Raw genomic sequence first — 57,406 nt, forward strand, 5'->3', positions numbered from 1 at the left:
AGCCACTACTTGACGCCGATGCGGCCGACCTGGCCCCAGCGGCCCTTCTTCCACACCGACACGATCGACGGACGCGGCTGCGAAGTGCCGCCGTCCGGCCAGTGCGACACCGGGCTGCCGGAGTTCGGCGCGTCCTCACCGGGGTGCTGGACCGCGACGAGCACCAGGTGATCGGTCACGACCGGGCCGCAGGCCTCTCCGCCGTTCGGCACGGTGAGGAACTGCTTGACCTGACCGCGCTGAGGCCCGGTGACCGGTACCGAGAAAAGGCCGTCGTTCGAGCCGAGCGCGTTGCCGTCGGTGGAGATCCACAGGTTGCCGTGCCGGTCGAACGCGACGTTGTCCGGGCAGGAGATCGGGCTGACCTGGTCCTTCGGGAAACCGCCGAAGTAGGTATCGGCCGTCTTCGGGTCACCGCAGACGAGCAGGAGCCGCCAAGAGAACTTCGTCGACGCGGCGTCGCCGCCGTTCTCTTCCCACTCGAGGATGTGACCGTTGCGGTTGTTCGGCCGCGGGTTCGCCTCGTCGACGTTCGCCTTGCCGGCGGGGCCACGCTGGCTGTTGTTGGTCAGCGCCGCGTAGATTCGGCCGTTGACCGGGTTCGGCTCGATGTCCTCGGGCCGGTCCATCTTGGTCGGCTGGACCTTGTCCGCCGCTTCGCGGGTGAAGATGTAGACCTCTTCGGCGGTGAAACCGTCCACAAAGGACTTGTCACCGGCGGCCAGCGGGATCCACTCGCCGACACCGTCGAATTCGCCGTCCGCCGGGAGCTTCCCGGTGCCGTCGATCTCGGCGGCCGGGCTGTCACCGGTGAAGCGGCCGACGTACAGGGTGCCGTCGTCGAGCAGCGCCGAGTTGTGGCGGCGCGCGTGCGCGCTCTTGCCCGGCTTGTACTTGCCCTTGGAGACGAACTTGTAGATGTACTCGAACCGCTCGTCGTCACCCGAGTAGACGGCGACGCGGCCGTCCTTGGTGATCTTGATGTTCGCGGCCTCGTGCTTGAACCGGCCGAGCGCGGTGTGCTTGATCGGCGTCGAGTTCGGGTCGTTCGGGTCGATCTCGACGACCCAGCCGAAGCGGTTGGCCTCGTTGGGCTCCTGCGCGAGGTCCCAGCGCTTGTCGAACCGCTCCCACTTACGGGTGCTTTCGGTGCCGGAGAAGCCGTACCGCTTCAGCCGCGCGGCGGCGACCGGGTCGGTGACGCTCGCCGCGTTGGCGAAGTACTGGTTGACGTTCTCCTCACCGGAAAGCACGGTGCCCCAAGGGGTCACGCCGCCGGCGCAGTTGTTCTGCGTGCCGAAGACCTTGCGGCCGGTCGGGTCCGCGGAGGTCTTGAGGTACTTCGAACCAGCGGCCGGGCCGCGCACCTCGAACGGGGTGTTCAGCGTGATGCGGCGGTTGAACGGGCTCGGCGTCACACGCAGGGCGCCACCGATCGGGTCGCGGAGGGCCTGGACGACCGAAAGGCCGTGCGCGGCCCACGCGATCTTGACCTGCTCCTCGGTCGGGTTCTTCGGGTCGTACTGGTCGACCGGGAACATGTGGACCTCGGTGGTGTACTCGTGGTTCACCACCATGAGGTTGCGGATGCCCAGCGGGTCCTGCGGGATCAGGCCGACGAAGTCGCAGTTGTAGCCGAACTGCTTCGCCTGCGCGGCCGCGGTCTGCTTGGTGAAGTCGAACTTCGGCGCGCCCCACTCGACGGCGTCGCCCCAGCCGATGACGACGCGCTGCTCGTAACCCTCGGGGATGGTGACCGCGTCGAGCGTGTTCGGCGGCACCGCTTCGAAATCGGTGCCCGGCACCGGACGGCCGGGGCGGCCCGGTTTCCCGTGGCCCGCGGCGGAAACGTCAGCCGGGGTCTCGGCGGCGGCTGTGCCGGACAGCGCGGCGAAACCACCGGCGGCCGCGGCCATCACGGCGCTCGCCTTCAGCGCGCCACGGCGGGACAGCATGTTCTTGACGACGTCGCCGAAGTACTCGTTGTCCGACGTGTTCGGCTCGGGGTGGGCGCACGCGTTGCCGCAGCGGTACTCGCAGGTGACCGCGGAGCGGCCACCGGGGTGGGAGGTGATCAACGGCAGCAGCCGCTGAGGCTCGAAGGACACAGGGCCTCCATGGTCGCGGTGGGTACACGTAGTCCAGTCGGGGGAACGTCGTGACGGTAAGCGACCAAAACGATCCAGCTCTGGCCAGAAGATGAACAGCGCGCGAACGAGCGATGGCGCGCTGCCGGACCGGCCGCGCGCCATCGACGAAAAGTACAGCTAGATCGTTGGTTTTCGACTAAGAACCGATATCCGCCAGGCCATGCCTGCCGGGTTTCCACACCGCCACCACGGAGGGGCGAGGCTGGGTTTCCCCGCCGTCCGGCCAATGGGAGGCCGGTTTGTCGGCGTTCGCGCCGTCCACTTCACCCGGATGCTGGACACAGACCGTGACGATCTTCCGCTCGACGATCGGCCCGCAGGTCTCCGCGCCGCGGGGCACGGTGAGGAACAGCTTGAGCTCCCCGCGGTTGCGGCCCTCCAACGGCACGGAGTAGAGGCCGTCGTTGATGCCGAGCGCGCCCGCCGAGTCGGTGGAGATCCAGAGGTTGCCGTGCCGGTCGAAGGCCACGTTGTCCGGGCTGGAGATCGGTGAGACCTGGTCCTTGGGGAAGCCGGCGAAGTAGGTGTCCGGCGAGGCCGGGTCTCCGCACACCAGGAACAACCGCCAGCTGAAGGTGAGCGCGAGCGCGTCGCCGCGACGCTCTTCGAGTTCCAGCACCTGGCCGTGCTTGTTGTTCAGCCTCGGGTTGGGCTCGGTGGCGCCTTCCTTGCCGGGGTTGCCGCGCTCGACGTTGTTGCTCAGCGCGCAGTAGATCCGGCCGGTGTACGGATGGGCCTGGATGTCCTCGGGGCGGTCCATCTTGGTGGCGCCCACCTTGTCGGCCGCCTCGCGGGTGAAGACGTAGACCTCTTCGGCGGTCATTCCGTCCACAAAGGACTTGTCACCGGACGCCAGCGGGATCCACTCGCCGCCGCCGTCGAATTCGCCGTCACTGGGCAGTTTCCCGGTGCCGTCGATCTCGGCGGGCGGGCTGTCGCCGGTGAACCGGCCGACGTACAGCGTGCCGTCGTCGAGCAGGGTCATGTTGTGGCGCCGGGCGTGCGCGCTGTTCCCCGGCTTCATCCGGCCCTTCGAGATGAACTTGTAGATGTACTCGAAGCGCTCGTCGTCACCGGAGTAAGCGACCACGCGGCCGTCCTTGGCGACGCGGATGTTGGCCGTCTCGTGCTTGAAGCGGCCCAGATGCGTGTGCTTGACCGGGGTGCTGTCCGGGTCGTGCGGATCCAGCTCGATCACCCAGCCGAAACGGTGTGCCTCGTTCGGCTCCCTCGCGATGTCCCAGCGCGCGTCGAACCGCTCCCACTTGCGGGTGGTCGCGGTGCCCCGGATGCCGTAGCGCGCGTAGCGCTGCCGCTTGACCGGATCGGCCACGGTGTCCGCGTTCCCGAAGTACTGGTTGATGTTCTCCTCGCCGGACAGGATCGTGCCCCACGGCGTGACGCCGCCCGCGCAGTTGTTCATCGTGCCCAGCACCACCGTGCCGGTGGGGTCGGCGGCGGTCTTCAGCAGGTCGCTGCCCGCGGCCGGGCCCGTGACCTTGAACGGCGTGTGCAGCGTGATCCGCCGGTTGTAGCGGGACATCTTCGGCCGCAGGTGCCCGGTGTCGCGTCCGCGCGACACCTGGACGACGGTCAGCCCGTGGGCCGCCCACGCGATCTTGACCTGTTCCTCGGTCGGGTTGTTCCGGTCGTAACCGCGGAACATGAACTCTTCCGAGGTGTACTCGTGGTTCGTGACCAGGAGCGCGGAGAGGCCCCAGTGGTCGAGCGGCAGGAGCGCGGCGAAGTCGCAGTTGTAGCCGAACTGCTTCGCCTGCGCCTCGGCGGTCTGGTGGTCGAAGTCGAACTCCGGCGCGCCGGGCAGCACCGCGTCACCCCAGCGGATCACGATGCCCTGCTCGTAGCCCTCGGGCACCACGACGGCGTCGAGCGTGTTCGGCTGGACCCGCTCGTAGTCCGTGCCGGGTGGCGGTTTCGGCCGTCCCTCGGGGGCGGCGGACGCGGGCGCGGCGAGCGCGAGCGGCGTCCCGGCGGCCAGCGCGACGACGGCGGTCGCCTTCAACGCGCCACGGCGGCTCACCGCGCCGAGCACGTCGGCGAAGGTGGGATTGTCCGAGGTGTTCGACGCGTCGTGGAAGCACGCGTCGCCACAGCGGTAGGTACAGGTCACTGACGCCCGGCTTGGTGAGTGGCCGGCCAGCAACGGAAGGAATTTCACGCGGACCTCGCATCTGCAGTTCGGGAGGTCGACGCTAAGGCACCGGACCGACGAGGGGAAACCCCTCGTTGGTCCGGTGTTCACCCTTTGTTCCGCTTACATCTCCTCGCCGACGAGGACCGCCTCGGCCGGAATCGTGTGCGGATCGGCGGACTTCTCGCGGATCGTCAGCAGGGCGCCGGCCAGCACGCACAGGATCGCGGCGATCACGAACGGCGCCTGCTTGGCACCGAACCACTCGGCCAGGTGACCGACGACGGTCGCGGCGACCGCGCCGCCGAGCCAGCGGCAGAAGTTGTACCCGGCGCTCGCGACCGGACGCGGGGCGCCGCTGATCGACATCGCCGTCCCGGTGAAGAGCGTGTTGAGCAGGCCGGACACCAGACCGGACAGGATGATGCCGACGACCAGCACCGGCTTGCTCGGGATCGCCATGACCAGCAGCAGGACGGCGTAACCGAAGACGGCGACCACGGTCGCGTGCCGCTCGCCGAGCTTCGCGGCGAGCTTCGGCGCCAGCACCACGCCCGCGACGGCGACCGAAAGGCCCCAGCCGCAGAAGATCAGGCCGACGGCGACGGCGCTCCACTCCAGCACGAACGGTGACCACGCCAGCACGACGAAGAACGCGGCGGTGTAGAGCGCGGATCCGATCGAGGTGCGCAGCAACCCGCCGTGCTTGAGCGCGCGGAACGGGTCGAGCAGCCGGATCTTGGGCCGCTTCTCCTTCGCGTCGGTGGTCAGGAAGATCGAGCAGAGCACGAGACCGCACAGCATCAGCAGCGAAGTGCCGAGGAACGGGCCGCGCCACGAGATGCTGCCGAGCAGGGCGCCCAGCAGCGGGCCGACCGCGAGGCCGACGCCGAGCGCGGCTTCGTACAGCAGGATCGCGCCCGCCTGGCCGCCGGTCGCGGCGCCGACGATGACCGAAAGCGCGGTCGCGATGAAGAAGGCGTTTCCGAGCCCCCAGACCGCGCGCAGCCCGATGAGCTGCTCGATCGACCCGGACGCGGCGCACAGCGCGGTGGCGACGACGACCAGCGTCAGCCCGACGACCACGGTCCGCTTGGCCCCGAACCGGGCACTCATCGCGCCGGTCACCAGCATCGCGACCGCCTGGACGCCGAGGTAGCTGGAGAACAGCAGGGTCACTTCCGACGGCGTCGCTTTCAGGCCTTCCGCGATCGACAGCAGGATCGGGTCGACGAGCCCGATGCCCATGAACGCGATGACCGCGGCGAACGCGGTGATCCATACCTGTTTGGGCTGCCCCTTGACGGCGTCCAACAGGCTCGAGTGGTGCTCAGCGCTCATCGCGGATCAGTTCCTCCTTCTTGTCTTCGTGCAGCAATCGGGTGAAGGCGGGGAGCGCGGCTTCGATCGCGATGCGGTCGGCCTCGTCGAGTGCGAGAAGGCGTTCGCGGAGGAACTCCTCCCGCGCGACGATCAGCTGCCGATGGAAGCGCTGCCCCACTTCGGTGACCTCGACGAGCACCGCCCGGCCGTCGGCGGGATCGCGGCGGCGGCTGACCAGGCCCAGCCGTTCGAGACGGCGGACGACGTCGGTCATCGTCGGCATCCGGACCCGTTCCAGGTCGGCGAGCGTGCTCATCCGGCGCGGACCGCCGGTGAGCAGCTCCGACAGCACCGAACCCTGCGTGAGGGTGAGCCGCACCTGCGGCGTCTCCCGGCGGACGAGGTAGTACAGCCGGAACACCAGCGGGCGGAGCCGGTGGGCCAGGTCGGCGACTTTCGTGGTCACTTAGCCATGCTAACTAAAATTACTGAGCATGGCTAAGTAATCTGCCGCACAGGTTTTCACCGCCTAGGCTTGGGAGCGTGGAAGCGGTGATCTTCGATCTCGACGGTGTCCTGGTGGATTCGGAAAAGATGTGGGACGAGGTCCGGCGATCCGTCGTCCACGAGTTCCACGGCACCTGGCGGGAGGAATCGACCAGGGCGATGCAGGGGATGAGCACCCCGGAATGGGCCGCCTACCTGGCGCACGACCTCGGCGTCCAGCTGCGGCCCGAGGACGTCGCGCAGGTGGTGATCGACCGGATGGCGCGGCGGTACGCGGAGAAACCGCCGATCATCCCGGGCGCGCCGGGGGTCGTGCGCGAGGTCGCGAAGCACTGGCCGGTGGCGATCGCGAGCTCGTCGCCGCCGCTGCTGATCAAGGCGTTCCTCGACATCACGCGGCTGCCGGTGCCGACGGCGGTCTCGTCGGAGCAGGTCGGCGCGGGGAAGCCGGCGCCCGATGTGTACCTGAAGGCGGCGGAGCTGCTGGGCGCGGAGCCGAAGAACTGCGCGGCCGTGGAGGACACGACCAACGGGCTGCGCGCGGCGCTGGCCGCGGGGATGACGGTGTACGCGGTGCCGAATCCGCATTTCCCGCCGGATCCGGCGGTACTGGCGGAGACGACGGTGGTCGGGAAGATCACGGACCTGCCGGCGGCGCTTCAGGAGGGCTGACTAGCCCTACACGAATGCGACGAAGGGGCCTTTCATCGCGAAGTTCGCGATGAAAGGCCCCTTCATGCCGCGCTACGGGCGGGTCACTCCTCGCCGGCGATGAACTTCTCCACCGCGTCGCGCGCGGTGGCGTCGTCGTACTGCTCCGGCGGCGACTTCATGAAGTACGAGGAAGCGGACAGGATCGGGCCGCCGATGCCGCGGTCCTTCGCGATCTTCGCGGCGCGCACGGCGTCGATGATGATGCCCGCCGAGTTCGGCGAGTCCCACACCTCGAGCTTGTACTCCAGGTTCAGCGGCACGTCGCCGAAGGCGCGGCCTTCGAGCCGGACGTAGGCCCACTTGCGGTCGTCGAGCCACTGCACGTAGTCGGACGGCCCGATGTGGACGTTGCCCTTGCCGAGCTCGCGGTCGACCTGCGAAGTGACCGACTGGGTCTTCGAGATCTTCTTCGACTCGAGCCGCTCCAGCTCCTTCATGTTCAGGAAGTCCATGTTCCCGCCCACGTTGAGCTGCATCGTCCGGTCGAGCTGGACGCCGCGGTCTTCGAACAGCTTCGCCAGCACGCGGTGCGTGATGGTGGCGCCGACCTGGGACTTGATGTCGTCACCGACGATCGGGACGCCGGCCGCGCGGAACTTCTCCGCCCACTCGGGGTCGGAGGCGATGAACACCGGCAGCGCGTTGACGAACGCCACACCGGCGTCGATGCAGGCCTGCGCGTAGAACTTGTCGGCCTCTTCGGAGCCCACCGGCAGGTAGGAGACGAGCACGTCGACCTCGGCCTCGCGCAGCGCGGCGACGACGTCGACCGGGGTCTCGTCGGACTCCTCGATGGTCTCGCGGTAGAAGCGGCCGAGCCCGTCGTAGGTGTGCCCGCGCTGCACGGTGACACCCAGCGGCGGCACGTCGGCGATCTTGATCGTGTTGTTCTCCGAGGCGAAGATCGCCTCGGACAGGTCACGGCTGACCTTCTTGGCGTCCACGTCGAACGCGGCGACGAACTCGATGTCGCGGACGTGGTACTCGCCGAACACGACGTGCATCAAACCGGGCACGCGAGTGCCGGCATCTGCGTCGCGGTAGTACTGAACGCCCTGGACCAGCGAGGCCGCACAGTTGCCGACGCCCACGATGGCCACCCGAACGCGGCGGTTCTCGCCCATGCCGGTTTCTCCTTCATTAGTCCAACAGTTGTAGGTAATGCGCAGCGCGCTCGGAGAGCGCCTCAGGTCTCCGGCCCGCGCTGCTCGGCCTGTTCGTGCGCGATCAGCTCGTTGAGCCAGCGCACCTCCCGCTCACTGGACTCCAGCCCGAGCCGGTGCAGCTCACGGGTGTAGCGGTCGATCTTCTCCTCGGCCCGCGCCATTGCCGTCCGAAGCCCTTCACGGCGTTCCTCGACCCGACGACGGCGGCCTTCCAGGATTCGCATCCTGACGTCGGCCGGTGTCCTCGAAAAGAACGCCAGGTGGACGCCGAAGCCTTCGTCGTCCCACGTCTGCGGCCCGGCGTCGCCGAGTAGTTCGGCGAACCGTTCCTTGCCCTCGGCGGTGAGCTTGTACACCCGCTTGCCCCGGCGTGCCCACGCCCGGTCTTCCACCTCTTCGAGCTCCTCGACGAGGTAGCCGGCGCGAAGCAGCCGACGCAGGGTCGGGTACAGCGAGCCGTACGAGAACGTCCGGAACATCCCGAGCGTCTCATGCAAACGTTTGCGCAGCACGTAGCCGTGCATGGGGGTCTCGTGCAGCAGCCCCAAGATCGCGAGCTCGAGCACACCGCACCCCCTTCCGGGAACAAACCGCGACCGGTCGCGTTGGCCACCGTGACCGGCTCGGTCAACCTACCGGCCCACTATATCGCGCCGATACATCGAAGTGGTGTAGCTAACCCGAACGGGTACCCGGAAAATCCGCCGAAATTCATCGGACAGTTATCGAATCGTCGGCGTGTCCGACCGCATACGGACCGTCCCGCCGACAACGGGGCGTGGACCACACAGGAAGAGCCCGTACTCTGTTGGCGTGCGAAACCAGCGGCAGGTCGTGGACTACGCCTTACAGCGGCGCGCGCTGCTCAAGGGCGTCCACTCCGGACGGGTCGGCACATACGACGTCTGCGACGCGGGCCCGTACCTCCTCCGTGCCGCGAAATTCCACGGCCGACCAGGCGATCAGGACTGCCCGGTCTGCCATCGGGAGGAACTGACCCTGGTGTCGTGGGTGTACGGCGACGAGCTCAAGCACGCCGCCGGATCGGCCAAGACGCCGGAAGAACTGGTACGGATGGACGGGCACTTCGCGGAGTTCACCGTCTACGAGGTCGAGGTCTGCCGGAGCTGTCACTGGAACCACCTGGTGCGGTCCTACGTCCTCGGAACAGGAGATCCGGGAACCACCCGGCCACGGACCCGGTCGCAGAGGACAGCGGGTCAGTGACAGGTATCGAAAACGCAGTTGAGCACAGAGCGGCGTCCCCCGAAGCGCCGGTCTGGGAGGCCCATTCGTGAACGACGACCGCAATCGCTCCTGGCCTGGCCAGGAGCCTGATGCACCTCGCCGTGCCCAATGGCCTGGCGAAGACGACGAACCCGGCTGGCCGAGCGAAGAACCGCCGCGCCGCCCCCAGCGCCGGACTCCCCCGAACGGCATCCCCCGCTCGGCCGGCCCGCGTCCCGCCGACGGTCCCCAGTGGCCCGGTGGTGACGCCGGCGGCCCCGAGTGGCCCTCCGACAACGAACCGCGCCGTCCCGCGCCCCCGCGCCGCCCCAACGGCATGCCCCCGCGCAGGCAGGGACCCCCGCCGCCGCCCGGTGGCCGTCCCGCCGGGCACCGCCCGCCGCCGCCTCCGCCCGGCGACCGCCGTCCTCCCGCCCCGGCCGACCAGGCGACCGCGATGGTCCGGCCGGTCGAGCCGGAACCGTACGAGCGCGAGCCGGAACTCATCACGCATCACGCGCACAACGGCACCGAAGACCCGTACGGCTACGACCCGTACGACGACCGCTATGACGATCGTCACCCGAGCGCCGCGTTCGGCGCCGAGGGCGAAGAAGCGTACGACGAGCCCGCCGAAGACGACGAGGACGACAAGAAGAAGGTCCTCACGCCGAAGCAGCGCAAAAAGCGCCGCTGGCGGATCGTCCGCCGGGTTCTCTACGCGATGTTCGGCCTGTTCGTCGTGGTGCCCGCGATCGCGTTCGTCATCACCTACTTCCTGGTGGACGTCCCGTCGCAGGAAAGCGTCGCGAGCCTGCAGAGCCAGCCGATCACGCTGATGTACGCCGACGGCAGCCCGATGGGCAAGATCGCGCCCGCCAGCGGCGGAAGCCGGTACCTGCTCAAGCCCGGCGAAGTCCCCGAAGTGGTCAAGAAGGCCGTATACGCGGCCGAAGACTCGTCGTTCGAGACCAACTCCGGTTTCGACGTCGGCGGCATCCTGCGCGCGGTCTACAACAACGTCACCGGCGGCCAGGGCGGCGGTTCGACGATCTCCCAGCAGTACATCAAGAAGGCAACGGCCAACGAGGCGCCGACGCTCACCCGTAAATGGACCGAGCTGGCCAAATCCTTCAAGATGAACAACCAGATGTCCAAAGAGGAGATCATCACCGCCTACCTCAACACCATCTACTTCGGCCGCGGCGCCAACGGCATCGAAGCGGCCGCGCAGGCCTACTTCAAGAAGCCGGCCAAGGAGCTCGGCGCGTCCGAGGCCGCGCTGCTCGCCGGGCTGATCCAGGGTCCGAGCCGGTCCGAGAACGAGCCGTACGCGCAGCGACGCTGGAACTTCGTGATGGACCAGATGGTGTCGAACAAGTGGCTCGACCCGGGTGAGCGCGCCGCCGCGCAGTTCCCGAAGCCGATCCCGAAGGCGCAGGCGAAGGCCGACGACGCCGGGACGCTGAGCCTGCACATCCGCAACCGCGTGATCGACGAGCTCGAAGCCCGCGGTTACGACCAGGACCGGCTCCACCAGGGCGGCTACAAGATCACCACGACGATCGATCCCAAGGCGCAGAAGATGGCCGAGGAATCCGTCGCCGAGGGGATGAAGGGCCAGACGGACGAGAACATCCTGAACGCGCTGGTCGCGATCGACCCCAAGACCGGCGGCGTCGTCGCGTACTGGGGCGGCCCGGACTGGACCAAGAACGCGCAGGGCCAGGACGTCCAGGCCATGGACTGGGCGAACGTGCCGCACAACCCCGGTTCGGCGTTCAAGGCCTTCGACCTGACCGCGTTCCTGAAGATGGGCCGCGGTCTCGGCGAGACCTTCGACGGCTCCAACAACCGGAAGTTCGACGGCCGCACGATCCGGAACGCGGGCGAGAGCTCCAACTGCGGCACGCAGTGCACGGTCGCCGAGGCGATGAAGGTCTCCGCGAACACCGTGTTCTACGACATGGTCCGCAACGAGACGAAGGTCGACCCGGTGGCGAAGGCCGCGAAGGAAGCCGGCGTGATGGTGGAGGCCGAAGGCGGCAAGGCGAAGCTGAGCCCCGACATCAACATCGCGCTCGGCGGTGGTGGCACGGTCACCACCGCGGAGGACATGGCGGCCGGTTTCGCCACCTTCGCCGGTGAAGGCGTCCGGCAGAAGCAGCACTTCGTCGCCAAGCTGACCAACTCCCAGGACGAGGTCGAGTTCGACGAGACGGCTCCCAAGGGAACCCCGGCCTTCAGCGACGACGCCGACAAGAGCAAGCAGATCGCGGGCAACGTCACCGACGCGCTCGAAGAGGTCATCCCGTACTCGAAGCTCAAGTGCCCGAAGAACCACGAGTGCGCGGGCAAGACCGGGACGCAGCAGTACGACTTCAAGGACAGCGACCCGCCGAGCTATCGCGACCGCAACGCGCAGACCTGGATGGTGGGCTACACGCCGAGCATCTCGACGTCGGTGTGGGTCGGCGGCGACGGCAACAAGCCGCTGCACGACAAGAACAACAAGCCGATCTACGGCCGGACCATCGCCGGTCCGATCTGGGAAGACTTCATGTCCCGGTACATGACCGGCAAGCCGTCGGAGAAGTTCGACAGCGTCAAGCCGATCGGCAAGGACGCGCGTTCCGTGCCGACGACGACGGCCCAGAAGCCGCCGGAGACGTCGACGCCGCCTGAGACGCCGACGACCACCCCGACGCCGACGACACCCACGACGCCGACCGAGACGACCGAAACGGGTGGCTGGCCGACGAAGCCGACCAAACCCACGAAGCCGACGAGGCCGGGGCCCGGGACCACGGATCCGTTGTTCCCGAACGCCGAAGATCCGTGACGATCGGTCTGAGCACCTGACGAAGGGTGTGCCGGGCGAGTGCCCGGCACACCTTTTTTCGTGGCATCGGTGAACCTGAACCGATCCGATACGTCTTAACTAGAAGGAGACCTGCGACCGCAGGACCGCGCTCACCACGGAAGGTTCGGAGGACGTCCCAGTGAACGACGATCCCCACGGCGGATGGCCAGGTCAGGACCCTGACCCCGCACGTCGTCCGCAGCGCCCGGCCGGACCGCCCCGCCGCCCCGCCGGGCCGCCCCCTGGACACGGGCAGCGGCAGGGTCCCCCTGGTCAGGCGCCGTGGCAACGCCAGGGGCCCTCCCAGCAGCAGCCGCCACCGCGCCGCCCGCAGCGGCCCCCGGTCGCGCCGCAGCACGAGCCGGACCTCATCACACATCACGAGCACAACGGCACCACCGACCGCGGCTACGACGAGCCGTACGACGATGAGCCGTACGGTCCGGAGACCGACGAGAACGGGAAGCCGATCCTCACCCCCGCCCAGCGCAAGAAGCGCCGGTGGAGACGGATCCGGCGAGTGCTGCTCGCGCTGTTCTGCCTCTTCGTCGTCATCCCGGCGATCGCGTTCGTGATCACCTACTTCGCCGTCGACGTGCCGTCGCCGCAGTCCGTCGCGGCCACCCAGGGCCAGGCGGTGACGTACTACTACGCCGACAACACCGAGATGGGCAAGGACGTCCCCAAGGGCGGCAACCGGCAGATCCTGACGCCGGAGCAGATCCCGGACATCGTCAAGAAGGCCGTGATCGCCACCGAGGACGCCTCCTTCGAGACGAACTCCGGCTTCGACATCGGCGGCATCCTGCGCGCGGTCTACAACCAGGTGACCGCGGGCAAGGGCGGTGGCTCGACCATCTCCCAGCAGTACATCAAGGTCGCCAGCGGGGACGACGAATCGTCGCTCGCCCGTAAATGGACCGAGCTCGCCAAGTCCTTCAAGATGAACCAGACGTACGAGAAGAAGGACATCATCTCGGCGTACCTGAACATCATCTACTTCGGGCGTGGCGCGTACGGGATCGAGTCGGCCGCGCAGGCGTTCTTCGGCAAGCCCGCCGGTGACCTGAACGCGTCGGAGGCGGCGCTCCTCGCGGGCCTCATCCAGCAGCCGGGCCGCTCCGAGAACCCGAAGGTCGCGAACGATCGCTGGAACGTCGCGCTGAACCGCATGGTGCAGAACGGTTTCCTCTCCGCCGCGGACCGCGCGAACCTGCAGTTCCCGACGCCGATCCCGCAGGAGGACAAGCAGCAGGCCGGGGTGGTCAACCCGTTCATCCGCGACAAGGTCATGGACGAGCTCGCCGCGAACGGCATCACCGCCGACGTCTACTACCGGGGCGGCTACAAGGTCTATACGACCATCGACCCGAAGGCGCAGGCCGCGGCCGAGCAGGCGGTGGCCGACGGGATGAAGGGCCAGACCGACGAGAACCTGCTCAACGCGCTCGTCGCGATCGACCCCAAGACCGGCGGCGTGAAGGCGTACTACGGTGGCCCGTCCATCGTGAAGGGGCCCGACGGCAAGGACCAGAAGGGCCGTGACTGGGCGAACACCCCGCAGAACCCCGGATCGTCGATGAAGCCGTTCGACCTCACCGCGTACATGCAGCTGGGCAAGGGCGGGATCAACTCGACGTTCGACGGTTCCAACAACCGGCAGTTCGGGAAGCAGACGATCCGGAACGCCGGTCCGGGCAGCTCGTGTTCGGCGCAGTGCACGGTGTCCGAAGCGATGCAGCGCTCCGCGAACACGGTGTTCTACGACATGGTCGTGAACGTGACCAAGCCGGGGCCGGTGGCACAGGCCGCCAAGGACGCCGGCATCAAACCCGCGCCCGAGGGCGTTTCCGAGCTGTACGCCGACAACAACATCGCGCTCGGCGGTGGCAAGACGGCCGTCAGCCCGGAGGACATGGCCGCCGCGTACGCGACCTTCGCGGGCGAAGGCCAGCGGCGGGACAAGCACTTCATCGTCAAGGTGACCAACTCGCAGGACGAGGCCGCGTACTCGGCTCCGGAAGAGGCGAAGCCGGCGTTCTCCGACGACGCGGACAAGAGCAAGCAGATCGCCGGGAACGTCACCGAGTCGCTCAAGGGTGTCATCCCGTTCTCGAAGCTCAAGTGCCCCAACAATCACGAGTGCGCGGGCAAGACGGGAACGCAGCAGCACACCTACCGTCCGGGCGAGCCCGCGTCGGCGAAGGACGCCAACTCGCAGACCTGGATGGTCGGCTACACGCCGTCGATCTCGGCCGCGGTCTGGGTCGGTGGCGACGGTGACAAGGCGCTGAAGGGCAAGAACGGCAAGTCGATCTTCGGTTCGACGATCGCCGGGCCGATCTGGCAGAAGTTCCTTTCCCTGTACCTGAACGGGAAACCGGGGGAGCGCTTCGAGAAGGTCAAGATCATCGGCGGGGACGACAACAACACCGTCCCGTCGACGCAGACCCCGCCGGACGAGGACGAAGGCTCGACCGAGACCGGCACGCCGTCGACCGGCCCCTCCACCGGGTCTTCCTCCTCGCGGAACGAGGAGGAAGAGACCTCCAGTTCGCGGAACCCGCCTTCGTCCAGTGAGAACAACGGCGGCGAAGAAGAAGGCGGCAACGGGCCCGGCCGGGGCGGCGGCAGAGGCGACAACGAGTAGCTAGAGGGTGACGACGCGCCGTTCGGCACCCGCAAGGTGGGCGGCTTCGATGACCCGGAGCGCCTCGACGGCGGAGGCGGGATCGACCGGGAAACCGCCCTTGCCGAGCAGCGCGTCGCGCACCCGCGCGTAGAAGTCCTCGTACCGGCCGACCTCGGTGGGCACGGTTTCGACGTCGTCGTTCACGCCGAGCACGCCCGCGTCCGAGGGCGGCTCGACGCCCCAGCCGGGGTCGCCGGGCCGCAGTCCGTCCTTGATCTGCGGCTCCTGGACGTCGAGGCCGTACTTCGTGAAGGTCGCCTTGTCGCCGAGCAGGCGGAAGCGCGGGTTCCGGGTGCCCGCGAGCGCGGACGCCCACAGATGCGAGCGCACCCCGTTGGTGTGATGGAGGGCGACGAAGGCGTCGTCGTCGACCGACACCCCGGCGCGGCGCCTGTCGACCTCCGCGTAGACCTCGGAGACCGGGCCGAACAGCTGCAGCGCCTGGTCGACGATATGCGCGCCGAGGTCGTAGAGGAGGCCGCCCGCCTCGGCAGGGTCGCCGAACTCGCGCCAGTTGTCCCGCGGCTTCGGCACCCAGCGGTCGTAGCGTGACTCGAAGCGGAAGACGTCGCCGAGACGGCCGGACTCGAGGACCTTCCGGACGGTGAGGAAGTCAGAGTCGAAACGGCGGTTCTGGAACACCGTCAGTCCGACGCCCTTGGCCTTCGCCGCTTCGACGACCTTCGCGGCTTCGGCCGCTGTCGGCGCGAAAGGCTTGTCGACGACGACGGGCAAGCCCGCCTCGATCGCCCGAAGCGCGAGCGGAACGTGCGTGCGGTTCGGCGTGCTGACGACGACCAAGTCCAGCTCGCCGGCTTTCGCGAACAACGCGTCCGCGTCGGGCAGCACGTCGGCGGCCGGATAGTCGGCGCTCGCCTGGCCGACCCGGTCCGGATTCGAAGTGACGATGGCGGCCGGGGTCAGCCCCGGTGTCGCGTCGACCAGCGGCGCGTGGAAGACGCGTCCGCCGGTGCCGTATCCGAAGATCCCCACTCGCAAGTCAGCCATGACCCCATTAAACAACAGTGTTGCGTAATCAGCCAGTCATGGCAGGATGCGCGCTATGCCGGACACCGGGGTGAATCTGCGCGGCCTGCGCCAGCACAATCGGACACTGCTGCTCACGCATATCCTGCGCGCGGGCGGCCTCAGCCGCGTCGAACTCGCCGAACGCACCCGGCTCACGCAGCAGGCCGTCTCGAAGATCGTCCCCGAACTGCTCGAAGCGGGCCTCCTGGACGAAGAACGCCAGGCCGCGTCCGGCGTCGGCAAACCGCGCACCCTGCTGCGCGTCCGCGCGAACGCCCGGCACGCGCTCGGCGCCCAGCTCGACCGGGACTCGTTCCGCGTGCTCATGACCGACCTGACCGGGAAGATCATCGCGTCCCGCGGCGGGCCGCTGACCCCGGGATTCACCCCCGCCGAGGCCGTCGCCGCCCTCGGCGAAGCGACTGAAGGGCTGCTCGACGGTGTCGAGGGTGTCCTCGGCCTCGGCGTCGGGTCCGTCGGCCCTCTCGACCACCGCGAAGGAGTGGTCCGGGACGCCACGAACATGCCGGGCTGGCACCACGTCCCCCTGCGCGACCTGCTCGCGAAACGCACCGGGCTGCCCGTGCGGCTCGACAAGAACACCAACGCCGCCGCCTTCGCCCAGCACTGGCCGGAGGGCGCCGAGGCCGCGACCGCCGTCGTGCTCGTCGGCACCGGGATCGGCGTCGGCCTGCTGATCGACGGCAGGCTGTACCGCGGGCCGCGGACCAACGCGGGCGAATTCGGGCACACCACGCTCGCCTTCGACGGACCGCGCTGCGCGTGCGGCCGCCGCGGCTGCGTCGAGGTGCTGCACAACGCGGCCGCGACCACGGAGGAGGCGGCGGGCCTGCTCGCGATCGGTCTCGCCGACCTCGTCCAGGTCCTCGACCTCGAACGGGTCGTGCTGACCGGGCGGTCGGTCCGCGCGGAGCCAGAGGTCTACCGCGACACCGTCGCGGCGCGGCTGCGGGAGCTGCTTCCTTTGCCGCACTGGCAACGGATCCAGGTCGATCTCGACGAGATGGGCGACGACGTGGTCGCGTTCGGCGCGGCGGCGGAGGTGCTGGCCGGGTTCTACGAGAGCGGCGACATCACCGGGTGGTCACCCGGATAGGCGCTAACATCCGCCACGTGTCCGACCAGACGACCCAGCCCGAGGCTCCGCTCTCCCTCACCCCCGGCGAGCGGGTCATCCCGAGCTGGAACGAACCGCTCGTGGCCGCGGCCACCCGCCCGATCGGCGGCCCGCTCGGCGAGCACGCGGCCGTGGGGCGGCACTGGTTCTGGTCCCCGCAGCGAGTGGGGCTGCTGCTGGCCTGCCTCGCGCTGGTGCTCTCGTGGTTCGGCAAGGCGTCGTGCATCCAGCAGTACACCGACGACTCCGGGACCCATCAGCTCGACTGGCGGGCGGGCCGCCCGTTCGTCGCGATGTGTTACTCGGACATCATCCCGCTCTACAGTTCCGAGCGCCTGAACGATCCGGACACCTTCCCGTACGTGACTTCGTGGACCGAAGACGCGGGAACGGCGAAGGAGACCACGCGGTACATGGAGTACCCGGTCGCGACGGGTCTGTTCCAGTGGATCAACGCGAAGATCACCGAAGCGTGGCTTTCGGTCGCGGAATCGGGCTGGCTGCCCGGCGCGCTCCCGGTGGCCGTGTACTTCAACATCTCGGCGCTGTGGCTCGCGCTGGCCTGGCTCGTCACGGTGTGGGCGACCGGCCGATCGCTGAAACGCCGCCCGTGGGACGCCGCGCTGGTCGCGATCTCGCCGCTGGCCATGGTGCACGTCTTCACCAACTTCGACGCCATCGCGACCGCGTTCACCGCGACCGCGCTGCTCGCGTGGGCCCGGCGCCGGCCGGAGATCGCGGGTTTCCTGCTCGGCCTCGGCGCGGCGGCGAAGCTGTATCCGCTGCTGTTGCTCATCCCGTTGTTCTTCCTGTGCCTGCGCGCGGGCAAGGTCAAACAGTGGGCGCTCACCAGCGGGCTCGCCGCGGCGACGCTCGTGGTGGTCAACGTCCCGTTCGCGCTCGCCGCGCCGACCGGCTGGTGGGAGTTCTTCCGGCTCAACACGGCGCGCCCGATGGATCCCGACTCGCTCTACAACGTGATCTCCCACCTGTCCGGCTGGGCCGGTTTCGACGGGAAGCTCGCGACGGGCCAGACACCGGTCGTGCTCAACGCCGTCGTCGCGGTGCTGTTCCTCGCCGCCTGCGCCGGCATCGGGTACGTCGCGATGAAGGCGCCGCGCCGTCCGCGGCTCGGCCAGCTGGCCTTCCTCGTGGTGGCCGCGTTCCTGCTGACCAACAAGGTGTGGAGCCCGCAGTATTCGCTGTGGCTGGTGCCGCTGGCGGTGCTCGCGATCCCGCGCTGGCGGCTGCTGCTCGGCTGGATGATCCTCGACGCGCTGGTCTGGGCGCCGCGGATGATGTACTACCTCGGCGTCGACAACAAGGGCCTGCCCGAAGACTGGTTCCTCGGCACCGTCGTCGTCCGCGACCTCGCGGTGGTCGGCCTCTGCGCGCTGGTGATCCGGGAGATCCACCAGCCGCGCCGAGACCTCGTCCGCGCCGCCGGGGACGACGATCCGATCGGCGGCTTCCTCGACGGCGCCCCCGACGCGCGGACGGTCAAACGCGTTTCAGCACCTCAGGCCCAGGACGTTCCAGCCTGATGTGCTTGCCGAAGTCCTCGGCCCCGAAGTCGTCGATACTCACGATGACGGCTTCGGGTGACGTCTCGACCAGACGGCAGCTGACCCAGTCTTCCCCGTGCTTGACCGACCAGCGCTCGGCGAGGATGGCCAGCCCCTCGGCCTCCAGCAACGCGACGGAGTCGTCGAAGGCGGCGGGCCCGCCGAGCGGGTAGCCGAAAACGGTCAGTGCCTGCCAACGGGTTTCCGGCGCGGGGACGACGTAGCCGACGTGCTCGCCGTCCTCCGCCCGGTACACGGTCCGATTCTTCATGCGGCACAGGTTCGACCCTCCCGTGGCGTGAGGGTCAAGCCGATTCAGCGCACGAGGTAGCCGCCCGTGCTCGTTTCGAAGAACGGCACCGGCCCGGTGCAGGGCAGGACGTCCTGCTCGAAACCGCCGTACCCCCAGCTCCAGCCGATCCGGTCGTGCCCGCGCGGCACGTCCCGTACCGAGAAGCCGACGCGGCGGCCGACCACGTTCACCGGGAAGGCGGGGATGTCGGCGCGTTCGATCACGCCGGTCAGGACGGCGAGGTCGCCGTCACGCGAGACGCAGTCGACCTTGCCCTCGAAGTCGGCGACGAGTTTGCCGTCCTTCGCCAGATGATTCACGTGGAACCGGCCCGAAGATTTCCCGGGTTCCCCGAAAGCGGCGAAGTCGAATCGGACCGGCTCGCCTTCGTAGGCGGGGAACGTCAGCGGCCCGCCCGCCGACCCGATGACGACCGAGCCGGCCGACGGAGCCGCCGTCGCCTGCGTCGCCCCCAGCGTTCCCGCCGCGACGGCGAGCACGGCGACCGCGGCGATCTTCGACTTGATGTTCATGGCTTCCCCTCCAGCACCGGGTGTTTCCCGGTCGAGGTCGAGCCTTTCGCGATCGGGCGCGCCCTGCCCTCCCGCCGGAGAGGGAACGATCTCCCTCCCAAGGGCGAGCGCGGGATGTCAGGCGACGCGTTCCCGGACGTAGGCGATGTCCGCGGCCTGCCCGTCGGCCGGGGTCTCGACGACCACCGGAGCGCCGGCCTCGGCCGCGACCGCGACCAGTACCTCGGGATCGATCGTGCCGTCACCGCCGACGACGTTGGCGTGCCGGTCACGGGTGGAACCGAACTCGTCGCGCGAGTTGTTGAGGTGCACCAGATCGATCCGGCCGGTGATGGCCTTGACCTTCTTGACGGCCTCGGTCAGGTCCCAGCCCGCCGCGTACGCGTGGCAGGTGTCGAAACAGAAACCCGCGCCGAATTCGCCGACCTTGTCCCAGAGCCGGGCGATCGTGTCGAGGTCGCGGGTCATCGCGTTGTCGCCGCCCGCGGTGTTCTCGATCAGGATCGGCACGGCGAAACCGCCCTTTTCCTGTTCACGCTCGAAAAGCTTGCGCCAGTTGACAAGACCTTCTTCGACGTCCTCGCCCGCGCCGACGTGGCCGCCGTGCACGACGAGCCCTTTCGCGCCGATCGCGGCAGCGCCGTTCGCGTGCTGGGTGACGTTCTTCCGCGACGGGATGCGGATGCGGTTGTTCATCGACGCCACGTTGATCAGGTACGGCGAATGGATGAACACCTCGACCGGCGATTCCTTGATCGCCTCGCCGTGCGGGTGGGGTTTGGGAGCTTTCCAGCCCTGCGGGTCGGAAAGGAAGAATTGAAGGACTTCGGCTTCGCGCTCGGCGACCGCGGCCAGCGGGTCGTCGTCGCGGACATGGGCACCGATTTTCATGGTGGCAAAGTACCCTTGGGCGATTCTCCCTGGCGCGGGCCAGGTCGTCACGCTCGTGGGGTAGCGTGAGCGCGTTCCGTTAAACCGCGTGGGTCCTGAGGGGCGGAGGACGAACTCGATGGGGAAGACTGCCGGGCGGATCACGGCTTGGGGATTCGCGCTTTCGGTCACGGCCGGGCTCGCGTTCCCGATGACCGCGACGGCCGCCGAGGAACCGAATCCGACCCTTTCCGGCGACTGCGCCGCCACGCTGCAGAACGGGAAGTCCGCCGACGGACTCGTTCTCGACGCGGGCGCCCCGCTGAATTCGCCCGAGGCGCTGACGGTCGGCCTCGATTCGAAGGCCAAGACCGCCGGAGGACGGAAGCCGCTGCTTTCGCTGCCGGTCGGCGATCTGGTCAAGACCACCGGCCTCACCGACAACGCGGTCGGCGACCTCGCCGCGCAAGGCGTCTGCAAACCCGCGCAGGGCACGGTCAACGCGCTCGGGAATCTGACGCAGGATGTCACGAAGGACGTGCCGCCAGTCGTGACCCCGCCGTCCCCGCGGCCGCCGGAAGACCCCAAGCCGCCGCAGCCTCCGACGCCGGGTCCGGGGCCGGGTCAGCCCGGTGGCCCGGGCAGCGAACTTCCGGTCCAGACCGGCCCGGGTTCCTCCACCGGCATCGGCGGCGACTCGATCGCCGGCGTGATCAGCAACGCCGCGCTGCTCCCTGGCAGCTTCGTCCAGGCGCCGGTGATCACCGAGATCATCCCCGGTGAGGTGCCGCCGCCGACCGTCGACGAGAAGGACGCGGGCCACGCGCAGGCCATCCAGGCGCCGGTCGCCCCCGCCAAGCTGCCGCTGCTGCTCGCGGTACTGGCGCTGGCCGTCGTCGCCGCGGCCCTGGTCCGTGCCTGGCTCCGGGGCAAGCCCGCCTGATTTCACCGTAAGTGACGCCCGCTTCCACTCGAATGCCTGACTTCTTCGAGTGAGCGGGCGTTACTCGTCTCCGTTAGCGTCGTTGTGCAGGTAGGTGACCCCGACGACGGAGGTGTCGAAGGCATGCGCGAACGGACACGGAGGGCGACAGCCCTGGGTGCGTCGGCCTTCATTCTCGCGGGCTCGGCCGCCCTCGCCATGCCCGGCACGGCCGCCGCCGCCGAGACCAAGACCGCTCCGTGCGGCGGTTCGGTGACCGCCAAGACCGGCGACAAGATCGTCGGCCAGACCTTGCTCGGCATTCCGATCAATCTCGGCACCGCGGGATCGGTCACCGGGGTACTCACCGGGACCGTCAACGCGCTGCTCGGCGAGGTCTGCAAGGTGACGGTGACGATCGTGAACACCGTCGTCGCACCGGTCCCGGTCGTCGGCGCACCCGCCGCGGAGGCGCTGAACGGCGCCGTCAGCGGCACCCACGAAGCCCTGACCGGCGGCGCCAAGCCCGCTCCCGGAACCCAGCCCCAGCCAGGGAAACCCGCTCCCGGCACGCCCGGCAGCGGCGGCCCGCAGACGGGCGGACCGGGCGCGCCCGCGCAGGGTGGCGCTCCCGCGCAGGGTGGCATCCCGGCGGCGAACAGCCCACTGCTGCCCGGCACCTTCACCCCGAACTTCGGCAACCTGCCATGGGGCATCAGCACGGGCTACGCGCCGATGCGCGACTACAGCTCCATCCCGATGGCGACGGCCGGTCTGTTCAGCCCGTCGCCCGGCCTCCGGTACGGCGGTCAGATCCCGGGTTACACGCCGCAGTTCGGCGTCTCGGCCGAGAACCAGAACGGCAACCCGGACGTCCAGACCGCGGGACAGGCCGAAGCGCTACCGAGCGTGAGCGACGGATTCACTCAAGACGGGAAACTGCCGCTGCTGATCGCCGTTTTGGCACTCTCCGGAGTCAGCGCGGGCCTCGTCCGCACCTGGGTGCTCCGCCGAATGGCCGCTACAAGTTAGACCTACCGCCTAGTATCTTTCTGGTCACTCCCTCGTTATCCCCGTCGCAGTGATTCCTCATGCACTGCCACACGCCCCCACCGACCCGGAGGAACGCGCCCGTGCGGAAGACCACCATCTGGCAGACCACCCGCAAGGCGCTCACCGTCACCGCACTGGCCACCATGGTCACCGGTGGCGCGCTCCTGACGGCGGGGACCGCCTCGGCGGCCACCACGCTGGCGAACGCGTGCAGCGGCACCGTCAACGGCGGGATGGGCGACACCGTCGCGATCACCGGCACCTCGGTCAAGGAACTGGTGCGGGCGGGCGCGCGGGAAGCGGGCACGCTGGCGCTCTACGACGTCGCCGCGAACGACATCGCCAAGGTCAACAAGATCGACCTCGGCACGGTCCCGAACGCCGCGGGCGGTTCGATCGACGGCAAGGCGATCGGCGCGGCCGTGCGACAGGCGGTCAAGAACACCAAGTCCTGGGGCCTCGGGCTGAACCCCGAAAAGACGCTGAACTCCATCGAGCACAAGGTCGCCGGCAGCTGCGGCCTGACGACGGTCGCGACCAACTACGTCGCGCCCACCCTGCCGACGCCTGGCACCACGGCCCCGCAGCAGGGCGGCACCGGCGGCGGCACCAACGGCAGCATCCCGCCGAACACGAACCTGCTCCCCGGCGGCAGCAACGGCACCGGCTACGCCCCGCCGCGCGACTACGGCAACCTTCCGGTCGCGCAGCCGGGTGTCGCGGTGGCGCCGGGCGTGCGCTACCCGGCCAACAGCCCGCTCCCGGGCGAGGGTGCCCCGCAGTACGGCACCGACGGCCAGGCGGGTCAGGGTCCCGACGTCCGCAACGCGGGCAACGCCGAAGCGCTCGCGACCGACGGCATGCCCGGCGGCGACGTCCAGCTGCCGATGCTGCTCGCGGTGCTCGTGCTCGCCGGCGTGACCGCCGCGCTGGTCCGCACCTGGGTGCTGCGCCGCGTCGCCTGACCGCCAGGTACGCTTACCTGGACAAACCCTCCTGCCACGGACAGTCCGTGGCCGCGAGCCCATAGGAGGTGAGTGGTTGTGTCACGCCATTACGAGGTAATGGTCATCCTGGACCCCACGCTCGACGAGCGTACGGTGGCCCCGACCCTGGACAACTTCCTCAACGTGATCCGCACTTCGGGCGGAAGCGTCGAGAAGGTCGACGTCTGGGGCCGTCGCCGGCTGTCCTACGAGATCAAGAAGCACGCCGAGGGCATCTACGCGCTGCTCGACCTGAACTCGACTTCGGAAGCGGTCAAGGAGCTGGACCGTCAGCTCTCCCTGCAGGAGACCGTGCTCCGCACCAAGGTCATGCGCCGCGAGATCAAGCGCGCCGCGACCGCCGCCGCCAAGGCCTGAGCCGAAGGACTTTCCCGATGGCTGGAGACACCGTCATCACGGTGATCGGCAACCTCACGTCCGACCCGGAGCTTCGCTTCACCCCTTCCGGTGCGGCGGTCGCGAACTTCACCGTCGCGTCCACCCCGCGCACGCTGGACCGTCAGTCCGGCGAGTGGAAGGACGGCGAGGCCCTGTTCCTGCGCTGCAACATCTGGCGTCAGGCGGCCGAGAACGTCGCCGAGTCGCTGACGCGTGGCGCGCGGGTCGTCGTGCAGGGGCGCCTCAAGCAGCGGTCTTTCGAGACCAAGGAAGGCGAGAAGCGCACCGTCGTCGAGCTCGAGGTCGATGAGATCGGCCCGTCGCTGCGTTACGCCACCGCCAAGGTGAACAAGGTCAGCCGTGGCACCGGTGGCGGTGGCGGCGGCTTCGGTGGTGGCGGCGGTGGCCAGAGCGCCCCGCCCGCCGACGACCCGTGGGGTTCCGCCCCGCCCGCCGGTGGCGGCGGTGGCGGCGGTTTCTCCGACGAGCCGCCCTTCTGATCAGGCGATCCACCGCGGGCGAAAGCTCCGCGAGACGCCGCGAGACAACCACTACGTAGAAATCCAGGAGAAATACCGTGGCCAAGCCACCCATCCGCAAGCCCAAGAAGAAGGTCTGCGTGTTCTGCAAGGCCGAGAAGAAGGGCCGCCCGGAGAACATCGACTACAAGGACACCAACCTGCTTCGGAAGTACATCTCCGACCGCGGGAAGATCCGTGCCCGTCGCGTGACCGGCAACTGCAGCCAGCACCAGCGTGACATCGCCATCGCGGTCAAGAACTCCCGCGAAATGGCGCTGCTGCCCTACACCTCGACCGCACGCTAAGGAGGCACGTCAATGGCGAAGATCATTCTCACCACCGACGTCGCCAACCTCGGTGGGCCCGGCGACATCGTCGAGGTCAAGGACGGCTACGCACGCAACTACCTGCTCCCCCGCGGCTACGCCATCGTGGCCACCAAGGGCGCGGAGAAGAACGTGCGCACGATCAAGCGGGCGCAGGAGAGCCGTCGCATCCGCGACCTCGACCACGCCAAGGAGATCAAGGCGACCCTGGAGGGCCTCGGTGCCATCCAGCTGAGCGGCAAGGCGGCCGAGGGCTCGAAGAAGCTCTTCGGTTCGATCACCACCGCCGAGATCGTGGACGCGATCAAGGCCGCGGGTGGCCCGCTGCTCGACAAGCGCGTCATCGAGCTGAAGGACCACATCAAGACCGTGGGCAAGCACTCGGTCGGCGCCCGTCTGCACCCCGACGTCCGCGTCGACGTGCGGCTCGAGGTCAAGGCCAAGTAACACCGCTTCGGCACAGGGCGGGACGTCTCCATTCCGGAGGTGTCCCGCCCTTTGTTTTACGGGGAACCCCACCCCGCCGGGCCACGTCTTAAGCTTGACTGGGGATCAAGGCATTATCGAGACTCGACGTCGAGGCACGGGGAGATCTGGACGCATGGCTTACGACAGCAACGCCGAGCAGAACCGGCAGGAGAAGGTCACGGTCTCCGCGCCCGCCAATCCGGACAAGCCGGCGTCGGCCGGGGGTGGCGGCGGGTTCACCTTCGACAAGGACAAGATCGACGGCATCATCAAGAAGTGGACGGATCTGCAGGTCGAGCTCAAGCGGGACTACGCCGACGCGAACCTGATGGCGAACGTCAAGGCGCCGGGCAAGGAGTTCGCGAGCGGCGACTGGGAGAAGCTGGCGAACCCGTCGGGCAAGGCGTTCCTGGAGCAGAACCAGAAGATGCAGGACTACGTCAAGAACTACATCGACCAGCTGACCGCCGCCAAGCAGAAGATCGCCACGAACGAGGCCGAGACCCAGGCTTCGCTCAACAAGCACAAGGCCGTGTGATGCGACGTTCCCTCGTTCTCCTCCTCGCCGCGGGCGCGCTGGTCGCCGGCTGTTCCGGCACCAAGAACGGCACCGCCTCGTCGGAGCCGTCCTATACGACCGGGGCCGGTGCCTCGAGCGCGTCGAGCGGTTCGTCCGGCTCCGCGCCCAAGGTGTCCAACCCGTTGAAGACCTCGTCGATCGAGAGCGACGCCTGCTCCGCGCTTTCCGCGGCGAAGCGGACCGAGCTCGGTCTCGGCGAAGGCGAGCAGCGGACCACGAGCGTCGGGCCCGGCTGCTCGATCTTCGCCGCCGACGACCGGCTGAACCAGATCGAGATCAGCCCGGTGCTCGCGAACAAGAACGGCCTCAGCGACGTCTACGACACGAAGGCCAATGACGAGTACTTCGAGCCGACCGAGGTCGCCGGGTACCCGGCGGTGTACGCCGCCGCGGTCGACGGCCGCAAGAGCGGCAAATGCGGCCTCTTCGTCGGCGTGACCGACCAGCTGGCCGTGAACATCCTGGTGCAGTACGACAACGGGCCGGGCGCGAGCGATCCGTGCCCGGTCGCGCTCAAGGTGGGGGAAGCGATGATCGAGACGTTGAAGGAGGGCTGACGCGTGTTCCTGCTGCCGATCATCGCCGGGTACTCGGCCTACAACCTGGCGACCACGAAATCCGGCGACTTCGAAGCGTCCGGCGGCGATCGCAAGATCGACTGCTACAACATCTGGGAGAAGATCGTCACCGGTCCGGGTACCGGGTCGATCCAGGAGGGCCAGGCCGCGGCGACGCGGCTCAAGGCCGGCTACCAGGAGCGGCTGACCACCATCGACAACCTGTCGAAGGAGATGGACGCCGCCTGGACCGGTAAGAGCGCCGAAGCCGCGCAGCAGTCCGGCGCGCATCCGCTGCGGGCGTGGATGGAGGACTCCGGCAAGAAGCTGGTGGACTCCGACAAGTACCTCGGCGAGCAGAACACCGCCTTCACCACGGTGAAGGCGAAGGTGCAGCAGGTCCCGAAGGAACCGCCGAAGAACAACCTGCTCAACTCCATCACGCCGTGGACCACCGACACCGACCGCGCGATCCGGGACTACAACGAAAAGGGTCAAGCGAACGTCGACGCGTTCAACGAGTACTTCAAGGCCAGTTCCGAGAACGGCAAGAAGCTGCCCACCTACTCCAAGATGGAGGGGCAGAACACGAACGTCGACGTCAACGGCGGCGGTGGAAACGGCAAGGACAAGGACGGCAACGGGAACGGCCAGGGCGACCGGAACGGGCACAACGGGATGCCGGGCATCTCGACCCCGCCCGGTTCGATGCCGAGCATCCCCGGTTCGGGCACGCCGAACATCCCCGGTTCGAACATGCCGGGTATCGGCACGCCGGGGTCGAACCTTCCGGGCAGCAACCTGCCGGGGTCGAACCTCCCCGGGTCCAACCTGCCGGGCTCGAACCTGCCCGGCGGGCAGTTCAACCCGAACATCCCCGGCAGCAACTACAAGCCGCCGTCCTGGGACGACGGGACGAACGCGTCCGGCTACACCCCGCCGAAGATCCCCGGCGCCGGCGGCTTCGGCCCGGGTGGCGGCGGAGGCGGTGGCGGTGGTGGCTTCGGCGGCACCGACATCCCCGGTGCGGGCGGCTTCGGCCCGGATGGTGGCTTCGGCCCGGGGTTCGGCCCCGGTGGCGGCAGCGGCGCGGCCCTGCCCGGCAACGCGGGGGCGATGGGCGGCGCCGGCATGGGCGGCGGTGCGGCCGGTTCCGGTGCCGGAGCGGGCCGTGGCGCCGGCGGGATGATGGGCGGCATGGGCGGTATGGGAGCCGGTGGCGCCAGGGGCAAGGGCGCCGAGGACGAGGAGCGCAGCTCCAAATTCCTCGTCGGCGACGACCCCAACGAGATCTTCGGAACCGACGAACTCACCGCACCGCCGGTGATCGGCGAGTAGTCGTCACGAGCGGGCCGGGCGCGTGCCAAGATTGGGGCGCGCCCGGCTTGTCTTGTTCCGGGCTGGACGAACAAGAACGACTAGGGGGCAGTTCCGGTGCTGGACAAGCAGGTCACGATCACGACCGGCACCCTCATCACGCTGATCCGCCGCCGCGGCGGCGAACCGCACACGATCCTGTCGGAAACGCCGACCTGGTTCGACGAGGACGCGCAGCGGGCCGAGGACGAGCGGACCAACGAGGAGCTGGCGAGCCAGGGCCTCTTCGGCGCGAGGGGGCTGCACCCCGGGTTCAAGGCGACGCTCGAAGCGATCGCCAGGCCGTCGCTGGAGTACTACGGCTGGATCGATGGCGGGTTCGAGGGCAAGGCGCTGAGCTTCACCCTGCTCGCGGGGAGCGCCGGCGGCGAGGGCTTCGTCCTCGCGCGGCACAGCGAGCACGATGGCATCGCGCTCGCTTCGGTGCGGCCGGAAGAGCTCCTCACCGAGTTCCTCGACCAGATCCCGAAGCTCGCGCCGGGGCGCGGGCGGCCGGTCGCCGTCCCGAAGAGCCAGGTCGATGCGCCGCGCTCTTCGTCGACCGCGCAGGAGGAAGGCTTCGAGGTCCTTCGCAGCGGAAGGCAGAGCGCCGGCAGCCAGGAGGCCGACGAGCTTCGCCGCATCCTCGCGTTACGCCGTTTGGGGAGTGGAAGCCTCTACGTCGCGGCCCGCGGCCGGAGCGGCGCGCGGCAGCGGATCGAACGCCCGGTGAACTACATCGATACGACCGAAGGCCGGTGGCTGACCGAAGAGGTACCGGGGAGTGGCGAACCGCGGATCGCCTTCACACCCGCCGACCAGCAGGTTCTCGGAGAACGACTACGGAGCGCACAGGGCAGGTTGTTCGCGTCCTGAATCCGGCTCCGTTCAGCCGGGCGGATGACCCCTCTACTCTCCGTGTCATCCATCCACAGGGCACTCCTGTGCGCCCGCGTGCGACACGCCGAACGACGAGTTTTACCCGACACGCCGTGGCGAGTTGAATAAAGTTCTCCACAGTGTCTCCACAGGCCCTGACCAGCACTTTTGTCAGACCATCCCATCGTTGCCCACAAGTTGTACACAGGCTCCGGCCCACCTGTGAAGAGTTGCCCCCAGTCATCCCCAGGTTGTCCACAGGGCGGTCCCCAGGCGAAATTGCGCTCGTCCTTTCGGGGGGCCTACCGTGCCCGCCGGGCCGGTACGCACCGTGGTGGTCGTCCGGCCGAGAAGGGGAGCACAGGGGAGCGCCGGACGTCGCGGGAGGGGCAGGCGGGCGCGGACGGACCGACCGGGGAAATTCTGGCATAATCGAACGCGTGTTCGATGTCTTGAGGAGGTGGCAGCAGCGGTGGCGCTGACCGACGACCGCAATCCGATGTACGCGGAGTCCGACCCGGGTCCCGGCGACCCCGGTCCGCGTGGCGGCGAGTACGACCGCCAGCCCCCGCAGGACATCGCGGCCGAGCAGTCCGTGCTCGGCGGCATGCTGCTGTCGAAGGACGCCGTCGCCGACGTCATCGAAGCCCTCGGTCCCGACGATTTCTACCGTCCCGCGCACCAGGCGATCTACGACGTCATCCTCGATCTCTACGGCCGCGGCGAACCGGCCGACCCGATCACCGTCTCCGCCGAGCTGGAGCGTCGAGGCGAGCTGGGCCGCGTCGGCGGCGCCCCGTACCTGCACACCCTGATCGCGACGGTGCCGACGGCGGCGAACGCCGGGTACTACGCCGAGATCGTCTCCGAGAAGGCGGTGCTGCGGCGCCTGGTCGAGGCGGGCACCCGGATCGTGCAGTACGGCTACGGCGCGGCCGCGGCCGACGGCGCGAACATCGACGAGGTCGTCGACCGCGCGCAGGCCGCGATCTACGACGTCACGGAGCGGCGCACCAGCGAGGACTACGTCGCCCTGGAAGAGCTGCTCCAGCCGACCATGGACGAGATCGACGCGATCGCTTCGCGCGGCGGGCAGTCGCAGGGCATCCCGACCGGGTTCGCCGATTTCGACGATCTGACGAACGGTCTGCACCCCGGCCAGATGATCATCGTCGCGGCGCGGCCCGGTGTCGGCAAATCGACTTTGGGACTCGATTTCGCGCGTTCGGCGTCCATCAAACACGGTCTGACCAGCGTGATCTTCTCGCTGGAAATGAGCAGGACCGAGATCGTCATGCGCATGCTCTCGGCCGAGGCTCGGATCCGCCTGGCGGATATGCGCGGTGGCAAGATGTCCGATGACGACTGGACACGGCTCGCGCGCCGCATGAGCGAGGTCTCCGAGGCGCCGCTGTTCGTCGACGACTCACCGAACATGACGATGATGGAGATCCGCGCGAAGGCCCGGCGGCTCAAGCAGCGCAACGACCTCAAACTCGTCGTCCTCGACTATCTCCAGCTGATGACCTCGGGCAAACGCGTCGAGTCGCGGCAGCAGGAGGTCTCGGAGTTCTCGCGGCAGATGAAGCTGCTGGCCAAGGAGATCGAGGTCCCGGTGATCGCGATCAGCCAGCTGAACCGTGGTCCCGAGCAACGGACGGACAAACGCCCGATGCTGTCCGACCTTCGTGAGTCCGGCTCGCTGGAGCAGGACGCGGACCTCGTCATCCTGGTCAACCGCCCCGACGCCTGGGAGCGGGACGACCCGCGCGCCGGCGAGGCGGACCTGATCATCGCGAAGCACCGTGCCGGGCCGACGGCGACGATCACCGTCGCGCACCAGCTGCACTACAGCCGCTTCGTCGACCTGTCCCACGACTAGCGAGGAAGCACCGCGAGTCAGAGAAGGAACTCGAAGACGTCCTTGGTGAAGCGGCGATCGCTCATCACGGTGTGGTGCCGTCGTCCCGGATAGACCTTGAGATCACCGCGGCGGGTCTTGTCGGCCAGCCGCTCGGCGAGTTCGAGCGGGTAGAGGGCGTCCTGCGAACCGGCGATCACCAAGGTGGGCGCGATGATCTCGCCGAGCCGGTCTTCGATGTCGAAAGCGTCCTCGGCCCGCAGCATGGCCACCATGCCGTCCGGATCCGCCGGGCGGCCGGAGGCCAGGCCCAGCAACCCGGCCAGCAAGGCCCGTCCCGGCAAGGAATCCGCGACGGTGGGCGCCAGCGCCATGGCCGCGGCCCGGTGCCGTCCGGCGGCCAGCAGATCCGCGTACCGGCGCTGGACGCGGCGGCCTTCCTCACCGAGCCGGGTTCCCGCGGCGCCGATCACCAGCCGTCGCACCAGGCCGGGATGGTCGACGGCGAACTGCAGCGCGAGGCAACCGGCCGTGGACACGCCGAGCACGTCCACCGGCCGGTCGAACCGCTGTCGCAACTCCTCCGCGTGGTGGGCGGCGAGATCGGCCATGGTGACGCCGGGCCGTAGCCCCGGCCGCCTGCCGACCGTCAGCACGGTGAACCGCTCGGCCAGCGGTTTGAGGGACCGCACCTCCGCCCAGCGGGCGAACCCAGTGGGGTTGGCCGAGTCCGGCAGCACCGACCGGAAGACCACGAGCGGGCTCCCCGCGCCGAATTCGAGATACGGGGCGCCACCCGCCAGTACACCTTCGCGCATGGTCACTCCTTGGCGATCCCGGCGGGGCCGACGAGGTCGTCCAAGGAGGTCTTGCGCGGGCCCTGCGCGGCGAAGAGGTCGCGTCCGGCGGGGGTCGGCAAGCCTGCTCCTCTTCGACTATGAACGAAATGACTTTCCGTTCATAGCATCTCGGCCTCAGTCCGGTCGGAAGAACGCCAGCATTTTCCGGGCGGCGTCCGGGGCGGTCAGGAGTTCGTGGACCTGCGCGGACATCCGGGCGGCGGCGCCGGCGCGGTCGAACATCTCGCGTTCGTACTCTTCGACGGCGGCGGGGAAGTCGTCCGGATGCGCGGCCAGCGCGATGCCGAGCAGGGCGCCGTCGAGCAGCGCCAGGTTGGCGCCTTCCCCCACCGGCGGCATCAGGTGAGCGGCGTCGCCGAGCAGGGTGACATCCGGTGCCGACGGCCAGGTCAAGCCGACCGGGAGAGCCGCGATCGACCGTGGCACCACCACGTCGTCGCAGGCCGCGATCAGGTCGGTGAACCGGGCGTCCCAGCCGTCGAGTTGCCCGATCAGCCACGCCCGGGCGGCGGCCGGATCGTCGAGCGGCATCCCGGCGGTGGCGAACCAGTCCTCGCCGGTGCCGTAGAAGCTGAGGCCGACGCGCACGGTGCCGTCGCCGTTGCGCTGGGCCGCCAGGGATTTGCCGTCGCCGAGCGCCCAGTAGGTGCCGCGCCCGACCATCGCGGCGAGGTCGGGATGGGTGCGGTCGATGTCGGGAATGCGGAGCTCGACGAAGTTGTGGCCGAGATGCGCCGGGCGCGCGTCGGTGAGCAGCGGCCGGACGCGGGAATGCGCGCCGTCGGCGCCGACCAGCAGGTCATACGTCGCGGTGCGCCCATCATCGAAACGCAGCACGCCGTCTTCGGCGGACTCGAAGGCGTGTCCCCAGCGGACCGTGTGTTCGGGGAGGGAGTCCAGCAGCAGATCACGCAGGTCGGCGCGGTCGACCTCGGGTCGCTCGAAAGGGGCGTCGTCGGGGGTGTCCTCCTGCAACAGCAGGGTGCCGTCCGGTTCGAGGAGCCGCATGTCCTGACCCTCGCCGCGGGCGATCTCGGTGAACCGGTCGAACAGGCCCGCTTCGCGCAGCGCCCGCTGGCCGGTGTCGGCGTGGATGTCGAGCATGCCGCCTTGGCCACGGGCGTCACGCGAGGTTTCGCGTTCGTACACGACGGCGTCGATGCCGTTGACGTGCAGAACTCGGGCGAGAGCCAGGCCGCCGGGACCCGCTCCGATGATGGCGATGGTCATGATCGCCCTCCTTCGATACACCGTATTGGTCAATACACTGTATCGAGCAATGCGGTGTATTGTCACCGCATGGTGGTGTGGGAGCGGCCGGAGCCGCCGAGTCGTCCGGCGCTGACCCCGCTGAGCCGGGAGCTGATCGTGGGGGCGGCGATCCGGCTCGCCGACGCGGACGGCCTGGACGCGGTGTCGCTGCGCAAGGTCGCCACCGCGCTGGACGCCGGCCCGATGCGGCTGTACGGCTACATCGAGAGCAAGGAAGAGCTGCTCGACCTGATGGTCGACGCCGTCCACGCCGAGATCCGGCCGACCGGCGAAGGCTGGCGGGAGGTACTTCGATCGCTCGCGAACGCCATGCGGCACGCGGTCCATCGCCACGAATGGCTTGCCGACCTGCTCGGCGGCAGACCACAGCTCGGGCCGAACGCGCTGGCCACCTCGGAGGCGGTGATGGCGGCGCTGGGCGAGGTCGGCGTCGACGCCGCGATGCCGGTGGTCTCGGCGGTCAACGCGTACACGATCGGCGCGGTGCGCCGGGAGATCGCCGAGCGCCGGGCGGAACGGGCCACCGGCATGGACGAGAAGAAATGGCAGGCCACCCTCGGCCCCTATCTGACCCGGACCTTCGCCACCGGCAAGCTCCCCGCGCTGGCCACGGTGGTGCGCGACGCGGTCCACCTGGACGCCGACGAGACCTTCCGCGTCGGCCTCGGCTTCCTCCTCGACGGCATCGGAGCCCGCGTGTCAGCGCCGTGACCGTCCCGTGTCAGCGCGATCCGCGAACGTGATCGCCATGACCAAGACACTGAAGACCTTCCGCCGCATCGGCCTCACCGCGCTGGCCGCCGCACTGCTGACGGGCGTCGCCGTGCCTGCCGCCTCCGCCGGGCAGGACCGCCCGGAATTGCGTCAGGTCGCCCAGGAATTCGTCGACGCCGGGTTCGGCGGGATGCAGTTGCGTGTCCGCGACGAGCGAGGCGAATGGACCGGCAGCGCCGGGGTTCGCGAGCTGGGCGGCACCGCGAAGCCGCCGACCAACGGCCACTTCCGCGTCGGCAGCACGTCGAAGAACTTCACCGCGACCCTGGTGCTACAGCTCGTGGCCGAGGGCAGGATCGGGCTCGACACCCCGGTCGCCGGTTTCCTTCCCGAGTTCGGGCTGGACTCGCGGATCACCGTGCGGATGCTGCTGCAGCACACCAGCGGGCTGTTCAACCACACCGGCCAGTACCACCCGGACGGCACGGTCACGCCGGGAATCCCATGGGCGGGCAAGGAATGGGTGGACAAGCGATTCCACACCTATCAGCCGGAGGAGCTGGTCCGGCTGGCGGTGTCCAAGCCCCCGGTCTTCGAGCCGGGCGGTGGCTGGAGCTACTCCAACACCAACTACGTCGTGGCCAGGCTCCTGGTGGAGAAGCTCTCCGGACGTCCTTTCGCCGACGAGCTGGACCGCCGGATCCTGCGGCCGCTCAAGCTGCGTGACACCTTGTCGCCGGGCGCGTGGGCGGGGATGCCCAAGCCGTACGCCCACGCCTACTACCGCTACGAGGACGCCGGGCAGTGGAAGACGATCGACGTCACCCACCAGAACCCGTCCTGGATCTCCAGCGCCGGCGACATGATCTCGACGACCAAGGATCTCCAGACGTACTTTTCCGCGCTGCAGAGCGGAAAGCTGCTCCCGTCCTGGCTGATGGCCGAGATGCGCGAGACGCACCCCGGCAGCGAAAGCCTTTACGGCTTCTACGGTCTCGGGCAGTTCACGCAGGACCTGGGCCCGGGCTGCGGCACCATCGTGAACCACAACGGCAGCAACAACGGTTACGCGGCACTGATGTACAGCTCGCCCGACGGCAGCAAAACACTGACCGCGTCGATCACCGCGGGCGATTCCGCCAAGGACCCGTTGCCGTCGTACCCGGCGGCGCTGGACAAGCTCGTCCGGACGGTGTTCTGCGGCAAGTGAACACGACCGGTCAGCGCGCCCGCTCGGCCAGCCTGGCCGCCAGCGCGCTGACCAAACCGCGGAGTTCGGCCGGCCGTTCGATGACGAACGGCCGGTCGAGTGCGGCGAGCCGCGCCGGGATCCAGTCGAGCCGTTCGGCCCGGATCCGGGCGCGGACCTGGTCGCCGTCCGGTTCGAGGGTCGCCACGGACGGCGGGAAGACGGCACGGATCTCCTCGGCCGGTGCCTGGATCCGCACGGAGACGTCGTGCCGGTACGGCGTCTCGGCCAACGCGGTCAGCACTCGCCCGGCCGGGTCGAAGTCGTCGGGAACATCGAAGGTCCCGGGCCGCGGCTCCGCCGACTTGATCCGGTCGACGCGGAAGGTGCGCACCTCGCCGCGGGCCGAGTCGAATCCGGTCAGGTACCAGCGGCCGGAATGCGCCACGACGCCATACGGATGGACGACGCGTTCGCTGGCGCCACCGTGCCCGGCGAGGTACGCGATCCCGACCGGCTGCCGGTCGCGGGCCGCCTCCGCGAGAGTGAGCAGTACTTCGGCCTCGGCTGACAGGGCTTTCCTGGCCGGTGCGGTGAAATCGGCGGTCTCGAGCAGCGCGTCGAGCCGACGGCCCAGAGGTTCGGGAAGTACCCGGCGGACCTTCGCGACAGCGCTCTCGACGGCCGCGACCGACGTGGTGATCAGCCCGGCACGCCGGCCCGCGACCAGGCCGAGCAGGACGGCCAACGCCTCTTCGTTCGTGAGCATCAGCGGCGGCATCCGGTAGCCGGGGGCCAGCCGGTAGCCGCCGTACCGGCCGCGCACCGAGCGGACCGGGATGTCCAGGTCGACGAGGTGTTCGGCGTAGCGGCGGACGGTGCGTTCGTCCACGTCGAGCCGCCCCGCGAGCTCCGCGACGGTGCGCGTCCCGCCGCTCTGCAAGATCTCCAGCAGTGCGAGCACACGGGCGATGGGCCTGGTCACACCGGAAAGAATACCGGGCGGATCCTGCCCGGTATTGCTCCTAGCGTGGCCGGTGTCCCGCTTTCCGGCACCGAAAGGACCAGCCATGCAGTTCGTTTCCGTCCGCGTGATCACCCATGACGTCGCCCGCCTCGCCGGCTTCTACGAAAAGGCGACCGGCCTCGCCGCGCGCCGGCGTTCCGAGCAGTTCGCCGAACTCGTCGGGCCGTCGTGCACCTTGGCGATCGGCAGCGCCGAGACGATGCGGCTCTTCGGCGCGGGAGCCGCGGTGCCCGAGTCGAACCGCACCGCGATCCTCGAGTTCCGCGTGGAGGACGTCGACCGCGAGTACGAGCGGCTGGCAGGCCTGGCCGAGATCGTGCAGGAGCCGACCACGATGCCGTGGGGGAACCGGTCGCTGCTGTTCCGCGACCCCGATGGCAACCTGGTCAACTACTTCACGCCGAGTGCCCCGTAGTTCCGGACGAACGCGGTCAGCAGCCGCGCGAACTCGCGGCGGTCGTCGTCCGTCCAGTCCGCCATCACCTCGGCGAACACCGAGCGGCGGAATTCGTGCATCCGCGTCACTTCGGCGCGGCCGGTCTCGGTGAGCACTAGGACGGCGCGGCGGCCGTCGCGCTGATCGGCTTCGCGCCGGAGGAAACCGTCCTCGACCGCGCGGGCGACGAGACGGCTCGCGCGCGGCTGGTCGATGGTCAGCGCCACCGCGAGGCTGGTGACGGTCCCCGGTTCGCCGCTCTCCTCGGCCGCCTCGACGGCGTCGAGGAGCCCCTGGATCGCCTGGTCCGGCATCGTTTCGGCGCGGTCGCGGGCGAGCTTCGACAGTGATCGCCGCGCCTGGCTCCGCCGGATGGCGATCATCGCGCGTTCCACGTCGGCCACGGCATCGCTGTTCACAAGGCGAGTATCCCCGCCGGGGAATAAGGCGGAATCCGGTGGCGTCGTCTATCCTGGTAGTTGAAAGTTCAAACACCTGGAGCTGACATGACGCCGGTGCTCTATCTCAGCCACGGCGCGCCGCCGCTCGCCGACGACGCCACCTGGACCCGCCAGCTCGCCGGCTGGTCGGCGGACCTCGGGAAGCCGAAGGCGATCCTCGTCGTCTCGGCGCACTGGGAAGAGGCACCGCTGACCCTCGGCGCCACCACCACGGTGCCGCTGGTCTACGACTTCTGGGGTTTCCCGGATCGCTACTACCAGGTGGAATACGCCGCACCCGGCGCTCCCGAACTGGCGGACAAGGTGCGGAAACTCCTGCGCTCGTCCCAGACGCCGGTGCACGACGCGCCCGACCGCGGCCTCGACCACGGCGCGTACGTCCCGCTCGTGGAGATGTACCCGGACGCCGACATCCCGGTGCTGCAGGTGTCCATGCCGTCGCTGGACCCGCGGGAGCTGTTCGACCTCGGCCGGAAGCTCGCGCCGCTGCGCGACGAAGGCGTGCTGATCATCGGCAGCGGCTTCTTCACCCACAACCTGAGCGCGATGCGCCAGACCGACGGCACCGACGGAGTGCCGCCGTCGTGGTCGAGCGAATTCGACCACTGGGGCGCGGAAACCCTGCGCCAGGGTGACCTCGACGCGTTGCTGGACTTCCAGCACAAGGCACCCGCCGCGGCCATCGCGCACCCCCGGATCGAACACTTCGCGCCGCTGTTCGTCTCGCTCGGCGCGAGCTCTTCGGAAGGAAAGGGCGAGACCGTCATCGACGGTTACTGGTACGGCCTCGCCAAGCGTTCCCTCCAATTCGGCTAACGGGATCGAAGAACGCCGGCTCCCGCCACCAGGCCGAGCGCCAGCAGCGTGACCACCGCGAACGACACGGTCAGCGACGTCAGGTCGGCGATCCCGCCGATCAGCGACGGCGCCACGAGACCCGACGAATAGGTGATGGTCGCGACGCCCGCGATCGACTGGCTCGGCGTCGGCCCGCTGCGTCCGGCCGCCGCGAAGGCGAGCGGCACGACGACGGAGACGCCGAGCCCGATCAGCGCGAAACCGGCCATCGCCATCACCGGGTGGACGGCGAAGACGACCAGCAGCCCGCCCAACGTCGCGAAGACGCCGCCCGCGCGGACGGTGTTGACCGAGCCGAAGCGCCGCACCAGCGCGTCGCCCGAGAGGCGGGCGATCGCCATCGTGCAGGTGAACGCGGTGGTCGACGCGGCCGCGATCCCCGGCGAGGTGCCGAGGACGTCACGCAGGTAGACGGCGGACCAGTCGAGGCTCGCCCCTTCGGCGAAGACGGCACAGAACGCGACGGCACCGATGATCACGGCCGACTTCGGCGGCAGCGCGAACCTCGGCGGCGGGTTCTCGTCCGGTGCGCTGCGGACGTCGAAGACGCCCTGGCAGATGAGCGCGCCGGCGACGGTGAGCACGGCCGACGCGATCGCGAAGTGGAGCCGGGCGTCCATCCCGGCATGCGCGGCGAGCGTGCCCGCGGCGGAGCCGACGAGCGCGCCCGTGGTCCACATGCCGTGCAGCCCCGACATGACCGACTTGCCCATCCGCTCCTCGACGTCGACGCCGAGGGCGTTCATCAGCACGTCGGAGGTACCCGCCGCGGTGCCCATGACGAACAGCGCGAGGCACAGGGTGACGAGGTTTCCCGCCAGGGCGGGGAGGATCAGCGCCAGCGTCCAGTACGCGAGCAGCAGCCGGAGCCCCAGCCTGCCGCCGAGGCGGTGCCCGATCCGCGCGGCGAGCGGCATGGTGAGCGAGGCACCGATGGCGGGGAAGGCGAGCGCGAGGCCGAGCTGGCCCGCGCTGATCCCCGCGTGTTCCTGGATCCACGGGATCCGGGTGGCGAAACTGCCGGTCACCGCGCCGTGCACGGCGAAGACGGCGGCGATGGCGATCCGCGCCTGCCGCACCCGCCGCGTCGGCCCGCCGACGGTTTCCACTGTGTTGGTCACTGGGCCCCCAAGGTCCATGAGACGACTCGACGGACGTCAGCGTAAACTATCAGGAAGGGAACCTGATAATTAATTCTGGGAGGATCTGCCGGTGAGTGTCATCCGGATGCCGTCCGCCTCCCCGAGCACGGCGCGTGCCATCAACGATCGCCTCGCCCTCGACCTCCTTCACCGCGAAGGCGCGCTGACGGCCGCCCAGCTCAAGACGTTGACCGGGCTTTCCCGGCCGACAGTGGCGGACCTCGTCGAACGCCTGCAAGACGCCGGGCTGATCGAGATCGTCGGCGAAGCGGGCGCGGAACGCCGCGGCCCGAACGCGAAGCTGTACGGCATCGTCGCCGACCGCGCGTATCTCGCCGGCCTCGACGTCCGCACCCACGGCCTGGCCGTCTCGGTCGCGGACCTCCTTGGCCGGACCCGGGCGGAGGCGTCGCTGCCGTTCGACCTCGACGTCGACACGGACGTGGCCGTCGAGCGGGCGATCGCCCTGCTGGAGGCCACCACCGCCGAGGCGGGCGCGACCGAGCTGCACACGGTCGCCGTCGGCGCTCCCGGCCTCGTCGACCCGGCGACCGGCGGCCTGCGGCACGCCGGGGGATTGCCCGCGTGGCACGGGAAACTCGTCGACGAACTCAGGCGACGGCTCGGTGTCCCGGTGCTGCTGGAGAACGAGGTCAACCTCGCGGCCGCCGCCGAACAGCGGCTCGGCGCCGCCCGCGACCGGGACACGTTCGTCCTGCTGTGGCTCGGTTTCGGGGTCGGCGCGGCGGTCGTCCTCGACGGTTCGCTGAGGCGGGGCGCGTCGGGCGGCGCGGGGGAGATCGGGTTCCTGCCGATGCTGGGCCCCGGACGGCTGCCGACGGCGACCGACTGCGACGGCGGCTTCCACACCCTCGCGGGAAGCGCCGCGATCTGCGAACTCGCCCGCGCGCACGGCATCCCGGCTTCGTCGGCCGACAACGCCGAAGCGGCCGAGGCGGCTGTCGGGTACGCGATCGACTCGAACGCCGAAGGGTTTCTGGAGATCGTCGCGGAGCGGATCGCGATCGGTGCCGCCGCGGTCACCGCGGTCCTGGACCCGGGCTTCCTCGTGCTGGGCGGGGAGATCGGCCGCGCCGGTGGCGACGCGCTGGCGGCGAGGGTGAGCCGGCGGCTCTCGGAGATCTCGCCGCTGCGGACCGAGGTCCGAGCGGGCACCGTCGGCGGGAGCGCGGTGCTGGAGGGCGCGGTGCTCACCGCGATGGGCGCCGCCCAGGACGCGCTTTTCACCCCTGGGGGCTGAACCGAACACAAAGCGGGCCCGGAGTCGGTGACTCCGGGCCCGCTTCGGTCATTCAGTGGCGTTAGCCGACTGGCAGGTTCACATGGTGTGGAACTTCTTGCCGGTCAGGGTGCCGATGAAACGCTGGAACATGCTCAGCGGCGACGAGTCGACGTTCGCCAGAGCCGGGACCTGCGCGGTCGGCATCGCCGGGGTGCTGTTCACCGCGGGCAGGGTGCCCGTGGTGGGCAGCTGCACCGGCAGCGCACCGGCGGTGGGCAGCGCACCCGCGGTCGGCAGGGCACCGGCCGTGGGGAGCTGCACCGGCAGGTTGCCGGCGGTGGGCAGGTTGCCCGCGGTCGGCAGCTGCACCGGCAGCTTGCCCGTGGTGGGCAGGCCCTTGGTCAGCGCCGGGAGGGCCGGCAGCTGGGCGACCTTGGGGGCGTCCGCACGAGCGGCGTCACCGGGCAGGCCCGGGGTGTCCGGCAGGGCCGGGAGACCGGGCAGGGCCGGGGTGCCGGGCAGCTCGGGCAGTTCCGACTTCGGCAGCGTCGTCGGGACGGCGGTCAGCTGCTTCAGCGCGGTCAGACCGGCCACCTGCACGGGCAGGGTGGCCACCTGGGGCCCGTCGGCGCGGGCGCCACCGAGCTCCGGGGTGGTCGGGAACGGCAGCGCGGGCAGCGCGTTGATCGGCATCTCCGAACCGACCGAGTCGGTGAAGGCGCGGGTGAACTCCTCACCGTTGATCTCGGTGAAGTCCTCCGAGTTCTCGTCCGCGATCGCCAGGACCGGGATCTCGAACTCGTTCAGCGGCACCACGAAGACGAACGGGTGGTGGAAGTTGAAGCCCGAGAGGGCCGATCCGCTGCCGTCGGTGATGCTGTCGCCACCGGCCTGGCCGGTGATCATGCTGGTCGCTTCGGTCTCGGACACGGCACCGGCCACCGCGACGGCGTTGCCGAACACCTCGGGGTCGACCGCGGCCGGGATGTCGAGGATGTTGCCCGAGAGCGATCCGTCGAGACCCGAGGTCTCCACGTCGCCACCCGAAAGGGCGTCGACGGTGTTGGAGCCTTCGGCGTCGGCGATACCGGCGGCCGCGACCGCGTCGTGCGTGATCGGCACGATCGGCAGCGCCTGCACGCCGATGATGTTGCCCGAGACCGCGCCTTCGTCACCGTTGGTGGTGGCGTCGCCGCCGGCCTCCGACAGGACGTCGCTGACGCTGTCGCCCTCGGCGATGCCCGCACCGGCGACGCCGTGCCCGGTCAGCGGAACCGCGCCGCCGATCGGCGTCTGGACGATGTTGCCCGCCAGGGCGCCTTCTTCACCGGTGGCGGTGGCGTCGCCGCCCGCGTTCGAGTCGGTGAGGTTCGTGCCCTCGCCCGACGCAATGCCGCCGAGCACGGCGGCGAAGTTGTGCGCCTGGACCGGCAGGGAGACCGGGCCGTAGACCAGGTTGCCCGAGCCCGCGCCACCGTCACCGGTCGCGTTGACGTCGCCGCCCGCGTTGGAGGTGGTGTCACCGTCGGCGCCACCGTGGCCCTGGCCGATGAACGCGCCACCGATCCCGAACGCCTGCACCGGCAGCGAAACCGGCACGGTGCCCAGGTTGGAGCTGAGGAAGCCGTTGTCGTCGTTGGTGTTCCCACCGCCGCCGCCGGAGACGACCTTGGTCTCCTCGGCCGAGGCGGTGCTCTGGCCGATGAACGAGCCGCCCACGCCGAAGACCTCGGCCGGAACCGCGGCCGGGACCTGGACGATGTTGCCCGAGCCGGACGAGTCGTTGCCCGTGGTGCCGTCGTACGCGCCGGCGGTCACGGTCTTCGTCTCGGACGCCTCGGCGGTCGCCTGTCCGATGTGCGAGCCGGCGACGCCGAACACCTCGGGGGCCAGCGCGGCCTGGGTGTTGACGATGTTGCCGGCCAGGGTGGAGTCGTCACCCGTGGTGTGGCTGCCGTTGCCGGCGTTCGCGTCGACGGTGTTCTCGCACGACGCGACGTTCGCGCTGCCGATGTAGGTGCCCGCGATGCAGGTCACCTCGACGGGAGCGGCCACGGCCGGGTCGACGATGTTGCCGCCACCGGCGGAGCCTTCACCCTCGGTGCTGACGAAGCCACCGGCGTCGACGGTGCTCGACTGGCTGGTGCCGCCTTCGGTGCCGGTGTTCGCGAGACCGATCCAGCTGGCGGCCACGCCGCCGACGTTCGCGACGTCCGCGGTCTGCGGCACGATCGCGTTACCCGCGACGGCCGAGTCCTCGCCGGAGGTCTGCACGTAGCTGGGGACGTCGGCCCAGCCCGGGGTGGTGTCACCGGCGGTGGCGTCCGCCGACGAGCTGCTGTTGGAGTTCGCGAGCGAACCCCACGCGGCGGCCGCGTTGTCGTTGACCTTCACCGGGAGGGCGATCGGCACCGCGCCGACGTTGCCGCCGAGGGCGGAGTCGTCACCGTCGGTCTCGACCCAGCCGCCGGAGGTGGCCTCGGTCTCGGCCTCGTAGCCGGAGCTGTTGGCGTTGCCGATGATCCAGGAGGCGGCGTTGCCGGTGACCTGGACCGGGGTGGCGAACTGGCCGGCCACCACGTTGCCGGACAGGGCGGAGCCCTCGCCGTCGGTGGTGATGTTGCCGGTCTCGGTGGTGCTCTGGCTGGCGGAACCGCCGACCACGCGGCCGGTGCCGCCGGCGAGCCCGCCGGCGTTGCCGGCGATCTGCACGGGCAGCGCCCAGTCGAGGGACACGACGTTCCCGGCGAGGCTGGAGTCCTCACCGGTGGTCTCGATGTCCTGGTTGTGCGCCCAGGTCTGGTCGTGGGTGCCACCCTCGACCTCGGCGTCGCCGATCACGCCGATGGCGTTGTCGACGATCTGGATCGGGACGACGACGTCACCGACGACCTTGTTGCCCTTGAGGATGTCGTCCGTGGTGGTGAAGCCACCCTCGGTCAGCCCACCGCTGACCTGACGGGCCGAGTCCTTGGCGGCCAGCGGCGCGGGGACGGCGCCGGTGGTCGGAAGGGACGGGAGGCCTCCGCCGATGCCGTCGGTGCCGCTGCCCGGCGAGGAAGCCGAGTCCAGCGCGTCCGAAACGGGCTTGGTGACGGCCTTGGTGCTGACCTCGCCCTTGTAGCCGGGGAGGTCGGCCTGGCCGAGGGGCGTGCCAACGGCGTTGTTGTCGATCTCGATGGGAACGGTGACGTTCGCGTCGAGCGGGGAGGCCGGGGTGTCGGGGTTGACCTGTTCGTCAGCCGAGGCGATGCCGGTGCCCAGCATCAACAACCCACCCGTGACCAACGCGGTCTGGAGTCCGCGCTTTGCCCAGGATTGCATGGGGTTTTTCTCCTTCATTTCGGGTTCCCTTTCGGGTCTGAGGAGGTGCCGTTCGAGAGGCACCAGAGGGGGTGGAGCGAATGCGGGCGCACAAAAGCGCACCGCCGTTTCGCGGGGATCAGGAGCGGACGCGAAGCCAAGCCCGGGATCGGGAGGCGTGAGGCGCGTCGGCTACCCCGCGGAGGGAGGTGTTCAGTCGGGAGTGACGCCGGGCTGCGAGCCCGGGGTGAGCGGCATGTACCGCGTGCCTGCCAGCGCGTAGCCGGTCAGGGAACGCTCGACGGCGGCGGCGACCCAGGCGGGAACGCCGTGGGTCAGGCCGTCGAGGTGACCACCGGGGGCGGAGCCGCCGGGGACAGTCGGGAAGGAAGGCGCGGCGGGAAGCGGCGCCGGGGTGATCGGACGCGGGAGGTCACCACGGTGACCGTCACGCGCCGGAGCGTCCTCGACCTGATCGAAGGCGCCGTGCTGCTGCACGAGGGCCGGCATCGGGAGGACGGTCTCGAAGGAAGCGGGGAACTGGGTGGTCGCCAGCTGCGCGAAGTCGGTGACCTGCTCGCCGGCGCCGACGGTGTCCAGCGGCGACCCGGGGTTCACCGGGGTTTCGCCGACCGGGAGCTCCGGGACGAGGTCGCCGTGTCCGTTCGGGTCGAGGAGATCCCAGACCTTGCGGCCGAAGTCGGGCGACGGGGCGATGGTCTCGTCCAGCACCTGGCGGGTGTCCTGCGGCTTGCGCACGATGTGCTCGACGGCGCCGAGGGTGCGCTTGACCGGGGTGACCACCGAGTTGTCCGCGAAGTCGGTGACCGCGTCGCTGACGCGCGTCGAGACCTCGTGACGGTCGGCGCGGAGGTCGCCGCAGTGGTGCTTCTTGGCACCGGACTCGTTCTCGCCGGGCATCGACCACGTGGTGGCGTCCTGCTGGCTTTCGCCGCACATCGCACCGGCGACGTCACCCGCGAACTTCGAAGCGCCGTGGGAGACGTCGGTCAGTCCGGCCGCGGTGGCGTCGGTGACCGGGGTGACGCTGGTTTCGGGAGCGGAGACCACCGGGGCGATGTCCGCGGAAGCGGAAGCGCCGGAAACAGCCCACGCGGCGGCGGAACCGGCGACGGCGCCGCCGAGCACGAACAGCGCACGCGAAGCGAGACGGCCGAAGCGCGTCGCGCCCCGCCCCTCGTTCTTCGCCGCGTTCGTCACTCGGTCTCCTGTCGCATCGGTTCGTGGTTGCGGGACCGAGGTAAGCAAAGTGCGGAAGGCCCGCGCGACTTTGAACCACCTTGATGGCACGATCGTGTGAAGAACACACGGTGTAACCCGAAATCACGATCGGTGATCAGGGCTGGCGGGGCCCGGTTACTCCGGAGTCGATCGGATGCCGATGTGTCAAGCGTCGCATCGGGCGAATCCGACCCGTGCGCGTCGCCCGGAAAGTTCAGGAAACGTCGCCTCGGACCGATACGGTGAGCGCGTGAGCGAGCCCCAGCGCAAACAGCCGGAATTCGACCCGGCGAACCCGTTCCTCTCCGAGTCCACCGAAGACGTCACCAACCTGGTGCCCCGCGGCCTGCGGATCGGCGCGGCGTTGTCGTGGCGTTTCATCGTGGTGATCGCCGCGCTCTACGTCATCGTGTTCCTCATCGGCTATCTGTCGGTGGTCGTGATCCCGTTGTCGATCGCGCTGCTGCTCGCCGCGCTGCTCGCGCCGGCGGTCTCCAAGCTGACGGCGCTGAGATTCCCGCGCGGGCTCGCGGCCGGGATAGTGCTGATCGCCGGGCTCGCGGTCCTCGGCGGGCTGCTGACGTTCGTCGTCGCGCAGTTCTCCTCCGGCCTGCCCGAACTGCAGAAACAGCTGACGGAGAGCCTCAACCAGATCAAGGTCTGGCTCATCGACGGGCCGCTGCACCTGCGCCAGGAGCAGATCCAGGAGTTCATCAACCAGGCGATCAGCTTCCTGCAGAACAACCAGGCGTCGATCACCACGACCGCGCTCACCACCGCGGGCACGGTCGGCGAGATCGTCACCGGCTTCATCCTGACGCTGTTCATCCTCATCTTCTTCCTCTCCGGCGGCGACCAGATCTGGAAGTTCCTGGTCCGCGGGGTGCCGGGCCGCGTGCGGAACCGGGTCGACGTCGCCGGGCGGCGCGGCTTCGCGTCGCTGGTCAGCTACGTGCGCGCGACGGCGGCGGTGGCCGTGGTCGACGCGGTCGGCATCGGCATCGGGCTGGCGATCGTCGGCGTGCCGCTGGTGATCCCGTTGGCGACGCTGGTGTTCCTCGGCGCCTTCATCCCGATCATCGGCGCCGTGATCGCCGGTGCGGTCGCGGTGCTGATCGCGCTGGTGACGAAGGGCATCGTCGGCGCGCTGATCGTGCTGGCCATCGTCATCGGCGTCATGCAGCTGGAAAGCCACGTGCTGCAGCCGATCCTGCTCGGCCGCGCGGTGAAGCTGCACCCGCTGGCCGTGGTGCTCGCGATCACCGCCGGTCTCGTCGCCGCCGGGATCGCCGGCGCGCTGCTCTCGGTGCCGCTGCTCGCGGTGCTCAACGCGGGGATCCGCTCGCTGCTGCACGAACACGATCCCGATCCGGAGGAGATCGACGTCCTGCGGGATCAGGCGGCGCAACCGAACGACGCCGGGGAAGAGTCCGAAGCCAAGTCATGACCGAGACCCCGCTCTGGCGTGCGGTCTCGGCGCTCGGCACGCGGGACCCGGCCACTCCGCTGTGGCGCGGCGTGATCGTGCTCCGCGTGACGACGCTGCTCTTCGCGCTCGGCTCGTTCGTCGTCCATTACGACGGCTACGCGAACAAGTGGCTGGCGTGGACGTCGTTCGGCCTGATGACGGTGTGGACGATCGTCAGCAGCGTGTTCTACGCGCGGCCGTCGAGCCGCTGGCCGTGGCTGGTCGGCGTCGATCTCCTGCTCACCGTCGCCCTCATGTTCACGTCGGCGTGGATCCTGACCACCGCGCAGTTCGACGCCAACGTCCCGCTCATCACGACGGTGTGGGCGGCGGTCCCGCCCGCGGCCGCCGGCACCCGGTTCGGCGCGGTCGGCGGGGTGCTCGCCGGGCTGGTGGTCTCGGTGGTCACCGGGCTGGTGCGCTGGCGGTTCGACGTCGACGTCGCGCGGGACGGCTTCCTGCTGACCGCGAGCGGGTTCGTGATCGGTCTCGCCGCGACCATGGCCCGCCGATCGGCCGACGCGCTGACCAGGGCGTTGCGCATGGAAGCCGCGACGGCCGAGCGGGAGCGGCTCGCCCGCTCGATCCACGACAGCGTCCTCCAGGTGCTCGCGCGGGTGCGCAAACGCGGCGCCGAATTCGGCGGGGAGGCCGCCGAGCTGGCAAAACTGGCCGGTGAGCAGGAGATCGCGCTGCGCGCGCTGGTCACCACCGAGCCGACGCATCCGAGCGAGAACGGGACCACCGACCTCCGTGCCGCACTGCAGCTGCTCGCGACGCCGTCGGTGCAGGTCTCGACGCCCGCGGGCGAGGTCCAGCTGCCCGAGCACGTGACCTCGGAGCTGGTGGCCGTGGCGCGCGAGGCGCTGTCGAACGTCGAGAAGCACGCGGGCGAAGATGCGCACGCCTGGGTGCTGCTGGAGGACCTCGGCACCGAGGTCGTCGTCAGCGTCCGCGACGACGGGCCGGGAATCGCGCCCGGCGTTTTGGAACGCGCGGCGGCCGAGGGACATCTAGGTATCGCGGAGTCCATCAAGGGACGCGTGCGGGATCTGGGCGGAAGTGCCGCCCTGGACACCGCGCCCGGCCAGGGCACGGAATGGGAAGTCAAGGTTCCAGTCGCGGCGAGGGGAAAGCGATGACCGGTGAGGCTCGGGTCTCGGTGATGGTGGTCGACGATCATCCGATGTGGCGGGACGGGGTCGCGCGCGACCTGGCCGAGCACGGTTTCGACGTGCGGGCCACCGCGCCGGACGCGCCCGCCGCGGTGCGGATCGCGCGTACGGTCCGGCCCGACGTCGTGCTGATGGACCTCAACCTCGGCGAGACCTCGGGGGTCGACGCCACCCGCGAGATCACCTCGGAACTGCCGTCGACCAAGGTGCTGGTGCTGTCCGCGAGCGGCGAGCACAGCGACGTCCTCGAAGCGGTCAAGGCCGGGGCGTCCGGCTACCTGGTGAAATCGGCTTCGGCGAGCGAACTGGTGGACGCGGTCAAGCGGACCGCCGCGGGTGACCCGGTGTTCACCGCCGGGCTCGCCGGCCTCGTGCTCGGCGAGTACCGCCGCATGGCCGACGCGCCGGACGACGGGCCCGCCCCGCCGCGGCTGACCGAACGCGAGACCGACGTCCTGCGCCTGGTCGCGAAGGGGATGACGGCGCGGCAGATCGCCGAGAAGCTCGTGCTGTCGCATCGGACGGTGGAGAACCACGTCCAGTCGACGCTGCGGAAACTCCAGCTGCACAACCGCGTCGAGCTGGCCAGGTACGCCATCGAGCACGGGCTGGACGAGGAGTAGTCAGCCCTGGCCGATCGCCACCACCCGCTGGTTCCGCTCGGCGGGCAGCGGGGTCTCGACGACCGTCCACTGTGGCCGGTCGAGGCGCCAGTTCGCGACGACGTCGGCCGCGATCACCAGGTCGCCGGTCTCGGTCCACTCGATCGCGACCCGTTTGAGCTCGGTCGCGATCGGCATCGCGGGCGCGTGTGTCCAGGTCAGCGTGTCGAGGGCAAGCACCCAGACGTCGGCCGTCTGCGTCGCCGTCCCCGCCCAGGCGGGGTCGCCGAACAGCACGGCGACCTTGTAGCCATCGCGGCTCGGCACCACCTGGCCCGGTTTGCCGTTGGCCACCGGCCACCGGACCGAAGTGCGCTGGTCGTTGCGCAGGTCGAGCACGGAGAACTCGGTCAGTTCGGCGAGGAGCATCCGCTCCTTGGTGATCGCCAGCACCCGGGGGAACTGGTGCACGGCGCGGCCGGTGGCGGGGTCGATCAGCACGTCCTCGGCGCTCGCCGTCCCGCTGTTCACCGTGATCAGCAGCCCCTTCGGCACCTCTTGGCGCACGGCTGTCGTGCAGCTCGCCGGACGACCGCGGTCCCGCTCCACGCCGAGCAGGGAGACGTACTGGAGACGGCAGAGGTCGTTGCCGTCGTCGCGGATCAGCCAGACGCCGGTTTCGTCAGCCGAAGGGGCGACACTGCGGGCCTTGCCCAGCTTCCACGGCTGGTTCTGGGGATCGCCGTAGACGAGCACTTCGGACGGCTCCAGGCACGACGGCCCGCAGCGGGCGGCCGACAGCACGACCGGGAACTTGCCGACGCGGAGGACGTCGTTGACCCGGTCTCCGCCCGGTGCGCCGGGAAGCGGGGTGGTGGCGCCGGTGGCGGGATCGAGCACCGACGGCGGCGACGTCGGCATGACGAGCCGGAAACCGGTGTAGTCCACCGGAACGCCTTCGAGTTTCGACGGTGGCGGGGTCGTCGGTGGTGGCGGGAAGGTCGGAGGTCTTTCCTCCAGGGCGCATCCGGCCAGCAGGAGGACGGCCGCCACCAGGGCGGCACAGGGAAGAAATGCGGGTCTGTTCAGGGTATTTCCCCGATCTCGCGCGTGAGAATCGGTTCTACCATTCCTGGCATGGGCGAGGAAGAGCAGTCGACGACCGAGACCAAGCCGTTGACCGGGCGGGACATCCGGGTCTCCGACGCGGAGCGCGAACACGTCGTCGAGGTGCTCCAGAAGGCGATCGGCCTCGGGATGCTGAACCTCGACGAGTTCACCGAGCGGACCGACCGCGCCCTCGCCTCGAAGACCCGCGGTGAGCTGAACGCGGTGCTCACGGATCTGCCCGGCCTGGTGCACCCCGAGGCGGGGATGGTGCCGCGGCAGCAGCAGAACCCGTGGGCGCCGCCCGCTCAGCACGCGTACGCGCAGGCGTCCGGGCAGGTCATGGAGCTCAACGGCAAGTACTCGGCGTTGCAGCGCAACGGGAACTGGCTGGTCCCCGAGTCGATGGTGATCCGGAACAAGTACGGCGCCACGAAACTGGACTTCTCCCAGGCCGAGATCCGGTACCCGGTGGTGCATATCGAGCTGCAGGCCAAATGGGGTCCGGTGGAGATCACCATCCCCGAGAATGGCGCCGTCGACACCAACTCGATCACCGACATCAAGTTCGGCAACCTCGACGATCGGACGCGATCGAACGGCCGCCCCGGCACGCCCCGGTTCGTCATCACCGGGCGCGTGCACGGGGGGTCGCTGATCATCAAGTACCCGCGGCGGGGTTTCTTCGGCTAGATGTGGCGCAGGTGCCGGAGCACGAAGTACGCGACGGCCGCCAGCACCAGCGCGGCCAGCCCGGACACCGCGTGCATCCCGCTGGCGAACGCGTCGTGCGCGGGGACCGCGTCGGCGAGCCGAGACTGGGTGACGGCGTTGCCCAGCGTCCCGACGGTCGCGATACCCAGCGCGTAGCCGAATTCGTTGCCGGTCTGTGAGAGCGAGGCCGCCGAACCGGCCTTCTCCGGCGGCACGGACCCGACGACCAGATCCGTGCCCAGGGTGATCAGCGGGCCGCCGCACAGGCAGGTGATGGCGAAGGCGATCGACGGGAGCACCGGACCGGCGCCCGCCTCGACCTGCGTCAGCAGCAGGAATCCGGCGATCGCACCGGCCAGGCCGGTGGCGATCAGCGTCGCGGGGCGGATGCGGCGGGCCAGGATCGGCGCGCCGAGGAAGCTGACGGTCGAGGCGAGCATGCCCGGCAGCAATGCCAGCGCGGCACCGACCGGCGAAAGCTCCAGCACGATCTGGAAGAACTGCGCGACGAAGAGCATGGTCGTGCCGCCCAGCATGGAGAACGCGCACATCCCGCCCAACGCCGTCGAGAACGCACGGCCGCGGAACAGCGTCAGGTCGATCAGCGGGTCCTGGAGGATTCGCTGGCGCCGCGCGAACACCACGCCGAAGCCGAGACCGATCAGGAGCGAGGCCACCGGGACCGTGTGCACACCCTCGCGGGCGAGTTCCTTGATGCCGTAGACCGCGGGCAGGATCGTGACCAGCGAAAGCGCGACGCTCGCGAGGTCGAGGCGGCCCGCGTTCTCGTTGCGGTACTCGGGCAGCAGCTTCGGACCGACCACGAGCAGCAGGACCATCGCCGGGACGCCGAGCAGGAACACCGAACCCCACCAGAAGTGCTCCAGCAGCACGCCGCCGACCATCGGCCCGACGATCGCGCCGACGGTGAAGCAGCCCGCCCAGATGCCGATCGCGAGGGAACGCTGGCGGCTGTCGGTGAACAGGTTGCTGATCAGGGCGAGCGTCGACGGTGCCAGCGTCGCACCGGCGATCCCGAGCAGCGCGCGGGCGGCGATGAGCATCAGCGCGCTCGTCGAGAACGCGGCGAGCACGGAGGCCAGCCCGAACGCCGTGGCACCGATGAGCAGCAGTTTCCGGCGTCCGATGCGGTCGCCGAGGGTGCCCATGGTGACCATGAACCCGGCGATCATGAAGCCGTAGACGTCCATGATCCACAGCTGCTGGGTGCTGTCGGCGCCGAGGCTCTGGCTGAGCTTCGGCAGCGCGAGGATCAGCACGAAGACGTCGAGAGAGACCAGGAAGGTCGGGAGGGCCAGCACGGCCAGCCCGACCCATTCCCGGCGTCCAGCCCGCGTCGGGGTCATGGTGGTCGTCATGGTCCGGTCCTTTCGTCGCTTCGGTGTCTTTCACCTAGGCGTCGAAGTGGTGGACCGGATTTCGACATGCCCCCGGATCTTTGTTCGGGGAGCGGGGGACCTTTGCTACCGCTTGGCGGCGGCCTGCCTCGCGGCGACCGGGTCCGCGGTGGCCAAGACGGCCTCGGCCAGTGCCTCGCATTCGGCCAGCGTCGTCGCCGCCAAGCTCGCGCCGACCGCGCGCACGGCCGGCGCGTTCATCGACAGACTGGTGAGGCCGAGCCCGGCCAGCACCAGCGCGAGCCTCGGGTCGGCGGCGGCCTCACCACAGACACCGGCGGGCTTGCCGGTGTCCTTCGCGGCCTGGCCGATGACCTTCAGCAGGCGCAGCAGCCCGGGCTGCCACGGGTCGTTGAGCTTGGCGACCGCGCCGAGCTGGCGATCCGCGGCGAAGGTGTACTGCGCGAGGTCGTTGGTGCCGACGGAGACGAAGTCGACCGCGTCGAGGATCTCGCGGGCGGCCAGCGCGGCGGCCGGGATCTCGATCATCACGCCCACGCGGGCGATTCCGGCGGCGCGGGCGCGCTCGGCGAACCAGGCGGCCTCGTCGGCGGTGGCGACCATCGGGGCCATCACCGAAACCTCGGCGCCGGAGTCCTGCGCGGCACCCGCGATGGCCTCGAGCTGGCGATCGAGGATCTGGGGCCGGTCGAAAGCGACGCGAAGGCCGCGTACGCCGAGCGCCGGGTTGGGCTCGTCCTCGGGCTCCAGGAACGCGAGCGGCTTGTCGGCGCCCGCGTCGAGAGTGCGGACGACGACCGGCTTGCCGCGGAACGGCGTGAGCACGGCGGTGTAGGCCTTGCGCTGCTCTTCGACGCTCGGCTCGGCGGACGCGTCGAGATAGCAGAACTCGGTGCGGAAGAGGCCGACGCCTTCCGCGCCCGCCTCGGCCGCGGCCTGGGCATCGGTGGCGGAACCGACGTTGCCGAGCACCTTCACCCGGTGGCCGTCGGAGGTCGCGCCGGTGCCGTCCCACTCGATCGCGCCGGTCTTGGCGGCCGTGATGACCTCGGCGTCCGGGTCCGCGACCTCGACGACCCCGGTGTCACCGTCCACCGCAAGCGCTTGCGCGTCGAGCGCGAGGACGCCGCGGACCGCGACGACGGCGGGAATGCCGAGCGCGCGGGCGAGGATCGCGGTGTGGCTGGTGGGGCCACCCTCTTCGGTGACGAGCGCGAGCACCTTGTCCGGGTCGAGGCCCGCGGTGTCGGCGGGCGCGAGGTCGCGGGCGACGAGCACGCTCGGCGAGTCGAGGTCGGGAACGCCGGGCGGCGCGATGTCGAGCAGTTCGGCGATGAGCCGGTCTCGCACGTCGAGGACGTCGCGGGCCCGCTCGGCCATGTAGCCGCCCGCGGCCGCGAGCGCGTCGGCGAACTTGCCCGCCGCCTGGTGCACCGCGCGCGGCGCGGGCAGGTTCTGGTCCTTGACGAGTTGCTCCGCCGAGGAGACGAGCGCCGGGTCGGCCGCCATCGCCGCGGTGGTGATGAGGATCGTCGCGGCCTCGCCAGTCGCCGTCTCGGCGAGCTTCTCGAGCCTGCCGGCCACGATATGCGCGGCCGGGGCGATCCGGGCGGCCTCGGCGGCGGAGTCGGCCGGCGCCGGCGTGCTCGCGGGTTCGCCGAGCGGCTCGGCGACCCGGACGACAGGACCGCTCGCGCGGCCGGGACTGACGGCGACCCCGGACAGTGACTCAGACGGCATGGTCTAGACCATATCTCATAGGCGGCGTGACCTGGCTCATAGCCACCAGCAGAACACAGAAGGGGACATCATTCCAGTTCGGACGCCGTCGGATACGAAGGCTGAGCACCCTGGCGGGTCACGGTGATCGCCGCCACCTTCACCGCCTTGCGCGCCGCGTCGGCCAGCTCGTCGCCCTTCGCGAGCGAGGTGGCGAGCGCTCCGGCGAAGGCGTCACCGGCACCCGTCGTGTCGACGGCCTCGACCTTCGGCGACGGCACCTCCGTCACCCCGTCCGCGGTCACCACCGCCGCCCCCTTCGCGCCGAGCGTCACGACCGCGGCCTTCGGACCGAGGTCGAGCAGCTTGGGGAAGTCCGCCTCGCCACCGAGCAGGAAGGCGGCCTCGTGCTCATTGACCAACAGCACATCGAGCCCCTGGAGCGTCTTCGCGGAGAGCTCGGCCGCCGGCGACAGGTTCAGCAGGGTCTTCACTTGGTGTTCTACGGCCTGCGCAACGGCGTGCTCGACGGTTTCGAGCGGGATCTCCAGCGACAACACCACGACCTCCGCACCGTCGAGGTCGACGTCCTCGGGCCGCAGGCTGGAATTCGCGCCGGGGGAGACGAGGATCGAGTTCTCTCCGTCGGGCGTGACCGTGATGTACGCGATCCCCGTCGGACGCTCGCTCGTGCGCAGCGAGCTCGTGTTCACCCCGGACTCGGCCAGCGACCGCTTGAGCAGCTCGCCGTACGGGTCGTCGCCGACCGCCCCGAGCAACGCGACGTCGGCGCCGAGCCTGGCCGCGGCGACCGCGGTGTTGGCGCCTTTGCCACCCGGCGACAAGACCGTGTCGCCACCCAGTACGGTTTCGCCACCACCCGGCCGCCGGTCGACCGGGACGACGAGATCGGCATTGGCGGACCCGATGACCAGCACCTGAGAAGTCATGGCGGAAACGATGCCATGACCAGCAGTTGTCCGGTCATGCCCCTTCTCCGGGCGAAGATGTGAAGAACTTTGTAACTTTCTCGGCGGATGGTGCGACAATCAGGCGAGCAGCGGAACGCCGTCACTCTTTCGGGGGATAACCTTCCCCCGGGCGTCACTTCGGCGATCACGCCCGCTCTTGAGATGCGTTGCCGCTTCAAGCGGTGACGTTGCCCCGATCCCGGCCTGTGCCGGGAAGAGGGCATCGGGTCGCCGGCGTCGATCACGTAGCCCCCCGAGTGATCGGCGCCGGCGGCGCCCCGGCTTCAGGCTGCTGTTCGCCCTGGTCGATCGAGCACCACGTCGCCCGCGAAGGCGGATCTTGCTTTCAGCGTCTCTTTCAGCCGCGCTGCGGCGGCTGTCGTGATCTTCTCCGCGAGAACCGACCGGACGCCATCGGTCCGTACCGAAACCCTGACGTACCTCCGGCCGTGTTCCGACGGAACACGCTCGAACTGGATCTGCTGGAGGTTCGAGAGAAGCACATCGACCGGTGGAATCTCACGCGGTACGACATGCCTTGGGGGCGTGTCGCGCTCGAACCAGGTCAGAGAATCTTCGTCCACCTCGAGATAACCGGGCGTTCCCCGGAATCGAGTCTTGTGAAGAACGACGCCCCAGGCCACAGTCGCGAGCACGACTACAGGCGACAGCCAGACGGGCGCGGAATCAGCGGATTGCCGTAGAACGAACAGCAAGACGATCAGAGCGTAGAGCCCGGCGAAACCGAGGATTCTCGCTCCGGGCATCCGGCCTGACCGGATCTTGACCGGCTCGTCCGCTCGCGAGGCTTCCACGTCCACACTCTGCGAGACGGATCGCCCGTCTTTCCACCTCACCAGACGGGGCTCGGGGCTCCTGCCGGGGCCGAAACCACTGCGCGAAAGTTCGCGCGAGCGCCAATGCACCAAGCCAGGGCGAAAACCTTCGATCGCTTCCGACGCCGACTCCGCCTCCTCCATCGCGATTTCCGGAGTCAGGAGGACACCGTGTTTCGAGGGCCGTCTGTACTCCTCGAGAAGGTTCTCCCTTGACGCCTCGTCGGCCAAGGCCAAGTGGACGCTGATCCGTCCAGGGCTCGCGCGTTCGTCGAACACGACAGAACGCAGGTCCTCCCACGGCAACATCAACGCTTCCGACGAACCGTCCTACTGCCTGATCCCCGCTTCCGTGAGTTCGATCGTCCTTACATCGCCGGGCTTGTCCGGCGCGAAAGCCCACCAAGCCGCAGCGGCTATGAATCCGATTCCGAGCAGCACGATCGAGAGGGCCGCGGCGAATCCCCAAAGATCGCCGCTCAGGCGGCTGTGGACGTAGAACATCCACACGCCGATCAACAGTGAGAAAAGGCCGCTGAAGCCCAGCACGGTGGCTCCGGTGGGCGAGCGGCGCTTCGGCTTCGGAGGAGCCTTGAGCCGGATGCTGACCTGCTGCGCCTCCTCCCGCGAGGCAACGGTTTCGGGTGCTTTTCGACGCCGGAGCCGGGCGAACACCCACAAGACGGAGACGAGCAGCGGAATCAAGGCAGCCAGTACCGCGAGGAAGTCGACCACCAGGATCACGAGCCCGGCCACATGCAGCAGGCGATAGGGATGTGCGACGTCGCGTTGCCAGTGTTCGCCATTTCGCTGAACGCCGACCACATTCGTCCCATCGACCGGTGTCAGTTCGTCGGGGTCGAACTTGACGACACCGATCGAGTGGCCGTTCACCGTGACCTCGGCATCACACTCCCAGAAGTAGCCGAAGCCTTCAGAGGAAACGGGACCTCGGCGATCACAGGTCTTGATCATCGCCGAAGCGTCGTCGACCACCGTCGGTCCGGTGTTGTTCTCCGGCGACCCTGCCAAGCGGAACATCGTCAGGCAGACGAAGAAGAGCAAAGGCCCGATCACCAGTGCGGTCGCCACCGCCGCGGCGAGCGCACCCGCGCCGATCGCCTCGGTCCGGCTTGCCCTTTTCATTACAGCGAACCGGAGATCCGCTGCTCACCAGGCTGGTCGAATACCGGCTCGACGCCGTCCTTGCGAACCGGCGAAGCAGCCGTCCTTCCGCCGCCGCTGCCGATCACTCCACTGTCCTTGGGCTCGATGGTGGTGTTCGTCTTGTCGCGCTGTTTATCCAGGTCGCTCTGGTTGTTGTCACTTCCGACACCGACGTCGAGAACGCCCTTCACGGCTTCCTTGATCGCCGCGCCACCGAGACCTGGAACGACTTCCTTGGCCATGTGGCTGAGCCCCTGACCAACACCCTTCGCGTACTTGCCGAACCCCTTCGCGATGGATTCCAGTGCCTCGCCAAGGAGTTTGAGAATGCTCTTGGCGTTCGAAAAGGCCTTCATCAGGCGCTGAACCTGCCCCATTGCCTTCCGCGCCTGCTTCACGGCGAACGGAACACCTTCACCCGCAAGGGCTCCGGGATAGCCGGGCGGCGGGTACCTGAGCAGAATGAAGATGATCTTGGCGAGGGTATCGGTGATGAGGTCGCGGATGAGTGTGCGGACGACGTCGAGGATCGTCTTGCAGATCTCCACGACGGCACCCGCGTTGCTCGCGGCGTCGGAAAGCGCACGATAGGTGTCCAGCTGTTCCTGGACGTACTCGCGGTACCGGTCTGCCACCTGACCGGTCCAGTCCATGGTGTTCTTACGGACCTCGTCCGTGAGTTCCTCCGCCATCTTCTGGACGTCTTTGCTGATGGTGGTCCACTTCTGCGCTTCGAGATCCAGCGCGTCCTGATCACCGGTGACGTAGTCGAGCGGTTCCTTCAGAAAGTCGACATGCTCGATGACCCAGCCGAACCCCCAGCTCAGAAGAGACTCGAACGGGTTGCCGCCGGCGGCGATCATGCCGATGTCGACGCCCGCACTACCCAGACTGAGCAGGCCTTCCGTCCAGTCACCGTGGACGAGCTTCTCGATGCCGCCGATGGTGTCCTGAATCGCGCCCGCACCTTCCAGGGCGCTGTCGACGACGTACTTCTCCGAGTCCGTTTCCTTCGTGGCGTCCTGGAGGATCTGGTTCGAGCCCGGCTCAGCCATGCTTCACCTGCCCCGCACGGTTGACCAGATCCTGGGCGGATTCATCGTCGACCCGGCGCGCCTGAGCCCACGCTCGGACCGTGTCCACGTGGTGATTTCCAGCATCGACTGCGGCCTTGAGAGCTTCGACCGCCTTGTCCGCGGCTGTGTTGCACCATGCGTCGAGCTGGACGAGGTCGCCGATCAGACCGAAGTCCTCGGACTTGATCCGGCTCGTCTGGTCAGCGCTCAATGCGGTCTGAAGCAGCTCCAGAGTTTTCTCGACCTGCTTGGCGTGCTCGTCGATCCGGACCGGATCGACGTTGAAGCCCTGCTTACCTTGTGGCTGCCCCATGTTTCCCTCCCTCAAGAACCCGCTCAGCGCAGGAAGTCGCCGCCGGTGAAGTAGTCGTCTTCGTGGTCCGTCTGCTGCCTGCGCGCGGCGCGCGGCGGCGCGGGCGGAGTCGGAGGGGTGGGCGGCTTCGGAGCGGGAGGGGGCGGAGGCGCGTCGAGTTCGTCTTCGGCGACGAAGCGGTCGTCCTCGTCCGCCTCCTGGTGGCCGCCCTCGACGTAGCCCGTCGGTTCGGGTTCCGGGTACTCGTTGTGCAGCTGGTTGACCAGCTCGTTCATGGTCTCGGTGCCCGCGATGGACGGCACGCCGGTCTGCACCGCGCTCGCGAGTTTGCTCTGCGCGCTCTGGACGACGCGGAGGATCTCCTGCGCGAGCGCGGGGTTGTCCCGCACGGACGGGCCGATCTCCAGGCCGACGAGGTTTCCCGCGTGGTTGACCTTGACCGAGATCTGGCCGTCCTTGCTGCGTTCGGACACCGAGACGCTTTCGATCTCGGTGCGCATCTGATTCGCCTTCCGCTGGGCGTCGGCCAGCTTGGCCTCGAAATCAGCGAAGAGCTGCTCAGGGTTCGACACGCGAACCTCCCCTGTTCACGTCGTAGCCGTTCGGCGACCGAGTGTGGCATACCCGTCTGACATCGGGGAACGTTTGGCGCATATCCACAGCCCGGTCGTGTGGATCACCACAGCGACCTCCGGTTTTCCCTACCCGATCCGACGGCTTACCCCATGTTTACGCAGGTCAGCCAGCCCTAGCGTGTCGGATATGACGATTTCGGACTGGAAACGCGCGATCTACGCGCTTCTCGTGCTGCCGGGGTATCTCGGTGGCGCGAAGGTCCAGCGCGGGCTCGCGCGGCGCTGGCTCGGGCAGGAGGGCGGGGCTCGGCCACGGTTCGTGGCGGCCTTCGGTCCGAGCGCGGTCGCGTTCCTGCTCGCGTTGCTGCTGTTCTACCTCGTCGGGCGCATCGCGACCTACGGGCTCTTCTGGACCGGGAGCGACCCGG

Annotated in this window: 54 protein-coding genes (1 of these 54 running past the window's edge); 28 read left to right on the forward strand and 26 right to left on the reverse strand. The window is 69.2% G+C overall.

Features of this window, described 5'->3' with window-relative positions; translation table 11 throughout:
* Nucleotides 1-5 precede the first annotated feature (5 nt).
* The 4 genes from H4W30_RS38425 to H4W30_RS38440 form a co-directional block, all read right to left on the reverse strand.
* Nucleotides 6-2,108, reverse strand: a complete 2,103-nt coding sequence (locus H4W30_RS38425; RefSeq protein ID WP_192747239.1) for a PhoX family protein — start codon at nt 2,106-2,108, stop codon at nt 6-8.
* Between the two features lie 178 nt (nt 2,109-2,286).
* The gene (locus tag H4W30_RS38430; RefSeq protein WP_192747240.1) at nt 2,287-4,329 is read right to left on the reverse strand and encodes a PhoX family protein; all 2,043 of its coding nucleotides are present in this window, start codon (nt 4,327-4,329) and stop codon (nt 2,287-2,289) included.
* A gap of 96 nt (nt 4,330-4,425) precedes the next feature.
* Nucleotides 4,426-5,643, reverse strand: a complete 1,218-nt coding sequence (locus H4W30_RS38435; protein ID WP_125679421.1) for an MFS transporter — start codon at nt 5,641-5,643, stop codon at nt 4,426-4,428.
* On the reverse strand, nt 5,633-6,091 hold the full coding sequence (locus H4W30_RS38440; RefSeq protein WP_192747241.1) for a MarR family winged helix-turn-helix transcriptional regulator: 459 nt from the start codon (nt 6,089-6,091) through the stop codon (nt 5,633-5,635). The genes H4W30_RS38435 and H4W30_RS38440 overlap by 11 nt, the downstream gene beginning before the upstream one ends.
* A 77-nt stretch (nt 6,092-6,168) precedes the next feature.
* Here H4W30_RS38440 and H4W30_RS38445 point away from each other — a divergent pair, with 77 nt between their 5' ends.
* Complete coding sequence (locus H4W30_RS38445) at nt 6,169-6,804, forward strand: HAD family hydrolase (protein ID WP_192747242.1); 636 nt, start codon at nt 6,169-6,171, stop codon at nt 6,802-6,804.
* A gap of 83 nt (nt 6,805-6,887) precedes the next feature.
* On the opposite strand, the gene H4W30_RS38450 is transcribed toward H4W30_RS38445, so the two are convergent.
* Both H4W30_RS38450 and H4W30_RS38455 read right to left on the reverse strand, forming a co-directional pair.
* Entirely contained in the window at nt 6,888-7,970 is a 1,083-nt protein-coding gene (locus tag H4W30_RS38450) for an inositol-3-phosphate synthase (RefSeq protein ID WP_192747243.1), read from the reverse strand.
* A gap of 62 nt (nt 7,971-8,032) precedes the next feature.
* Nucleotides 8,033-8,578, reverse strand: coding sequence for a PadR family transcriptional regulator (locus H4W30_RS38455; protein ID WP_005168208.1), 546 nt, complete (start codon nt 8,576-8,578; stop codon nt 8,033-8,035).
* Nucleotides 8,579-8,825: 247 nt separating this feature from the next.
* Here H4W30_RS38455 and H4W30_RS38460 point away from each other — a divergent pair, with 247 nt between their 5' ends.
* From H4W30_RS38460 to H4W30_RS38470, 3 genes are all read left to right on the forward strand, one after another.
* Nucleotides 8,826-9,239 (forward strand): DUF5318 domain-containing protein, encoded by a 414-nt coding sequence (locus tag H4W30_RS38460; RefSeq protein ID WP_192747244.1) that lies wholly within the window; start codon nt 8,826-8,828, stop codon nt 9,237-9,239.
* Nucleotides 9,240-9,696: 457 nt separating this feature from the next.
* A complete protein-coding gene (locus H4W30_RS38465; RefSeq protein ID WP_192747971.1) occupies nt 9,697-12,081 on the forward strand; it encodes a transglycosylase domain-containing protein in 2,385 nt (794 codons plus the stop codon).
* Between the two features lie 160 nt (nt 12,082-12,241).
* Nucleotides 12,242-14,752, forward strand: a complete 2,511-nt coding sequence (locus H4W30_RS38470; RefSeq protein ID WP_192747245.1) for a transglycosylase domain-containing protein — start codon at nt 12,242-12,244, stop codon at nt 14,750-14,752.
* Here the strand turns inward: H4W30_RS38470 and H4W30_RS38475 are convergent, their stop codons facing one another.
* On the reverse strand, nt 14,753-15,802 hold the full coding sequence (locus H4W30_RS38475; protein WP_225950787.1) for a Gfo/Idh/MocA family oxidoreductase: 1,050 nt from the start codon (nt 15,800-15,802) through the stop codon (nt 14,753-14,755).
* A gap of 55 nt (nt 15,803-15,857) precedes the next feature.
* Between H4W30_RS38475 and H4W30_RS38480 the strand changes: the two genes are divergently transcribed.
* Entirely contained in the window at nt 15,858-16,940 is a 1,083-nt protein-coding gene (locus H4W30_RS38480) for an ROK family transcriptional regulator (protein ID WP_192747246.1), read from the forward strand.
* A 17-nt stretch (nt 16,941-16,957) separates the two neighbouring features.
* A complete protein-coding gene (locus tag H4W30_RS38485; protein ID WP_192747247.1) occupies nt 16,958-18,505 on the forward strand; it encodes a glycosyltransferase family 87 protein in 1,548 nt (515 codons plus the stop codon).
* On the opposite strand, the gene H4W30_RS38490 is transcribed toward H4W30_RS38485, so the two are convergent.
* From H4W30_RS38490 to H4W30_RS38500, 3 genes are all read right to left on the reverse strand, one after another.
* Nucleotides 18,462-18,797 (reverse strand): hypothetical protein, encoded by a 336-nt coding sequence (locus tag H4W30_RS38490; protein ID WP_192747248.1) that lies wholly within the window; start codon nt 18,795-18,797, stop codon nt 18,462-18,464. The genes H4W30_RS38485 and H4W30_RS38490 overlap by 44 nt on opposite strands.
* 44 nt (nt 18,798-18,841) lie before the next feature.
* Complete coding sequence (locus tag H4W30_RS38495) at nt 18,842-19,351, reverse strand: hypothetical protein (protein ID WP_192747249.1); 510 nt, start codon at nt 19,349-19,351, stop codon at nt 18,842-18,844.
* A 117-nt stretch (nt 19,352-19,468) separates the two neighbouring features.
* Nucleotides 19,469-20,242: a deoxyribonuclease IV gene (locus H4W30_RS38500; protein ID WP_034314318.1), complete on the reverse strand. Its 774-nt coding sequence runs from the start codon at nt 20,240-20,242 to the stop codon at nt 19,469-19,471.
* A gap of 118 nt (nt 20,243-20,360) precedes the next feature.
* On the opposite strand from H4W30_RS38500, the gene H4W30_RS38505 reads away from it, so the two are divergent.
* The 12 genes from H4W30_RS38505 (at nt 20,361) to dnaB (ending at nt 30,150) form a co-directional block, all read left to right on the forward strand.
* Nucleotides 20,361-21,164 carry a hypothetical protein gene (locus H4W30_RS38505; RefSeq protein WP_192747250.1) on the forward strand — a complete coding sequence of 268 codons (804 nt, stop codon included), beginning with the start codon at nt 20,361-20,363 and terminating at the stop codon, nt 21,162-21,164.
* A gap of 123 nt (nt 21,165-21,287) precedes the next feature.
* Complete coding sequence (locus H4W30_RS38510) at nt 21,288-22,175, forward strand: hypothetical protein (protein ID WP_192747251.1); 888 nt, start codon at nt 21,288-21,290, stop codon at nt 22,173-22,175.
* A 101-nt stretch (nt 22,176-22,276) separates the two neighbouring features.
* Complete coding sequence (locus tag H4W30_RS38515; protein WP_192747252.1) at nt 22,277-23,161, forward strand: hypothetical protein; 885 nt, start codon at nt 22,277-22,279, stop codon at nt 23,159-23,161.
* A 78-nt stretch (nt 23,162-23,239) separates the two neighbouring features.
* Nucleotides 23,240-23,560, forward strand: a complete 321-nt coding sequence (rpsF, locus tag H4W30_RS38520) for a 30S ribosomal protein S6 (protein ID WP_016338288.1) — start codon at nt 23,240-23,242, stop codon at nt 23,558-23,560.
* A 17-nt stretch (nt 23,561-23,577) separates the two neighbouring features.
* Nucleotides 23,578-24,081, forward strand: a complete 504-nt coding sequence (locus H4W30_RS38525; protein WP_126734698.1) for a single-stranded DNA-binding protein — start codon at nt 23,578-23,580, stop codon at nt 24,079-24,081.
* A 77-nt stretch (nt 24,082-24,158) separates the two neighbouring features.
* Nucleotides 24,159-24,407, forward strand: a complete 249-nt coding sequence (gene rpsR / locus H4W30_RS38530; RefSeq protein WP_005168122.1) for a 30S ribosomal protein S18 — start codon at nt 24,159-24,161, stop codon at nt 24,405-24,407.
* A 12-nt stretch (nt 24,408-24,419) separates the two neighbouring features.
* Entirely contained in the window at nt 24,420-24,875 is a 456-nt protein-coding gene (gene rplI, locus H4W30_RS38535) for a 50S ribosomal protein L9 (protein WP_005168124.1), read from the forward strand.
* Between the two features lie 154 nt (nt 24,876-25,029).
* Nucleotides 25,030-25,434, forward strand: a complete 405-nt coding sequence (locus tag H4W30_RS38540) for a hypothetical protein (RefSeq protein WP_192747253.1) — start codon at nt 25,030-25,032, stop codon at nt 25,432-25,434.
* Nucleotides 25,434-26,033, forward strand: coding sequence for a DUF3558 domain-containing protein (locus H4W30_RS38545; RefSeq protein WP_192747254.1), 600 nt, complete (start codon nt 25,434-25,436; stop codon nt 26,031-26,033). Before H4W30_RS38540 ends, H4W30_RS38545 begins: the two co-directional genes overlap by 1 nt.
* 3 nt (nt 26,034-26,036) lie before the next feature.
* A complete protein-coding gene (locus tag H4W30_RS38550) occupies nt 26,037-27,371 on the forward strand; it encodes a PPE domain-containing protein (RefSeq protein WP_192747255.1) in 1,335 nt (444 codons plus the stop codon).
* Nucleotides 27,372-27,467: 96 nt separating this feature from the next.
* Complete coding sequence (locus tag H4W30_RS38555) at nt 27,468-28,265, forward strand: ESX secretion-associated protein EspG (protein ID WP_192747256.1); 798 nt, start codon at nt 27,468-27,470, stop codon at nt 28,263-28,265.
* 475 nt (nt 28,266-28,740) lie between these two features.
* Entirely contained in the window at nt 28,741-30,150 is a 1,410-nt protein-coding gene (gene dnaB, locus H4W30_RS38560; protein WP_007032313.1) for a replicative DNA helicase, read from the forward strand.
* 17 nt (nt 30,151-30,167) lie between these two features.
* Here dnaB and H4W30_RS38565 read toward each other — a convergent pair whose 3' ends face one another.
* On the reverse strand, nt 30,168-30,947 hold the full coding sequence (locus H4W30_RS38565; RefSeq protein WP_192747257.1) for an alpha/beta fold hydrolase: 780 nt from the start codon (nt 30,945-30,947) through the stop codon (nt 30,168-30,170).
* Nucleotides 30,948-31,103: 156 nt separating this feature from the next.
* The gene (locus H4W30_RS38570; RefSeq protein WP_192747258.1) at nt 31,104-32,219 is read right to left on the reverse strand and encodes an FAD-dependent oxidoreductase; all 1,116 of its coding nucleotides are present in this window, start codon (nt 32,217-32,219) and stop codon (nt 31,104-31,106) included.
* A 69-nt stretch (nt 32,220-32,288) separates the two neighbouring features.
* Here H4W30_RS38570 and H4W30_RS38575 point away from each other — a divergent pair, with 69 nt between their 5' ends.
* Together H4W30_RS38575 and H4W30_RS38580 are read left to right on the forward strand one after the other, a co-directional pair.
* Nucleotides 32,289-32,972 (forward strand): TetR/AcrR family transcriptional regulator, encoded by a 684-nt coding sequence (locus H4W30_RS38575; RefSeq protein WP_192747259.1) that lies wholly within the window; start codon nt 32,289-32,291, stop codon nt 32,970-32,972.
* A 37-nt stretch (nt 32,973-33,009) separates the two neighbouring features.
* Nucleotides 33,010-34,185, forward strand: coding sequence for a serine hydrolase domain-containing protein (locus H4W30_RS38580; protein ID WP_192747260.1), 1,176 nt, complete (start codon nt 33,010-33,012; stop codon nt 34,183-34,185).
* Nucleotides 34,186-34,195: 10 nt separating this feature from the next.
* On the opposite strand, the gene H4W30_RS38585 is transcribed toward H4W30_RS38580, so the two are convergent.
* The gene (locus tag H4W30_RS38585) at nt 34,196-35,149 is read right to left on the reverse strand and encodes a helix-turn-helix transcriptional regulator (protein WP_192747261.1); all 954 of its coding nucleotides are present in this window, start codon (nt 35,147-35,149) and stop codon (nt 34,196-34,198) included.
* Between the two features lie 85 nt (nt 35,150-35,234).
* On the opposite strand from H4W30_RS38585, the gene H4W30_RS38590 reads away from it, so the two are divergent.
* Entirely contained in the window at nt 35,235-35,606 is a 372-nt protein-coding gene (locus H4W30_RS38590; RefSeq protein WP_192747262.1) for a VOC family protein, read from the forward strand.
* On the opposite strand, the gene H4W30_RS38595 is transcribed toward H4W30_RS38590, so the two are convergent.
* Complete coding sequence (locus tag H4W30_RS38595; protein ID WP_192747973.1) at nt 35,582-36,010, reverse strand: MarR family winged helix-turn-helix transcriptional regulator; 429 nt, start codon at nt 36,008-36,010, stop codon at nt 35,582-35,584. The genes H4W30_RS38590 and H4W30_RS38595 overlap by 25 nt on opposite strands.
* A gap of 123 nt (nt 36,011-36,133) precedes the next feature.
* Here H4W30_RS38595 and H4W30_RS38600 point away from each other — a divergent pair, with 123 nt between their 5' ends.
* Entirely contained in the window at nt 36,134-36,904 is a 771-nt protein-coding gene (locus H4W30_RS38600) for a dioxygenase family protein (protein WP_192747263.1), read from the forward strand.
* Here the strand turns inward: H4W30_RS38600 and H4W30_RS38605 are convergent.
* Complete coding sequence (locus tag H4W30_RS38605; protein WP_318780752.1) at nt 36,901-38,067, reverse strand: MFS transporter; 1,167 nt, start codon at nt 38,065-38,067, stop codon at nt 36,901-36,903. The genes H4W30_RS38600 and H4W30_RS38605 overlap by 4 nt on opposite strands.
* Nucleotides 38,068-38,158: 91 nt before the next feature.
* Between H4W30_RS38605 and H4W30_RS38610 the strand changes: the two genes are divergently transcribed.
* Nucleotides 38,159-39,349 carry an ROK family transcriptional regulator gene (locus H4W30_RS38610; RefSeq protein WP_318780753.1) on the forward strand — a complete coding sequence of 397 codons (1,191 nt, stop codon included), beginning with the start codon at nt 38,159-38,161 and terminating at the stop codon, nt 39,347-39,349.
* Nucleotides 39,350-39,427: 78 nt separating this feature from the next.
* Here H4W30_RS38610 and H4W30_RS38615 read toward each other — a convergent pair whose 3' ends face one another.
* Both H4W30_RS38615 and H4W30_RS38620 read right to left on the reverse strand, forming a co-directional pair.
* Entirely contained in the window at nt 39,428-42,655 is a 3,228-nt protein-coding gene (locus H4W30_RS38615) for a beta strand repeat-containing protein (protein WP_192747265.1), read from the reverse strand.
* 192 nt (nt 42,656-42,847) lie between these two features.
* The gene (locus H4W30_RS38620; RefSeq protein ID WP_192747266.1) at nt 42,848-43,855 is read right to left on the reverse strand and encodes a hypothetical protein; all 1,008 of its coding nucleotides are present in this window, start codon (nt 43,853-43,855) and stop codon (nt 42,848-42,850) included.
* A gap of 271 nt (nt 43,856-44,126) precedes the next feature.
* On the opposite strand from H4W30_RS38620, the gene H4W30_RS38625 reads away from it, so the two are divergent.
* From H4W30_RS38625 to H4W30_RS38635, 3 genes are read left to right on the forward strand one after another with little or no spacing between them, the layout of a single operon-like run.
* Nucleotides 44,127-45,323: an AI-2E family transporter gene (locus H4W30_RS38625; RefSeq protein WP_192747267.1), complete on the forward strand. Its 1,197-nt coding sequence runs from the start codon at nt 44,127-44,129 to the stop codon at nt 45,321-45,323.
* Nucleotides 45,320-46,486, forward strand: coding sequence for a MacS family sensor histidine kinase (macS, locus tag H4W30_RS38630; RefSeq protein ID WP_192747268.1), 1,167 nt, complete (start codon nt 45,320-45,322; stop codon nt 46,484-46,486). Before H4W30_RS38625 ends, macS begins: the two co-directional genes overlap by 4 nt.
* Nucleotides 46,483-47,142: a response regulator gene (locus tag H4W30_RS38635; RefSeq protein WP_126734717.1), complete on the forward strand. Its 660-nt coding sequence runs from the start codon at nt 46,483-46,485 to the stop codon at nt 47,140-47,142. Before macS ends, H4W30_RS38635 begins: the two co-directional genes overlap by 4 nt.
* Here H4W30_RS38635 and H4W30_RS38640 read toward each other — a convergent pair whose 3' ends face one another.
* The gene (locus H4W30_RS38640; RefSeq protein WP_192747269.1) at nt 47,143-48,174 is read right to left on the reverse strand and encodes a hypothetical protein; all 1,032 of its coding nucleotides are present in this window, start codon (nt 48,172-48,174) and stop codon (nt 47,143-47,145) included. It abuts the gene before it with no gap.
* Nucleotides 48,175-48,258: 84 nt separating this feature from the next.
* Here H4W30_RS38640 and H4W30_RS38645 point away from each other — a divergent pair, with 84 nt between their 5' ends.
* Nucleotides 48,259-48,921, forward strand: a complete 663-nt coding sequence (locus H4W30_RS38645; protein WP_192747270.1) for a DUF1707 SHOCT-like domain-containing protein — start codon at nt 48,259-48,261, stop codon at nt 48,919-48,921.
* On the opposite strand, the gene H4W30_RS38650 is transcribed toward H4W30_RS38645, so the two are convergent.
* From H4W30_RS38650 to H4W30_RS38685, 8 genes are all read right to left on the reverse strand, one after another.
* Nucleotides 48,918-50,321, reverse strand: a complete 1,404-nt coding sequence (locus tag H4W30_RS38650) for an MFS transporter (RefSeq protein WP_192747271.1) — start codon at nt 50,319-50,321, stop codon at nt 48,918-48,920. The genes H4W30_RS38645 and H4W30_RS38650 overlap by 4 nt on opposite strands.
* Nucleotides 50,322-50,426: 105 nt before the next feature.
* On the reverse strand, nt 50,427-52,061 hold the full coding sequence (ptsP, locus tag H4W30_RS38655) for a phosphoenolpyruvate--protein phosphotransferase (RefSeq protein WP_192747272.1): 1,635 nt from the start codon (nt 52,059-52,061) through the stop codon (nt 50,427-50,429).
* 68 nt (nt 52,062-52,129) lie between these two features.
* Nucleotides 52,130-52,990, reverse strand: a complete 861-nt coding sequence (locus H4W30_RS38660) for a ribokinase (RefSeq protein WP_192747273.1) — start codon at nt 52,988-52,990, stop codon at nt 52,130-52,132.
* Nucleotides 52,991-53,295: 305 nt separating this feature from the next.
* Nucleotides 53,296-54,126, reverse strand: coding sequence for a hypothetical protein (locus H4W30_RS38665; protein WP_192747274.1), 831 nt, complete (start codon nt 54,124-54,126; stop codon nt 53,296-53,298).
* A gap of 51 nt (nt 54,127-54,177) precedes the next feature.
* Entirely contained in the window at nt 54,178-54,939 is a 762-nt protein-coding gene (locus H4W30_RS38670) for a DUF6346 domain-containing protein (RefSeq protein ID WP_192747275.1), read from the reverse strand.
* Between the two features lie 53 nt (nt 54,940-54,992).
* Entirely contained in the window at nt 54,993-56,069 is a 1,077-nt protein-coding gene (locus H4W30_RS38675; RefSeq protein WP_192747276.1) for a WXG100 family type VII secretion target, read from the reverse strand.
* Nucleotides 56,062-56,403: a hypothetical protein gene (locus H4W30_RS38680; RefSeq protein WP_072029392.1), complete on the reverse strand. Its 342-nt coding sequence runs from the start codon at nt 56,401-56,403 to the stop codon at nt 56,062-56,064. Before H4W30_RS38680 ends, H4W30_RS38675 begins: the two co-directional genes overlap by 8 nt.
* 23 nt (nt 56,404-56,426) lie before the next feature.
* Nucleotides 56,427-56,975, reverse strand: coding sequence for a YbaB/EbfC family nucleoid-associated protein (locus H4W30_RS38685; protein WP_192747277.1), 549 nt, complete (start codon nt 56,973-56,975; stop codon nt 56,427-56,429).
* Between the two features lie 190 nt (nt 56,976-57,165).
* Here H4W30_RS38685 and H4W30_RS38690 point away from each other — a divergent pair, with 190 nt between their 5' ends.
* Nucleotides 57,166-57,406, forward strand: partial view of a hypothetical protein gene (locus tag H4W30_RS38690; protein ID WP_126734726.1) — the 5' portion only. Its footprint extends 131 nt past the window's final position; 241 of the gene's 372 nt are visible here — the first part of the coding sequence; the start codon lies at nt 57,166-57,168; its stop codon lies beyond the right edge, outside the window.

Origin of the sequence: Amycolatopsis roodepoortensis, assembly GCF_014873915.1 — a bacterium.
Classification (GTDB): domain Bacteria; phylum Actinomycetota; class Actinomycetes; order Mycobacteriales; family Pseudonocardiaceae; genus Amycolatopsis; species Amycolatopsis roodepoortensis.

Excerpts from the sequence above, each read along its gene's own strand:
- H4W30_RS38435 (WP_125679421.1), bottom strand. The coding sequence starts at position 5,643 with ATGAGCGCTGAGCACCACTCGAGCCTGTTGGACGCCGTCAAGGGGCAG.
- H4W30_RS38450 (WP_192747243.1), bottom strand. The coding sequence starts at position 7,970 with ATGGGCGAGAACCGCCGCGTTCGGGTGGCCATCGTGGGCGTCGGCAAC.
- H4W30_RS38465 (WP_192747971.1), top strand. The coding sequence starts at position 9,697 with ATGGTCCGGCCGGTCGAGCCGGAACCGTACGAGCGCGAGCCGGAACTC.
- H4W30_RS38475 (WP_225950787.1), bottom strand. The coding sequence starts at position 15,802 with ATGGCTGACTTGCGAGTGGGGATCTTCGGATACGGCACCGGCGGACGC.
- H4W30_RS38480 (WP_192747246.1), top strand. The coding sequence starts at position 15,858 with ATGCCGGACACCGGGGTGAATCTGCGCGGCCTGCGCCAGCACAATCGG.
- H4W30_RS38490 (WP_192747248.1), bottom strand. The coding sequence starts at position 18,797 with ATGAAGAATCGGACCGTGTACCGGGCGGAGGACGGCGAGCACGTCGGC.
- H4W30_RS38495 (WP_192747249.1), bottom strand. The coding sequence starts at position 19,351 with ATGAACATCAAGTCGAAGATCGCCGCGGTCGCCGTGCTCGCCGTCGCG.
- H4W30_RS38500 (WP_034314318.1), bottom strand. The coding sequence starts at position 20,242 with ATGAAAATCGGTGCCCATGTCCGCGACGACGACCCGCTGGCCGCGGTC.
- H4W30_RS38505 (WP_192747250.1), top strand. The coding sequence starts at position 20,361 with ATGGGGAAGACTGCCGGGCGGATCACGGCTTGGGGATTCGCGCTTTCG.
- H4W30_RS38510 (WP_192747251.1), top strand. The coding sequence starts at position 21,288 with ATGCGCGAACGGACACGGAGGGCGACAGCCCTGGGTGCGTCGGCCTTC.
- H4W30_RS38525 (WP_126734698.1), top strand. The coding sequence starts at position 23,578 with ATGGCTGGAGACACCGTCATCACGGTGATCGGCAACCTCACGTCCGAC.
- rplI (WP_005168124.1), top strand. The coding sequence starts at position 24,420 with ATGGCGAAGATCATTCTCACCACCGACGTCGCCAACCTCGGTGGGCCC.
- H4W30_RS38540 (WP_192747253.1), top strand. The coding sequence starts at position 25,030 with ATGGCTTACGACAGCAACGCCGAGCAGAACCGGCAGGAGAAGGTCACG.
- H4W30_RS38545 (WP_192747254.1), top strand. The coding sequence starts at position 25,434 with ATGCGACGTTCCCTCGTTCTCCTCCTCGCCGCGGGCGCGCTGGTCGCC.
- H4W30_RS38565 (WP_192747257.1), bottom strand. The coding sequence starts at position 30,947 with ATGCGCGAAGGTGTACTGGCGGGTGGCGCCCCGTATCTCGAATTCGGC.
- H4W30_RS38570 (WP_192747258.1), bottom strand. The coding sequence starts at position 32,219 with ATGACCATCGCCATCATCGGAGCGGGTCCCGGCGGCCTGGCTCTCGCC.
- H4W30_RS38575 (WP_192747259.1), top strand. The coding sequence starts at position 32,289 with ATGGTGGTGTGGGAGCGGCCGGAGCCGCCGAGTCGTCCGGCGCTGACC.
- H4W30_RS38580 (WP_192747260.1), top strand. The coding sequence starts at position 33,010 with ATGACCAAGACACTGAAGACCTTCCGCCGCATCGGCCTCACCGCGCTG.
- H4W30_RS38590 (WP_192747262.1), top strand. The coding sequence starts at position 35,235 with ATGCAGTTCGTTTCCGTCCGCGTGATCACCCATGACGTCGCCCGCCTC.
- H4W30_RS38595 (WP_192747973.1), bottom strand. The coding sequence starts at position 36,010 with ATGATCGCCATCCGGCGGAGCCAGGCGCGGCGATCACTGTCGAAGCTC.
- H4W30_RS38600 (WP_192747263.1), top strand. The coding sequence starts at position 36,134 with ATGACGCCGGTGCTCTATCTCAGCCACGGCGCGCCGCCGCTCGCCGAC.
- H4W30_RS38615 (WP_192747265.1), bottom strand. The coding sequence starts at position 42,655 with ATGCAATCCTGGGCAAAGCGCGGACTCCAGACCGCGTTGGTCACGGGT.
- macS (WP_192747268.1), top strand. The coding sequence starts at position 45,320 with ATGACCGAGACCCCGCTCTGGCGTGCGGTCTCGGCGCTCGGCACGCGG.
- H4W30_RS38635 (WP_126734717.1), top strand. The coding sequence starts at position 46,483 with ATGACCGGTGAGGCTCGGGTCTCGGTGATGGTGGTCGACGATCATCCG.
- H4W30_RS38645 (WP_192747270.1), top strand. The coding sequence starts at position 48,259 with ATGGGCGAGGAAGAGCAGTCGACGACCGAGACCAAGCCGTTGACCGGG.
- H4W30_RS38650 (WP_192747271.1), bottom strand. The coding sequence starts at position 50,321 with ATGACGACCACCATGACCCCGACGCGGGCTGGACGCCGGGAATGGGTC.
- ptsP (WP_192747272.1), bottom strand. The coding sequence starts at position 52,061 with ATGCCGTCTGAGTCACTGTCCGGGGTCGCCGTCAGTCCCGGCCGCGCG.
- H4W30_RS38660 (WP_192747273.1), bottom strand. The coding sequence starts at position 52,990 with ATGACTTCTCAGGTGCTGGTCATCGGGTCCGCCAATGCCGATCTCGTC.
- H4W30_RS38675 (WP_192747276.1), bottom strand. The coding sequence starts at position 56,069 with ATGGCTGAGCCGGGCTCGAACCAGATCCTCCAGGACGCCACGAAGGAA.
- H4W30_RS38680 (WP_072029392.1), bottom strand. The coding sequence starts at position 56,403 with ATGGGGCAGCCACAAGGTAAGCAGGGCTTCAACGTCGATCCGGTCCGG.